At 61.4% G+C, this 57,671-nt stretch carries 54 protein-coding genes (1 of these 54 running past the window's edge); 19 read left to right on the top strand and 35 right to left on the bottom strand.

Going from position 1 to position 57,671, the window contains the following annotated elements; all coding sequences use genetic code 11:
- The 3 genes from P0D96_RS03625 to P0D96_RS03615 all read left to right on the top strand — a co-directional run.
- Positions 1–819: the 3' portion of a D-amino acid dehydrogenase gene (locus P0D96_RS03625; protein ID WP_408311771.1), read on the top strand. Its footprint begins 435 nt before the window's first position; only the last 819 of its 1,254 coding nucleotides appear in the window; its start codon lies off the left edge, out of view; it ends in the stop codon at positions 817–819.
- A gap of 460 nt (positions 820–1,279) precedes the next feature.
- Complete coding sequence (locus P0D96_RS03620) at positions 1,280–2,074, top strand: N-acyl amino acid synthase FeeM domain-containing protein (RefSeq protein WP_408311768.1); 795 nt, start codon at positions 1,280–1,282, stop codon at positions 2,072–2,074.
- Between the two features lie 130 nt (positions 2,075–2,204).
- Positions 2,205–5,150: a putative bifunctional diguanylate cyclase/phosphodiesterase gene (locus tag P0D96_RS03615; RefSeq protein WP_408311765.1), complete on the top strand. Its 2,946-nt coding sequence runs from the start codon at positions 2,205–2,207 to the stop codon at positions 5,148–5,150.
- An 88-nt stretch (positions 5,151–5,238) separates the two neighbouring features.
- Here the strand turns inward: P0D96_RS03615 and P0D96_RS03610 are convergent, their stop codons facing one another.
- From P0D96_RS03610 to P0D96_RS03555, 12 genes are all read right to left on the bottom strand, one after another.
- Positions 5,239–6,105: an isocitrate lyase/PEP mutase family protein gene (locus P0D96_RS03610; protein WP_408175313.1), complete on the bottom strand. Its 867-nt coding sequence runs from the start codon at positions 6,103–6,105 to the stop codon at positions 5,239–5,241.
- Between the two features lie 73 nt (positions 6,106–6,178).
- Complete coding sequence (locus tag P0D96_RS03605; RefSeq protein WP_408311763.1) at positions 6,179–6,796, bottom strand: cysteine hydrolase family protein; 618 nt, start codon at positions 6,794–6,796, stop codon at positions 6,179–6,181.
- Between the two features lie 10 nt (positions 6,797–6,806).
- Positions 6,807–8,885 (bottom strand): hydantoinase/oxoprolinase family protein, encoded by a 2,079-nt coding sequence (locus tag P0D96_RS03600; RefSeq protein WP_408311760.1) that lies wholly within the window; start codon positions 8,883–8,885, stop codon positions 6,807–6,809.
- Entirely contained in the window at positions 8,882–10,552 is a 1,671-nt protein-coding gene (locus tag P0D96_RS03595; protein ID WP_408175317.1) for a hydantoinase B/oxoprolinase family protein, read from the bottom strand. The genes P0D96_RS03600 and P0D96_RS03595 overlap by 4 nt, the downstream gene beginning before the upstream one ends.
- On the bottom strand, positions 10,546–11,097 hold the full coding sequence (locus P0D96_RS03590; protein ID WP_408311758.1) for a LeuD/DmdB family oxidoreductase small subunit: 552 nt from the start codon (positions 11,095–11,097) through the stop codon (positions 10,546–10,548). Before P0D96_RS03590 ends, P0D96_RS03595 begins: the two co-directional genes overlap by 7 nt.
- Positions 11,094–12,362 carry a 3-isopropylmalate dehydratase large subunit gene (locus tag P0D96_RS03585; protein WP_408311755.1) on the bottom strand — a complete coding sequence of 423 codons (1,269 nt, stop codon included), beginning with the start codon at positions 12,360–12,362 and terminating at the stop codon, positions 11,094–11,096. Before P0D96_RS03585 ends, P0D96_RS03590 begins: the two co-directional genes overlap by 4 nt.
- A 3-nt stretch (positions 12,363–12,365) precedes the next feature.
- Positions 12,366–13,076, bottom strand: a complete 711-nt coding sequence (locus P0D96_RS03580; RefSeq protein WP_408311753.1) for an ABC transporter ATP-binding protein — start codon at positions 13,074–13,076, stop codon at positions 12,366–12,368.
- A complete protein-coding gene (locus tag P0D96_RS03575; protein ID WP_408175322.1) occupies positions 13,073–13,828 on the bottom strand; it encodes an ABC transporter ATP-binding protein in 756 nt (251 codons plus the stop codon). The genes P0D96_RS03580 and P0D96_RS03575 overlap by 4 nt, the downstream gene beginning before the upstream one ends.
- Positions 13,821–14,819: a branched-chain amino acid ABC transporter permease gene (locus tag P0D96_RS03570; RefSeq protein WP_408290373.1), complete on the bottom strand. Its 999-nt coding sequence runs from the start codon at positions 14,817–14,819 to the stop codon at positions 13,821–13,823. The genes P0D96_RS03575 and P0D96_RS03570 overlap by 8 nt, the downstream gene beginning before the upstream one ends.
- A 3-nt stretch (positions 14,820–14,822) precedes the next feature.
- Entirely contained in the window at positions 14,823–15,695 is an 873-nt protein-coding gene (locus P0D96_RS03565) for a branched-chain amino acid ABC transporter permease (RefSeq protein WP_408290371.1), read from the bottom strand.
- A gap of 8 nt (positions 15,696–15,703) precedes the next feature.
- Positions 15,704–16,909, bottom strand: a complete 1,206-nt coding sequence (locus P0D96_RS03560; RefSeq protein WP_408311750.1) for an ABC transporter substrate-binding protein — start codon at positions 16,907–16,909, stop codon at positions 15,704–15,706.
- A gap of 20 nt (positions 16,910–16,929) precedes the next feature.
- Entirely contained in the window at positions 16,930–17,736 is an 807-nt protein-coding gene (locus tag P0D96_RS03555; protein WP_132378392.1) for a GntR family transcriptional regulator, read from the bottom strand.
- A 531-nt stretch (positions 17,737–18,267) separates the two neighbouring features.
- On the opposite strand from P0D96_RS03555, the gene P0D96_RS03550 reads away from it, so the two are divergent.
- Positions 18,268–19,458, top strand: a complete 1,191-nt coding sequence (locus P0D96_RS03550) for a porin (RefSeq protein ID WP_132378394.1) — start codon at positions 18,268–18,270, stop codon at positions 19,456–19,458.
- A gap of 135 nt (positions 19,459–19,593) precedes the next feature.
- Here the strand turns inward: P0D96_RS03550 and P0D96_RS03545 are convergent, their stop codons facing one another.
- From P0D96_RS03545 to P0D96_RS03500, 10 genes are all read right to left on the bottom strand, one after another.
- Complete coding sequence (locus P0D96_RS03545) at positions 19,594–20,613, bottom strand: alpha/beta hydrolase (protein WP_408311747.1); 1,020 nt, start codon at positions 20,611–20,613, stop codon at positions 19,594–19,596.
- A gap of 118 nt (positions 20,614–20,731) precedes the next feature.
- On the bottom strand, positions 20,732–21,502 hold the full coding sequence (locus tag P0D96_RS03540; RefSeq protein ID WP_408311744.1) for a molybdate ABC transporter substrate-binding protein: 771 nt from the start codon (positions 21,500–21,502) through the stop codon (positions 20,732–20,734).
- Between the two features lie 268 nt (positions 21,503–21,770).
- Positions 21,771–22,940, bottom strand: coding sequence for a porin (locus P0D96_RS03535; protein WP_408290363.1), 1,170 nt, complete (start codon positions 22,938–22,940; stop codon positions 21,771–21,773).
- Positions 22,941–23,142: 202 nt separating this feature from the next.
- A complete protein-coding gene (locus P0D96_RS03530; protein WP_408175332.1) occupies positions 23,143–23,838 on the bottom strand; it encodes a molybdate ABC transporter substrate-binding protein in 696 nt (231 codons plus the stop codon).
- Between the two features lie 27 nt (positions 23,839–23,865).
- On the bottom strand, positions 23,866–26,025 hold the full coding sequence (locus tag P0D96_RS03525; protein WP_408311742.1) for a xanthine dehydrogenase family protein molybdopterin-binding subunit: 2,160 nt from the start codon (positions 26,023–26,025) through the stop codon (positions 23,866–23,868).
- Positions 26,022–26,492, bottom strand: coding sequence for a (2Fe-2S)-binding protein (locus P0D96_RS03520; RefSeq protein ID WP_132378404.1), 471 nt, complete (start codon positions 26,490–26,492; stop codon positions 26,022–26,024). The genes P0D96_RS03525 and P0D96_RS03520 overlap by 4 nt, the downstream gene beginning before the upstream one ends.
- A 2-nt stretch (positions 26,493–26,494) precedes the next feature.
- Positions 26,495–27,496, bottom strand: coding sequence for a tripartite tricarboxylate transporter substrate binding protein (locus P0D96_RS03515; protein ID WP_408175336.1), 1,002 nt, complete (start codon positions 27,494–27,496; stop codon positions 26,495–26,497).
- A 116-nt stretch (positions 27,497–27,612) separates the two neighbouring features.
- Positions 27,613–28,500, bottom strand: a complete 888-nt coding sequence (locus tag P0D96_RS03510; RefSeq protein WP_408311739.1) for a fumarylacetoacetate hydrolase family protein — start codon at positions 28,498–28,500, stop codon at positions 27,613–27,615.
- A 159-nt stretch (positions 28,501–28,659) separates the two neighbouring features.
- Complete coding sequence (locus P0D96_RS03505; RefSeq protein ID WP_408311736.1) at positions 28,660–30,219, bottom strand: tripartite tricarboxylate transporter permease; 1,560 nt, start codon at positions 30,217–30,219, stop codon at positions 28,660–28,662.
- A gap of 3 nt (positions 30,220–30,222) precedes the next feature.
- Positions 30,223–30,639, bottom strand: coding sequence for a tripartite tricarboxylate transporter TctB family protein (locus P0D96_RS03500; RefSeq protein ID WP_408175384.1), 417 nt, complete (start codon positions 30,637–30,639; stop codon positions 30,223–30,225).
- Between the two features lie 683 nt (positions 30,640–31,322).
- On the opposite strand from P0D96_RS03500, the gene P0D96_RS03495 reads away from it, so the two are divergent.
- Positions 31,323–32,006, top strand: coding sequence for a FadR/GntR family transcriptional regulator (locus tag P0D96_RS03495; protein WP_132379434.1), 684 nt, complete (start codon positions 31,323–31,325; stop codon positions 32,004–32,006).
- A gap of 83 nt (positions 32,007–32,089) precedes the next feature.
- Positions 32,090–32,368 (top strand): cupin domain-containing protein, encoded by a 279-nt coding sequence (locus tag P0D96_RS03490; protein WP_408175340.1) that lies wholly within the window; start codon positions 32,090–32,092, stop codon positions 32,366–32,368.
- Between the two features lie 200 nt (positions 32,369–32,568).
- On the opposite strand, the gene P0D96_RS03485 is transcribed toward P0D96_RS03490, so the two are convergent.
- From P0D96_RS03485 to P0D96_RS03455, 7 genes are all read right to left on the bottom strand, one after another.
- The gene (locus P0D96_RS03485) at positions 32,569–33,702 is read right to left on the bottom strand and encodes a porin (RefSeq protein ID WP_408175385.1); all 1,134 of its coding nucleotides are present in this window, start codon (positions 33,700–33,702) and stop codon (positions 32,569–32,571) included.
- A gap of 392 nt (positions 33,703–34,094) precedes the next feature.
- Positions 34,095–34,598, bottom strand: coding sequence for a hypothetical protein (locus P0D96_RS03480; RefSeq protein WP_408290354.1), 504 nt, complete (start codon positions 34,596–34,598; stop codon positions 34,095–34,097).
- Between the two features lie 402 nt (positions 34,599–35,000).
- Positions 35,001–37,313, bottom strand: coding sequence for an outer membrane protein assembly factor BamA (bamA, locus tag P0D96_RS03475; protein ID WP_408311732.1), 2,313 nt, complete (start codon positions 37,311–37,313; stop codon positions 35,001–35,003).
- Between the two features lie 92 nt (positions 37,314–37,405).
- Positions 37,406–37,801 (bottom strand): hypothetical protein, encoded by a 396-nt coding sequence (locus tag P0D96_RS03470; RefSeq protein ID WP_132378416.1) that lies wholly within the window; start codon positions 37,799–37,801, stop codon positions 37,406–37,408.
- A gap of 695 nt (positions 37,802–38,496) precedes the next feature.
- Positions 38,497–40,008: an aldehyde dehydrogenase gene (locus tag P0D96_RS03465; RefSeq protein ID WP_408290349.1), complete on the bottom strand. Its 1,512-nt coding sequence runs from the start codon at positions 40,006–40,008 to the stop codon at positions 38,497–38,499.
- A gap of 17 nt (positions 40,009–40,025) precedes the next feature.
- Positions 40,026–41,426, bottom strand: coding sequence for an MFS transporter (locus tag P0D96_RS03460; RefSeq protein WP_408290347.1), 1,401 nt, complete (start codon positions 41,424–41,426; stop codon positions 40,026–40,028).
- 175 nt (positions 41,427–41,601) lie between these two features.
- On the bottom strand, positions 41,602–42,333 hold the full coding sequence (locus P0D96_RS03455) for an enoyl-CoA hydratase/isomerase family protein (protein ID WP_132378422.1): 732 nt from the start codon (positions 42,331–42,333) through the stop codon (positions 41,602–41,604).
- A 56-nt stretch (positions 42,334–42,389) separates the two neighbouring features.
- Here P0D96_RS03455 and P0D96_RS03450 point away from each other — a divergent pair, with 56 nt between their 5' ends.
- Positions 42,390–43,178: a GntR family transcriptional regulator gene (locus P0D96_RS03450; RefSeq protein ID WP_408311729.1), complete on the top strand. Its 789-nt coding sequence runs from the start codon at positions 42,390–42,392 to the stop codon at positions 43,176–43,178.
- A gap of 115 nt (positions 43,179–43,293) precedes the next feature.
- On the opposite strand, the gene P0D96_RS03445 is transcribed toward P0D96_RS03450, so the two are convergent.
- Positions 43,294–43,731, bottom strand: coding sequence for an SRPBCC family protein (locus P0D96_RS03445; protein ID WP_408175349.1), 438 nt, complete (start codon positions 43,729–43,731; stop codon positions 43,294–43,296).
- 1 nt (position 43,732) lies between these two features.
- Complete coding sequence (locus P0D96_RS03440) at positions 43,733–44,755, bottom strand: aldo/keto reductase (RefSeq protein ID WP_408175350.1); 1,023 nt, start codon at positions 44,753–44,755, stop codon at positions 43,733–43,735.
- Between the two features lie 98 nt (positions 44,756–44,853).
- Between P0D96_RS03440 and P0D96_RS03435 the strand changes: the two genes are divergently transcribed.
- The 3 genes from P0D96_RS03435 to P0D96_RS03425 all read left to right on the top strand — a co-directional run bounded on the left by P0D96_RS03435 (position 44,854) and on the right by P0D96_RS03425 (position 47,307).
- Entirely contained in the window at positions 44,854–45,774 is a 921-nt protein-coding gene (locus tag P0D96_RS03435; RefSeq protein WP_132378430.1) for a LysR family transcriptional regulator, read from the top strand.
- A 361-nt stretch (positions 45,775–46,135) separates the two neighbouring features.
- Positions 46,136–46,630 carry a phasin family protein gene (locus P0D96_RS03430; RefSeq protein ID WP_132379438.1) on the top strand — a complete coding sequence of 165 codons (495 nt, stop codon included), beginning with the start codon at positions 46,136–46,138 and terminating at the stop codon, positions 46,628–46,630.
- A 155-nt stretch (positions 46,631–46,785) separates the two neighbouring features.
- On the top strand, positions 46,786–47,307 hold the full coding sequence (locus P0D96_RS03425) for a hypothetical protein (protein ID WP_408175353.1): 522 nt from the start codon (positions 46,786–46,788) through the stop codon (positions 47,305–47,307).
- Between the two features lie 248 nt (positions 47,308–47,555).
- On the opposite strand, the gene P0D96_RS03420 is transcribed toward P0D96_RS03425, so the two are convergent.
- Positions 47,556–47,807 carry a hypothetical protein gene (locus tag P0D96_RS03420; RefSeq protein WP_132378434.1) on the bottom strand — a complete coding sequence of 84 codons (252 nt, stop codon included), beginning with the start codon at positions 47,805–47,807 and terminating at the stop codon, positions 47,556–47,558.
- A gap of 664 nt (positions 47,808–48,471) precedes the next feature.
- Between P0D96_RS03420 and P0D96_RS03415 the strand changes: the two genes are divergently transcribed.
- Positions 48,472–48,798 carry an H-NS family nucleoid-associated regulatory protein gene (locus P0D96_RS03415; protein WP_132378436.1) on the top strand — a complete coding sequence of 109 codons (327 nt, stop codon included), beginning with the start codon at positions 48,472–48,474 and terminating at the stop codon, positions 48,796–48,798.
- 246 nt (positions 48,799–49,044) lie between these two features.
- On the opposite strand, the gene P0D96_RS03410 is transcribed toward P0D96_RS03415, so the two are convergent.
- Positions 49,045–49,581: a hypothetical protein gene (locus tag P0D96_RS03410; protein WP_408175354.1), complete on the bottom strand. Its 537-nt coding sequence runs from the start codon at positions 49,579–49,581 to the stop codon at positions 49,045–49,047.
- Positions 49,582–49,853: 272 nt separating this feature from the next.
- On the opposite strand from P0D96_RS03410, the gene P0D96_RS03405 reads away from it, so the two are divergent.
- A complete protein-coding gene (locus P0D96_RS03405; protein WP_408290413.1) occupies positions 49,854–50,582 on the top strand; it encodes a haloacid dehalogenase type II in 729 nt (242 codons plus the stop codon).
- 201 nt (positions 50,583–50,783) lie between these two features.
- Positions 50,784–51,257 (top strand): PRC-barrel domain-containing protein, encoded by a 474-nt coding sequence (locus tag P0D96_RS03400; protein WP_132378442.1) that lies wholly within the window; start codon positions 50,784–50,786, stop codon positions 51,255–51,257.
- A 114-nt stretch (positions 51,258–51,371) separates the two neighbouring features.
- Here P0D96_RS03400 and P0D96_RS03395 read toward each other — a convergent pair whose 3' ends face one another.
- Entirely contained in the window at positions 51,372–52,334 is a 963-nt protein-coding gene (locus P0D96_RS03395; RefSeq protein WP_408175356.1) for a 2-hydroxyacid dehydrogenase, read from the bottom strand.
- A gap of 325 nt (positions 52,335–52,659) precedes the next feature.
- On the opposite strand from P0D96_RS03395, the gene P0D96_RS03390 reads away from it, so the two are divergent.
- From P0D96_RS03390 to P0D96_RS03370, 5 genes are all read left to right on the top strand, one after another.
- Complete coding sequence (locus P0D96_RS03390; RefSeq protein WP_408311721.1) at positions 52,660–53,418, top strand: SDR family oxidoreductase; 759 nt, start codon at positions 52,660–52,662, stop codon at positions 53,416–53,418.
- Between the two features lie 55 nt (positions 53,419–53,473).
- Positions 53,474–54,790 (top strand): MFS transporter, encoded by a 1,317-nt coding sequence (locus tag P0D96_RS03385; protein ID WP_408311718.1) that lies wholly within the window; start codon positions 53,474–53,476, stop codon positions 54,788–54,790.
- 26 nt (positions 54,791–54,816) lie between these two features.
- On the top strand, positions 54,817–55,206 hold the full coding sequence (locus P0D96_RS03380; RefSeq protein ID WP_408175359.1) for a VOC family protein: 390 nt from the start codon (positions 54,817–54,819) through the stop codon (positions 55,204–55,206).
- Positions 55,207–55,313: 107 nt separating this feature from the next.
- Positions 55,314–56,558 (top strand): citrate/2-methylcitrate synthase, encoded by a 1,245-nt coding sequence (locus tag P0D96_RS03375; RefSeq protein ID WP_408290326.1) that lies wholly within the window; start codon positions 55,314–55,316, stop codon positions 56,556–56,558.
- Positions 56,559–56,703: 145 nt separating this feature from the next.
- Complete coding sequence (locus tag P0D96_RS03370; RefSeq protein ID WP_132378444.1) at positions 56,704–57,138, top strand: YciI family protein; 435 nt, start codon at positions 56,704–56,706, stop codon at positions 57,136–57,138.
- Positions 57,139–57,175: 37 nt separating this feature from the next.
- Here P0D96_RS03370 and P0D96_RS03365 read toward each other — a convergent pair whose 3' ends face one another.
- Positions 57,176–57,463: a DUF1330 domain-containing protein gene (locus tag P0D96_RS03365; RefSeq protein WP_132378446.1), complete on the bottom strand. Its 288-nt coding sequence runs from the start codon at positions 57,461–57,463 to the stop codon at positions 57,176–57,178.
- Between the two features lie 27 nt (positions 57,464–57,490).
- Between P0D96_RS03365 and P0D96_RS03360 the strand changes: the two genes are divergently transcribed.
- The coding region (locus P0D96_RS03360) for a hypothetical protein (RefSeq protein WP_408311715.1) at positions 57,491–57,671 on the top strand (181 nt) is incomplete at its 3' end.

Genomic DNA, 57,671 nt, shown 5'->3' with positions numbered 1-57,671 from the left:
CAAATGGACGGTACCGCCAAGGACATCGACGTTCTGAAGGAAATGGGGGTGTCTTATGAGTTGCTGTCACGCGACGAACTGGCTCGCGCCGAACCGGCGCTAGAGGGCTCAAAGAATAGACTGGTCGGAGGCCTGCGTTTGCCAGGCGATGAAACCGGCGACTGTCATGTGTTCACCACCAAACTGGCCGAGATGGCGCAAGCGCGCAACGTGCAGTTCCTGTTCCAGCGCGACATCGATGGCCTGGTCGTCGAGGGCGGCACGCTAAAGGGCGTACATTCCAACGGCGAAACATTGACTGCGGACGCTTGTGTCGTGGCACTCGGCAGCTATTCCACCGCACTGCTGCGCGACCTGGTTAGCATTCCGGTCTATCCCGTCAAGGGGTATTCAATCACTGTGCCAATTACCAACGCTGCCCAGGCACCGGTCTCGACCATTCTCGACGAAACCTACAAAGTCGCGATCACCCGCTTCGAGGATCGAATTCGCGTGGGGGGCATGGCTAATCTGGTGGGCTTCGATAAGGAACTGCACGGCACCCGGCGCGAGACGCTGGAATATGTTGTCACCGACCTGTTCCCGCATGCAGGCGACGTGACGCAAGCCAGCTTCTGGACTGGCCTGCGGCCAATGACCCCCGACGGCACGCCGATTATCGGCCCGACCGCGATCAAGGGCTTATGGCTCAATACCGGCCACGGCACGCTGGGCTGGACCATGTCCTGCGGTTCGGGACAACTGCTGGCGGATTTGATGTCGGGCACAACGCCGGCCATCAAATCCGACGATTTTGCGGTCAGTCGCTACAGCAGCTAACCGGACGCTCGCACTAAAACCACGGGCCGGAGTCGCCCCACTTCTGCGGTTCGGCCCGGATTCACCCCAAGGGCCGCTTCCAAAGCTCAACGTCATTCCTGTGCCCGTCTCAGTTGACGGGTGATTCGGTCGAACCCAGAAGCTCGGCACCAGCCGCAGTTATCGGCGCGCGGAGAGCCACAACTCTCGCATTTCCGCCGGGTGTCCGCGGAATAACGATCCAAAACCTCCCTCAAACGCAGATTTACACTCGCCGCCAGAATCGGAAAGTCGATTCCGGATTTCTGGCACGAAATTTTTTCGGATTCCCAAACCTCTCTTTTCAAACCCCGCTCTCCGGATTTTCCCGGCTATGCATATCACCGCGTTTGCGTTCATGAGAATCTAGTTTGTCGCTCAGGGGCGACTCTGCCGCTTCAACAGCGACAGACTTTTTTCTCATTTAACTACGGGGTTTGAAATGGACCGCATCGATTCAGTCGTTTTGTCGCAAAATACGGGTTATACGTCGCTCGGAGAACGCTTTAATCAGAGCGCCGTAAAGAAAACGGAAAGGTTGCCGTTTACGATAAAGGTGGTAAGTAACCTGGCGGATCTCGACAAGGCCGTCGAGATGCGCCGGACCGCCTATCGGCGCCATTTGCCGGAATTCGCCGAGACCATGGGCGTCGAGGCGTTGGATGGAGCGCCCGGCACGGTCGTGCTGCTCGCGCAGTCGCGGCTGGATGGCGGCCCGCTCGGCACCATGCGGGTCCAGACGAACGCATTCGGTCCGCTCGCCGTCGAACAATCGGTCCGCCTGCCGGATTGGTTGGGCGAGGCGCGCCTCGCCGAGGCGACCCGGCTCGGCGTCGCGCGCGGTGCGATCGGTCGGATGGTGAAGGTGGCGCTGTGCAAGGCATATTTCATGTATTGCGCGCAAAACGGGGTCGACTGGATGTTAATTACGGCACGTTCACCGCTCGATCGGGAATACGAAGCGATGCTGTTCGGCGATGTATACGGCCAGAACGAATTCCTGCCGATGGCGCACGTTGGCGGGTTGCCGCATCGGGTGATGGCGAAACCGGTTGCATTGGTCCGTCAGCGCTGGGCGAAGGTCAACCATCCGTTCTTCGGATTCTTTTTTGAAACGGATCACTTCGATATCGACGTCAGCGTCGCATCAAAGCAGGGGGAAGACGGCCAAGGGACTGAGTGCGGCGGCCCGCCGAGCGAAGGCTCAGACCGTCTGCGGTCGCTGAGCGAAGCGTAAAGCAAGGTGTCCGCCTGGCGAAATCCGGGCGGACGAGAGATCGGCGGCGCTAGCACAGTCGTGCTTTCGCCGCTGACCATCGCAGCATCGCAATGAAATCGAGAATGAAGTCATTGGGAAAGGGCAGCAAATGACAAGCGTTAAGTGGACGTTTCGGGACCGACTGACCGGCTGGGCTTTCCAGCGGTTCTCCGTATACGTCGCGCCATTTGTGATCGTGCTGGGCAGCGTCGCAGTCATGCTCTGGGCGCCGCGCCAATTCGATACGACAGGAACGGTCACGCTCAGCTTTCCCGTGGTTGCGGATCCGTCGGCGTCACTGTCACCCGCCAATGCCATCGCCCGCCTGCGCGATACCGCGCCCACCGCACGTTTCAGCACTCATCTCGCGGAAACGCCATTCTGGTTCATGCTCACGGCACCTGAGCTCGCCAGTGGCGCCACCACGTCCATCGACCTGCCGTCGCGGCACGCGCAGACGCTATCCTGCTGGCGCACGGCCCCCGTCCTGACGCTGCTCGGCGCGGGCGACCGCCACGGCACGAGCGGCGAGATGAACTTCAATAAAGCCGGCTTCGCGCTCGGGCTCGGCGAGCACGCCGCCAATGCGCAAATCCTGTGCCGAGGCACCTTCTCCGGACCCGCCTATATCACCGCTTCCGCATCGAGCCCGGAGAAGCTCGAGATATCGACCCTCGACTTCCAACAGGCCGCATCGCTCATCACCGGCGGCCTGGTGACGCTCGCGATCTTCGTGTTTGTTACGGCAATCATCAATCGCGAATGGACTTACGTGATCTTTGCCGCCTGGCTCGTCGGCAACCTCCGGCTGAGCGCCAACGCAATGGGCTTCGATACCGAATGGATGGGCCGGCTCATCCCGCCCGACCATATCGCGCTCTTGCGGCAATTCACGTTCGCGGCCTACTACGTGCTGACCACGACACTCTTCGTGGAACTGTTTCGCCGCGAGCTGAAAGCCATCGGCCTGCGCTGGAGCCTGCACGCCGTGCGATATGGTGGCTGCCTGCTGATGATCGCTGCCTTCACGCTGAATTACGCGCACTTCATTCCGGTGCTGTGGGCATGCGCCAGCTTCTGCATACTGGTGCTGACCTACTTCCTCGTACAGTTGGTCATCAAGGCACGTTCGCGCACGGTGCTCTGGTATGTCGCGTCAATGGCGATCGTGCTGTTCGCGACGCTGTCGCAAGTGCTCGCCGCCGCGCTCGGTGTGAAAGCGCTGGCGGGCGCGCTTAGCCCCGTGGTGACGGCGTTGTCGTCGAGCATGCTGTGTGCGTTCGCGATTGCGGAACGTATGCGCGAAGAGCGCGAGCGCCGCCGGCAAATGCAGGTCGAGCTGCGCAACACCTATGACGTCACGCCGATCGGCCTCTTCACGCTGAATGGGGAAAGCGCCTTCGTGCGCGCCAATCCTGCGCTGCACTCGATGCTGGGCCTACCTCAACAGCACGACGGCACGCATCGCTGGGCCGACTATTTCGCCCCGGGCGCCGAGCGCGTTCTTGCTGAGCTTCTCGCGCGCGACGACTCCGCGTCGATCGAAATCGAAGGCGCAGCCGGCACGAAGACAGACGCGCGGCGTTACTCGCTGCGGGCGATTCGCGCGAAAGGCTTCATCGAAGGCTCGCTCGAGGACGTGACGGACCGCTCGAAAGCCGTGGAGCGGCTGCACTTTCTAGCCGAGCACGACCCCCTCACCGGTCTCCTGAACCGTCGCGGCATCGAGCATGCAATCGGCCGGCAACGCGGCGAAACCGGTCCGTGGGCACTCGCGTATCTCGATCTCGACCGCTTCAAGCTGTTCAACGACCTGTTCGGCCACGGAACCGGCGACGAAATATTACGGCACGTCGCCGCGCGCCTCGTCGAGCGTCTCGGCTCCCACGTGCCGATCGGGCGCATCGGTGGCGACGAATTCGTGTGCGTGCTCGCGAACACGGCTATCGACGATGCAATCGCGCGCTGCCGCGAACTCGTTCTGGCGTTGAACTCCGCACCATTTCACGTCGACACGCGAGCGTTCCAGGTCAGGGGATCGATCGGCGTAGTCGAGTGCTCGCAAGGTGAACGGGTGCTGGACGCCCTCGCCTATGCCGACCGCGCGTGTCGCGCGGCGAAACGCGGCGGCACTGCGCGGCTCGTCGCACTACGCAAGGGCGCGCCGGCGTTCGAGGAGCGCGCCGCCGAAATCAGCCTGATCGAGGCACTGGGACAGAGCCGGCTGCCCGAAGGGTTGTTCCTCGTGATGCAACCGATCATGTCGATGCGCGCGCCCACAGAAGCACTCGACTTCGAAGTGCTGCTGCGTCTGCGCATGCCGGACGGCTCGGTGGCGACCGCCGCGAAGCTGATCGCCGCCGCCGAGGACTCCGGCACCATCATCGCGATCGACCGCTGGGTGCTCTCGACGACGCTCGCATGGCTCAGAGAGAACCGCGCGTCGCTCCCCAACACTTGCTTCGTGTGCGTGAACCTGAGTGGCGGCTCGCTCAACGACGAACACTTCCTCGACGAACTGTTCACGCTGTTCTCGCGTCACGAGGACGTCGTTCATTACCTGTGCATTGAAATCACCGAAAGCGTCGCGCTGCACGATCTCGAACATACGGATCGCTTTATCGCGCGCGTGCACGACATGGGCGCAAAGATCGCGATCGACGATTTCGGCGCGGGTCAGACGTCGTTGCGTTACCTGAAGAAGCTGTCGGCCGATGCACTGAAGATCGACGGCGAGTTTGTGCGCACGATGTGCAACCATCCGGCCGACATCGCGATCGTCGAGGCGATCATTACCCTCGCACGCAATCTCGGCATGCGCAGCATCGCCGAATGGGTCGAAGACCTCGAGACCTTGCGCGCGCTGAAGGAATTGGGCGTCGACTATGTGCAGGGCTTCGCGATCGCGAAGCCGCAAGAGGCCAGGGAGATTCTCGCGGCCTCCTCCGCCGCGAGCTTCGTGACCAACCCCGAGGTCGCACGCTACCTGAAAGCACAACAGACGCTGCACCGCGGCGCTGACGACCAGCGCATGGAGCGTGAAAGCGCGGTCTGACGCGGCTCGCCGCGCCCCGGCCGCCGACGCCAAACTAGCCGGGCTCGTTAAAACACTCGCAATGGTTTTCCGCGTTGCGCAAAAACGGTTACTTGTACAACTCCGACTCCGCCATCAGGGCCGGCGTACCAATAACCTCATTGATGCCATCGAAATCGAGCATCCGGTCTCGCCACGGCGCGGTCGTCCCGTGGGCATGCAGGCAGCCATAATAGCCCTGTAACGTATGCGTCACCGCGCGCGCCGTGCCGCCAGGAAAGATCACGATACGAAAGCCCAGTTGCGTGAGCGTCTGTGCATTCTGTATCGGTGTCTTGCCGCCCTCGACCATATTCGCAAGCAGCGGCACGCGGCCAGCGAAGCGCTCGCACACGGTTTCCATCTGCTCGAGTGAGCGCAACGCCTCAATGAACAACGCGTCCGCGCCCGCTTCCAGATAACGCTCGGCACGCTCGAGCGCAGCGTCCAGCCCTTCGACAGCCGCCGCGTCGGTGCGCGCGAGAATCAGCGTATTGGCGCTCACTCTTGCATCCACGGCCGCCCGCAGTTTGCCGCACATTTCGCCTGCGGGAATCACCGATTTGCCATCGAGATGCCCGCAGCGCTTCGGGAATGTCTGATCTTCGAGCTGGATCATCGCAGCGCCGGCGCGCTCGAAGCCGCGCACCGTACGCTTGACGTTCAGCGCATTGCCGAAGCCAGTATCGGCATCGACGATCACCGGCAACGCGACACGCTCGGTGATGCGCGCGAGCGTATCTTCGACTTCGGGAAACGTCGTCAAGCCGACATCGGAACGCCCTAACCGCGTGTACGCAATCGACGCCCCAGACAGATACAACCCTTCGAAACCAGCCTGTTGCGCGACCAGCGCGCTCAACGCGTCGAAGACGCCAGGCGCGAGCAAAGCGCCTTGGGCGAGAAGTGTCTTCAGTGGTTTGATTTCGGTCGCCATGATTTTTATTCCTGCAGTTCAAAAAGGCAAAAAGGCCGATTGCGCGCGACCACGCACGCGCAACGTGGCGCGCTTACGTTGCGAGGCGATCCGCGAAGGCCTCGCAGGTCGTCAATTCGCCGATCGTGCGCAGATCGGCGAGCGCCGTGTCGTGCGCGGCCGGCGTCGATGCCGCGCAGCCATCGCCCAGCACCAGCACGCGATAGTCGCGCATGTGCGCGTCGCGCGCGGTGCTCGCCACGCCGCCATTAGTGACGATGCCGCAAATCGCCACGGTGTCGATACGCGCGCGGCGCAGCACCCAGTCGAGCTGCGTGTTGAAGAAGGCCGAATAGGCGACCTTCCAGACCGACACGTCGATGAAAGGCTCAAGTGCGGAGACCGTCGCATGACCGCGCGAACCGGCGACAAAATCCCCACGACGCAAAAATGGACGCAGTTGCTTCAGATGCGGCGAAATCATCGGCTCGCCGTCGGCATCCGGCCACAGCGTAAACTGGCTGGCCGCGATAAAACCGCCTCGCTGCTTCAACGTGCGCGCCACGGGCGCAATGCGCGGCGGTAACGCGCGCGCAGCATCCGAAGCCGCGCCGCCGCGATCGTAGGCACCGCCTTCGCTCAGAAAGTCGTTCTGCAGATCGACGATGATGAGCGCGGTATGACGCGCGTCCAGGGTCGTGTCGGTCGACATGTGCGGCTCCTTAGTCCGGCTTGCGTGTGATCAACAGATTGCCGAGCGCATCGACGCGCCCGCTGAATCCGGGTTCGAGCCAGATCGTCGTATCCCCCTGCTCGAGAATCGCGGGACCGTCGACCGTTGCATCCACCGGCAGATCGAGGCGTGCAAAGCGCGTTGCGTCCCACCATTTCCCGGCGTGGAAAACGGCTTGCGTACCAAGCGATGGCGGCATCGCCGTGGCTTTCGGCGCGAGCACCGCCAGATCGAACTTGGGCCGCACACCGATACGCGCATAACGCAGGTTCAGGATGCGCACCGCGATGCCGCCCAGCGCGCGCCCATAGGCCGCGCGATAGGCCGCTTCGAAAGCCGCGCCGATGTCGGCGCGTTCCAGCGCATCGCGCGGCACTTCCACACGCACCGTATGGCTTTGCCCGACGTAGAGCATGTCGAGTTCGATGCTTTCGCGCACCGCTTCGAACGCGACACCGGCGGAGTCGAGCCGCGCCTGGCACGCGTCGGCCATGCCGGCGACGCGCGCGCGCAAGTCTTCGACATCGAGATCGGCGAGCGCGCGATTGAGCGTCTGCACCGCGTCGTGCCGCATGTCGGCGATCACGCAGCCGATGGCCGACGTCACGCCGGGGAAGCGCGGCACGATGCCCGTCGTGGTGCCGACTTCGCGCATCATCGCGCACACATGCAACGCGCCACCGCCGCCGAACGGCATGTACGCGAACTCGCGTGGATCGTGGCCACGCTCGATCGACACCAGCCGGATCGCGCCCGCCATCTTCGCATTGGCGACCGTCAGGATCGCCTCGGCCGCCGCGTGGGCATTCAGCCCGAGCGGCGCGCCGACGTGCTCGCTGATCGCCTCGTGCGCCTTGCCGACGTCCATCTGTGCCAGCAGGCCGCCGCCCAAAGGACGATCCGCCGCGATGCGTCCGAGCAGCACGTTGGCATCGGTCACCGTTGGGCGCAGATTGCCGCGTCCGTAGCACGCCGGCCCCGGCACGCTACCCGCCGATTCGGGACCGACCTGCAGCAGGCCGCCCGCATCGACCGACGCGATCGAGCCGCCGCCCGCGCCGATCGTCTCGATCTGGATCATCGGTGCGCGCACCACCATGCCGAAGTCGATCGACGTCTGCGCGGACAACGATGCTTCGCCGTTCGCCACCAGCGACACATCGAACGACGTGCCGCCCATGTCGCCCGTCACGAGGTTCGGATAGCCCGCCGCACGCCCGATTGCGGCGCACGCGATCACACCCGCAGCCGGACCCGACAGCGCCGTGCGTACCGGCACGTCGCACGCGGTCTGGCGCGACATGATGCCGCCGTTGCTCTGCACGACCAGCAGTTCGCCGCGAAAACCATGCGCCTTCAGATCGCCTTCGAGGCGCGTCAGATAGCCGCCCACCACCGGCTGCAACGCGGCGTTCAACGTGGCTGTCGAGCATCGTTCGAATTCGCGGATTTCGGGCAGCACCTCGGTTGCCGCCGTCACGTTCGCGTTCGGCCAGATCGCGCGCACCGCCTCGACGGCTTGCGCTTCGTTGAGCGGATTCGCATAGGCATTGATGAAGAAGACGCACACCGCTTCGCAGCCGCGTTCGAGCAGATCGCGCGCCGCCGCCCGCACCTGCGCGAGATCCACCGGCGTGTGCAAGGTGCCGTCGGCCAGCACGCGTTCGTTCACTTCGAGGCGAAGATCGCGCGGCACCACAGGCTCGAAGCTGCCGCGCAAGCCCCAGGTGCGCGGTCGGTCGCGGCGGCGCATTTCGAGCACGTCGCGAAAGCCTGCCGTCGTAATGATGCCCGTGCGCGCCACCTTGCGTTCGAGCAAGGCGTTCGTGCCGACCGTGGTGCCGTGCACGATCGTCGCGATCGCGCCGGCGCCGCGCTCGCCTGCGTCGTCGCCGGGCGCACCGATGCGTTCGATGCCGTTCATGAAGCCGCGCGCTTCCTCGCCCCGCGTGGACGGCACCTTGACGACGCGCGCCGTGCCCGCTTTTTCGTCGAGCACGAACAGATCGGTAAACGTGCCCCCCACGTCGACACCGACGACGATTGAACCGTGTGCAGCCGCCTTCATACCTGTTGCTCCTTCCGAGCTTTCGTCACATAACCCATTGCCGAATCGCGCTTGCGGGCGGCATCGTCACGCCCGGACGGCGCGCCGTAACCGCCGCCGCCTGGCGTTTCGAGCCGCACCCGTTCGCCGCGCTTCAGGCGAATGCCGAGCATCTTCGACGCCATCGGCGGCGTGTGCCATGCACCGTCCTGCTGATAGCGGAACACGTTGGGCACGGACGCCTCGCCGCCCGCGATACCTTGCGGAGCCGAGCGTCCGCGTTCGCCGAAAATGAATGCTTCGGCCTCATGTTCGAGCAGTTCGATTTCATAGATCGCGCCGAGACCGCCGCGATAGGTGCCGTCGCCGCCCGAGTCAGGACGCAACGCCCACTGCGTGAAACGCACCGGATACGCGGCTTCGAGAATCTCGAGCGGCGGAATGGTCGCCGTCGAGATCGGCGCATTGCCGTGACTCAGACCGTCACCTTGCGAATGGCCGCCATGCCCGCCGCCGAAGAAACTGAACATCACCCACCGCTGGCCCTTGCGCGCGCCCTCGCTGCGATGCCCGGCGATCGACAGCGCGTTGATGGTGCCGTACGCCTGGGCCATCGCCAGTTCCGGCGCGGCCTGCGCCATCGCGCAGAAGATCACGTCGATCATGCGCAGGATCGTTTCGGTGTAGCCGCCGACGGGGCGCGGCCGATCCGCCGAGATCAGCAGTCCGTCCGGCAGCACGAACGACACGGCGTCCAGTACGCCGGCATTGGCGGGCACGTCGGGAAAGAGATGCTTGAGCGCGACATAGCACGCGGCAATCGCCGTGGCGCGCGAAATGTTCACCGGCCCGGCGCAGGCAGGCGACGTGCCGGTGAAGTCGAGCGTCAACGTGTCGCCCGCCACGCGCATGCGCAACGCGATCTTCAGCGGCTCGTCGCGTACGCCGTCGTTGTCGAGCATGTCGTCGAACGCGTAGTCGCCGTCCGGCAGCGCCGCCACGTGCGAGCGCATCAGCTTGACGGCACGCTCGCGCAGCAGTGCGAGCGCTTCGAGCACGGTAGCGTCGCTGTAGTCGTCGAGCAAGCTGCCCAGGCGACGCGCGCCCAGTTCGAGCGCCGCGAGCTGGCCGTTGAGGTCGCCCCACAGACTATCGGGCAGGCGCGTGTTGGCCTGCAGGATGGCGAGCACGTCGGCATCGAGTTCGCCGCGCCGCACGATACGCACGGGCGGAATCTGCACGGCTTCCTGCCAGCATTCGGTGGCGGCGGGATTGTAATTGCCGGGCACCGCGCCGCCGACATCGTGCCAGTGCGCGGCCGACGCCAGGAAGCAAAACAGCTTGCCGTCGCGAAACACGGGCCGCACGAGCTTGAAGTCGTTGGCGTGCGTGCCGCCTTCATACGGGTCGTTGAACAGCCAGACGTCGCCATCGACCATGCCGCCGCGCTCGCCCGCGACGCGGATCGCCGCCCGCACCGCGAACGCCATCGCGCCGACGAACACGGGCAGGCCGGACTTGCCCTGCACCAGCGTCGCGCCCGACAGCGCGTCGTAGATGCCGTGACAGGCGTCGTGCGCTTCCGCGATGATCGGATTGAACGCGCTGCGGTAGAGCGTCGCGTCCATTTCGTCGGCGATCTGTTCCAGCCGCCCTTTGAGGACCGCCAGCGTGACGGGATCTAGCATGAGGTGACTCCGTTGGATGTGGGGTAACGCTGCTTGAGCAGGTTGAGCAGACCGCCCGCCTCCACCATGTCGAGCAGAAACGCGGGCACCGGCTCGCACGTCAGTTCGACGCCATCGGCGCGGCGGATGCGGCCCGCGCGCGGGTCGATCGCGATGTGCTCGCCTTCGTCGATGGATCCGGCGTCAGCACATGTGAGCAGCAACAGGCCGACGTTGAACGCGTTGCGGAAATAGAGGCCGTTGAATGCCGGCGCGATCACGGCCCGCACGCCGAGGCGCACCAGCGCGGCCGCCGCCTGTTCCCGCGACGAGCCGATGCCGAAGTTCGGCCCGGCCACGAGCACGTCGCCCGGCTGCACGCCCGCCGCGAAGTCGGGGCGCGCAATCTCCAGACAGTGTCGCGCGATTTCGTCAATGCCGAATTTCATGTACGCGCCGGGCGCGAGCGCATCGGTATCGATATCCGCGCCGACGCGCCAGACGCGATGCGCAGCGGACGTCCCTCCATGCACGGCTTGCGGCGGGTTGGTCGGACGTTCGCTCATGCCAGCACCTCGCGCGGATCGGTAATGCGCCCGCGCAACGCAGACGCCGCGACGGTATAAGGCGAGCCCAGATAAACCCGTGCCGACGCCGCGCCCATGCGTCCCTTGAAGTTGCGCGCGGTACTCGAAATCACCGTGCTGTTTTCGGGGATCGAGCCGCCGTAACCGGCGCACGCGCCGCACGTGGTCGCCAGCAGTTGGGCGCCCGCCTGTTCCAGCACGGCCACCACGCCTTCGCGCGCGGCCTGCTCCCGATCGCGCACGCTTGCGGGAGCGACGACGAGTTGCACGCCGCTCGCGATGCGATGACCGCGCAGCACGCTCGCCGCCGCCCGCAAGTCCTCCAGCTTCGCGCCCGTGCAAGCGCCGATATAGGCGACGTCGACGGCCACATCGCCGTATGCGCCAACGTCACGCGTATTCGCCGGGCTGTGCGGTGCGGCCACCTGAGGCGCGAGCCGTGCGGCGTCGAAATCGTGCGTCTCGGCCTCCGCTTGCGGATCGCCTTGCCAGCGGCAGAGCTCGATGTCGTCCTGCACGCCGGCAGCGCGCAAATAGTCGGCCGTCACCGAATCCGGCGCGATCAAGCCGACTTGCGCACCGAGTTCCGCGCTCATGTTCGACAATGTCATGCGCTCCTGCATCGACAGCGCCGTCACGGCCTCGCCGCAAAATTCGACGGCCTGGTAGCGGCCGCCATTCATGCCGAAGCGGCCGATCATATGCAGCATCATGTCTTTCGCCGTGACGCCCTGCGCGAGGCGCTGCCGCCAGTTCATCCGCAACGTGCGCGGCACCTTGACCCAGATTTGCCCCGACACCGCGACGCCGAGCATCTCGGTGCTGCCGATGCCGAACATGTACGCGCCGAATGCGCCGCCCGTCGGCGAATGCGAGTCGCCGCCGACGCAGAACATGCCCGGCCGCAGATGGCCGCGTTCCGGCAAGACGACGTGGCAGATGCCGACACCGTCGTAGACGTTCGGCAACTGCTGCGCCACCGCCCAGTCGCGCGCAATGTGCACGATGCGGCGCGATTCGTCGTCGGTCTCGGGTACATAGTGGTCGATCACGAGCACGACCTTCGACTTGTCCCACAACGACGCGCCGAGTTGTTCGAGCATAGGCTTCAGGCGCCGCGGACCGCTCGAATCATGAAACATGGCGAGATCCACGTTGCAGGTGACGATTTCCCCGACTTCCACTTCCGGCCGCCCGCAGGCCGCCGCAATCAGTTTTTGTGCAAGCGTTTGTGCTACTGGCATTGACTACATCCCCAGATACGCGCGACGCAACTCGTCGCTGGCCATCAATTCCGCACACGTGCCCGAGTAACGGACGAGCCCGTTCTCCAGCACATACCCGCGCTGCCCGGTTTCGAGCGACTGCACGACGTTCTGCTCGACCAGCAGGATCGCGAGCCCTTCGCCCTGCAAGCGCGCGATCAGCGCAAACATCTCTTCGACCATCAACGGCGACAGACCGAGCGACGGTTCGTCCAGAATCAGCAGGCGCGGCTCGGCCATCAGGCCGCGCCCGATCGCCAGCATCTGCTGCTCGCCGCCCGACATCGTGCCCGCCGGCTGATCGATGCGTTCGCCGAGACGCGGAAAGGTCTCCAGCATGCGCGCGAGGTTGCGGGCGCGATTCAGCTTGCCGCGTAAAAACGCGCCAAGCTCCAGGTTTTCGCGCACGCTCAGATTCGGGAAAATCCGCCGGCCTTCGGGCACCTGAATCAGGCCGGCTTTCACGACGGCGCGATAGTGCCGTCCCGTCAGCTCGTGCCCGTCGAAGCGCACGGCGCCTTGCCAGACGGCATTGATTCCGCACACCGTATTGTTCAGCGTCGTCTTGCCGACGCCATTGCTGCCGAGCAGCACGACGATCTCGCCTTCGCCGACACGAAGATCGATGCCGCGCAACACTTCGGTTCGGCCGTATCCAGTATGAAGCCCATCCACTTCGAGCAATGCGCTCATGAATGCCCTCCTTCGCGCGCCAGCCGTTCGGCTGTGCCGTGACCGAGATACGCCTCGATCACGGCGCTATCGGATGTCACCTCGCGCGGCGTGCCTCCAGCGATCAGGCGGCCTTGCGCGAGCACCCACACATGTTCGGCAAGGCTCATGACGGCGCGCATGACGTGTTCGATCATCAGCACCGTCACGCCGCTATCGACGAGACCGCGAATCACCGGAATCATTTCGTCGATTTCGCTTGGATTCAGGCCCGCGAGCACTTCGTCCAGCAACAGCAAACGCGGTTTGGTGGCGAGCGCACGCGCCAGTTCGAGGCGCTTGCGGCCACCGACGGTCAGGTCCGCCGCGGGCTGGTCGAGCCGGTCGTGCAGGTTCACGCGCGCGGCGACTTCCTCTGCCGCCGCCAGGGCCTCGCGCCGCCCAGGCAGATGCAGATGCGCGCCGACCGCGATATTCTCGCGGACCGTCTGCGCGCCGAACGGCTGCACGATCTGGAACGTGCGCGTCAAACCGAGCCGCGCGGACTCGTGCGGTGCCATGCCGGTAATGTCGCGGCCCAGGTACTGCACGCGGCCCGCGCCGGGTCGCAGAAAGCCCGACAGCAACGCGAACAGCGTGGTCTTGCCCGCGCCGTTCGGTCCGACGAGCGCCGTGAGCGTATTCGGCAGGACATCGAGGCTGACGTCCTGCACGGCCTTCAGACCGCCAAACGTGATCGACAGACCACGGGCTTGTAACAGCGCTTCAGACATGGGCTTCCTCCTTGCGCTTGCCGCTGCGCTTCGACGTCGCGGGCAGGCCGGTCATGCGCCGCACCGACGCGCCCGCGCCCGTGATTCCGCGCGGGAGGAACATCACGATCACGACCAGCACCACGCCATAGATCACCATGCTGATGCCGGGCAACTCGCCGAACAGGTTGCGGGTCAACTCGCCCAACACATAGAGCAGCGCCGCGCCGAGCACCGGTCCCCACAATGTGCCCACGCCGCCGACGATCACGCCGACCAGCGCTTCGATCGATCTCGCCGGGCCGAACGCGATATCGGCGTCGATATACTGGAACATCTGCACGTAGCACACGCCCGCTGCGCTCATGAATGCCGCGGACAGCGCAATGGCGCCCAGCTTCACGCGCACGGGATTGACCCCGATTGCCCGCGCGGCGCTCTCGTTGTCGCGCACCGCCTGCAGATAGGCGCCGAAGCGCGAATGCCGCAACCATGCGGTGACGGCCAGCGCCATCATGACGAATGCCAGCAGCAGGAACACATAGCCGCGCCGCGTGCCGAACTGCAGGTTCGCGGCGCTCGCATGCAGCGGCACCATCAGTCCGACGCCGCCGCCCGTGAACGGCACCGACACCGCGACAATGCGCGCGACCTCGGCGAAGGCCAGCGTCACGAGCGCGAAGTACGAACCCTTGAGGCCGCCGCGAAACGCGAGCGCGCCGACCACCAGCCCGGCGATCACGCCGAAGGCGATGGCGAGCGGCAACGCGAGCCACGGATTCCAGCCCCAACTCAATTGCGCGATCGCCTGCGTGTATGCGCCGACGCCGAAGAACAACGCATGTCCGAATGACAATTGACCGCCGTAGCCGCCGAGGATGTTCCATGATTGCGCCAGCAACACGGCGTACAGCGACATCATCAGGAAGGTGAGCCACACGCCCGACTGCAGCAAGCTCGCAAGCCCGGCCACCAGGACACCGAAAACAAGGATCGAACGAACGTCGCGCATCACTTAGGTCCTCACTCCGAACAGCCCTTGCGGACGCATCAGCAGCACGACAATGAAAATCGCGAAGATGCCCATCTGACCCAGCGAATCACCGAACCACAGGCCGCCAAGCGACTCGACCACGCCGATGAGCAGACCGCCGATCAATGCGCCCGCGAAGCTGCCCATCCCGCCCAGCACGACGATCGTGAACGCGACCAGCACGAAGCCGCCGCCGACCTGCGGATTGACGTAATAGCTTGGCAACAGAAAACAGGCCGCCGCGCCGACACATGCCATGCCGATACCGAACGACAGCGCATAAACCTTGTCGACGTCGATACCCATCAGCTTCGCACCATGCTTCTCGCGCGACACGGCGCGAATCGCGCGGCCCAGATCGGTCATGCGGATCACGAGAAAGAGCGCGGCCGCCACCACCAGCGCGCCGAAAAAACCGATGACCTTTGGCAACGCGATCATTGCGGGACCGATAGCGACCGTTGCGAGCGTATAGGACGTCTCGATGTTGCGCGTATCGGAGTGGAACCACACGAGCGCCAGATTCTCCAACACGATCGACAGACCGAGCGTGACCAGCAGAATGTTTTCGTCCTTGCCGTGACTCGCGCGATTGATCACGCAGCGCTGCAGTGCGTAGCCGAACGCGAACATGCCGAGTGTCACCACCGGCAGCGCCAGATACGGATCGATGCCGAGCCGTTCCTTCAGCAGATAGACCGCATACAGCGCGACCATCAACGCCGCGCCGTGCGCGAAGTTGATGATGTGCAGCACGCCGTAAATCAGTGTGAGACCGAGCGCGATGAGCGCATAGACCGCACCCGTTGTCAGTCCGTTAAGCAGTGCGGAGAAGAGAATCACCGGATCGAACATGCGCTGCCTCAGCTCTTGAGCGGAAACTGCGGCGCCACTTCGCGATAGGCCGGCGGCAGCACGACCTTGATATCGTTGCCGACTACCTGAGTGAGAAGCGGTTGCGCGCCGGTGTTCTGACCGTTGACGAAATGCGTCGGACCATACGGCATCATGTGATCCTTGAAAGCGCTCGAGGCAAGCGCCGCATTGACGGCGGCGCGGTCGGCGGATTTCGCGCGCTCCAGTGCGTCGGCGAGCAGCATCGTCGCGGTGTAGGTCATGAACACTTCATATGAGAAGTACGCGCCCTTCGCTTCGACCCGTTTGCGCAACGGCGCAACACGCGCATCCTTCGGATTGAACCAGTGATTGCAATCGATGATGCCGTCCGCGATATCCGGAAACTCCTTCAGAAACTTATAGCTCGATGCGGCCCCGCCCAACACCGAATAGATCGCTTTGGGGCGCACGTTCTGCTGTTTCATCGCGCGCAGCAACAGCGCGTATTCGTTGTAATAGTTGGCGGGAATCACGATGTCCGGATTGACCGCGCGCATGCGTAGCACGATGTTGTTGAAGTCGCGCGTCGGATTCGGATGCTTGATGACTTCCTTGATTTCGAAACCGTACTTGGGCAACTCGCTGCTGAGCAGCGCAGCCGTGCCGGCGCCGAACAGCGATTCTTCGTGCACGATCATCACCGTTCTGGCCGGTTTGCCCGCGTCGGTATTCAACGTATTGAGGTTGTCGACCGCGCGCTGGCTGCACATCCGATAGCCGGGGCCGAAGCGAAACGTATTCGTGAGTCCGCGCTCGACGATCTGATCGGCGACGCCGACATCGACCACATGCGGCAAGCCGTACTTCGCGGCCGTCTGGGTCGTGGTGAGACAGATCGCCGATGCATAGGCGCCGACGATCGCCGTCACGCCCGCCTCGTTCATTCTCTCGACCTCGGCGGCGCCCGCCTCGGGCCGCGATTGCGCGTCGCCCAGCACCGCCTCGATGAGCGCGCCGCCTTGCGACTTGATGCCGCCGGCGTTGTTGATGTCCTCGATGGCCAGCAAAGCGCCCAGCCGGCATTGCTGCCCCGAATAGGCCAACGCTCCGGTGACGGGATGCAGCACGCCGATCTTGATGCTCTTCGCGCTCGCGGCACGAGCGACCCAAGGTGCTGCAACCAGTGCCGCGGCGGCGGTGGACCGACGCAGGAAAGTGCGACGCGAACTCATGCGATCTCCGTAGGATTGCGTTAGTTGAAGGTAGCGGACAGTTCCTCGCTGACCCAGACCTTGGCGTCGATATCGCCAATCCGAGAGAGCTGCAACTGATACTGATAGCGATCGGGCCGGTACAGACCCTGGAGCAATTGCACCGGCCGTTCGTCGGTGTCGCGCACGAGACGCGTCACGGCGAGCAACGCCGAGCCGACCGCGACGTCGAGATGGCGCGCAACCACGGCGTCGGCGAGGCGCGCCGAAATGGTTTGCGTCGCGCCGCCGAGCTGCACGCCCGCTTCCTCCAGCAGCATCAGCAAGGGCTTGCGCTTGAGGTCGCGGCGGTTGATTTCGGCGACAGCTTTGGGCACGTGTGTCGTGATGAACGACACCGGTCCCGCCGACGTGCTGCGAACCCGGATACTCTTGTAGACGGCATCGCCGACAGACAGATGCAGCGCCTCCGCGATGGCGTCCGAAGCGAGCACTTCCGTGCTGTCTATCACTTCGACCGTGGTGCGCAACCCCATATTCACGATGTTCTCGAGCAGGCCGGTGAGGTGCGCTTTCTCGCGCGAAACCGGTGCGGCTTTCGCATTGCCCTGCTTTTTCCCCGTATCGATACGCTGCGGCCACGTCCCCACGCCCGGCCGGCGCGTGACCAGCCCGTCCGCCACCAGCATCTCCATTGCCTTGCGAATCGTAATGCGCGCGACCGCGAACTGTTCAGCGAGCAGATGTTCGCCGGGCACGCCTTCTTCGTCGAAGCGTCCTTCCTGGAGTTGCTCGCGCAACACCAAGTAGATCTGGTGATATTTCGGCAGGGGTAAGGTGGTTTCCATGAGGCTCACTCTAGAAGTGTCGTAATGTCGGGTCAATAGAACAAATTGGAAAATAAAGATTGTTCTACCTCGTAAACACCGACGGAAGCAACTGGCTTGCAGTAAGGAACGTGCAAGCTCGATGATCCGCTCCCTCCATCAGAGCGGACAGTTTGCTGGACGAGACTGGATGAACGATAGAACAAGTTGTGCGGTGGCTTGTTCCATGGGGAAAACACTCAACTGACGAACTTCGCAGAAGCTTCAACGCTTTACGCGCCAATAGGACATTTCCCGCGTCAAATGTTCCATTGACAAGACAAAATAGGCTGCTTAATTTTCGTCGCAACCGGAAATCGATCTGGACGCGAAGGCGCTATCGAAGGCCGGTGTAAAGAGAGCGAAGCGGATTCATGTCGCTATGCGCTCGATTTCGTTTCTTTAGGATGCCTGCTTTGTAGCATGCCTCGCGGCCGGCAAATCATGACCGTGAAATCCACCCCTGGTTTCGCACCGAGGGACTCGACGTCAACGATACAGTCTGGAAACAGGATGAAAAAGTCACTTTGCATTGCGGGAGTAATTGGTGCGCTTGGAACGCACGCGGCTATCGCACAGGCGCAGAGCAGCGTTACGCTTTACGGGATCGTCGACGAAGGGCTGACCTTCAATAACAACTCACACGGCGCGCGCCAGTACAGCATGGTGAGCGGCGAGATTCAGGCGAGCCGCTGGGGATTGCGCGGTAGCGAAGATCTGGGCGGCGGCATGAAAGCGGTTTTCCTGCTTGAAGGCGGCATGGATCTGAGCAGCGGCAAACTCGGCCAGGGCGGGCTTGAATTCGGCCGTCAGTTATACGTCGGACTGGCCACGCGTTATGGGACGGTGACGCTCGGGCGTCAATACGATTCCGTGGTGGACTACGTTGGCCTGTTCGAAGTGGGCGATCAATGGGGCGGCTTTTACACCGCGCACCCAGGCGACCTGGATAACATCAACAACTCGAACCGGGTCAACAACGCGATCAAATATACGAGCAACAACTACGGCGGCTTCACGTTCGGCGGCGTCTACAGTCCTGGCGGCGTAGCGGGTAATTTCAGTCAGAATCAGATCTGGTCGCTCGGCGGCTCTTATTACAACGGGCCGCTCGGGCTTGGCGTCGGTTATCTGAACATCCGCAATCCGAACACCTCGTTCTACGGCACCAGCGTGCTCGCGAACACGACCGGCTCGGCGCCGCTCGCGACGTTGAACAACATTGCATCGCCCGTGTTCTCCGGCTTTGCCGATGCGCGCACGCAGGAAGTCTATGCGGCGGGCGGTGCGTACACGTTTGGCGCGGCCACGTTCGGCGGCACCTATTCGAATACGCGTTTCGACAATCTCGATGGCGGCGGCTCGGGACCGAATCCATTCGGCAATCGCGGCACGGCGATCTTCAACAACGTCGAAGCGAACTTCAAATATCAGATCACGCCTGCATTCCTCGTGGGTGCCGCCTACGATTACACGAAGGGCAGCTCGGTAAACGGCCGGGATGGCGCGACCTATCATCAGGCCCAACTCGGCGCTGACTATTTCCTTTCGAGGCGCACGGATGTCTATTTCGTCGGAATCTACCAAAAGGCTTCCGGTACGGACTCGACGGGAAGTGCGGCGGTTGCAGCGATCAACGGCGTGACGCCATCGAGCGACAATCATCAGGTCGTGCTTCGTGTGGGCATGCGGCACAAGTTCTGACGGGCAGCCACCGCCCGCGACGACAGTCGGCGCACACGAGAACGTGGCCCGACTGATCTGCGTACCGCACACGAAGTGGTGCGGCATCCAGATCGTCGAGCGGTCCTCCCCAACTTTTGCACGCTCTCGTTTACGTCAGGCTGAACGCTGCGGAGGCATCGTGTAGAAGGCATGCATCGCATGCCAGATACGATGCCGATTGATGCCCAGCACCGCGATGTGAGCCACTCCCTTGATCTCGCAGAACTGCTTGTCCTTGTTCGGCAACTGCGAAAAGAATTCGAGCAGTTCCGCATCGGTCGCATTGCCGTCGTGCTCGGCTCTCGTCATGCAGACGGGACACTGCAGCCGTTTCGGATCGACCATCGGCATATGAATCGCCATATCGATGTAGGTGCCGTTCGGTGTCCGGTTGGTGAGCTTGAGTTCATAGTCGCCCAATGCCTTCGGTACTTTGGGATCGACCGTCGACGGGTCGTCGCGGGCGAAGATGGCATCGAAGCTCGCTTGCGAGGTTGGACGGGAATTGCTGGCCTCGAGTGCCGCGATGTTCGCGCGCCGCCTCATGATTTCCGGCGCGCCCTCGCCCGTATAGGTGATTGCATCCAGGACCATGCGCTCCACGCGGTCCGGCTCTTCCATCGCAAAGACGCCCAGCCGGAGGGCGCCGGACGACTGGCCATAGAACATGAATGTCTTTTGGCCAGTCACCTTTTCGATCACCGGCATCGCCGCTTTCAGGTCCTCGACACCGGAGCGGACATCGGAGTTCGAATCCGTCTGCGACGAGCGGCCGTAGTTTTCATGGTCCATGGTCCAGACGTCGAAGCCGTAGCGAGCAAACTCGTCCATGAACGAGTAGTTCTCCGTGCCCGGCACTTGCAGATCGAAGCCCCCGCGGCCCGAAAACGACGACCCGTGCACGAGGAATAACACAGGCTTCGGGCCGGAACTTGCGTTGCGGTCGTCCGCGAGTCGCTTGCGATACAGATACAGTTTCACCGCACCTTTCTGCGCCCAGTGATCTTCGGCAATGATCCGCGGCGCCACCGCGTTAGCAGAGAGCGGCACTGCCGTGGCCATCAATGTTAGCGCCGCGCCTTGCAGCAAACGGCGTCGCTGGACCCTCTGCTGCGTGTCTTTCGTGTTGCTCATTGTTTTTTCCCGATTATGAGAATTGAGACGTTACTAGTCCTTGTGCTCGTACCGTCGAGCCTGGGCAACACTCCCGTTTGTCTCGACTCCTTGGGCGTGTGCCGTGGTAAGGAATGAGTCAATTAGTAGGTGAGACGAGGTCGAATCCGTTCGCCTTCAAAGACGTTTGCACTGCCGGTCCGGTGAGATAGGAAAGCAGCTTTTGCGCTGCATCCGGATGCTCGCTCTTTGTACCTATGCCCGCTGCGTAGGTCGTCACGAGTTGCAAATCTTCCGGGATCGGCCCGACGAGGGTGACTCCATGCACGGGCTTGATTTCGCTGGTCTGGCCCAATCCGAGGGACACCTCGCCTCGTGCCATCGCTTCCATCGCGGTTTGCCCTTCCGGATAATATTTGACCTTGGGAGCCACTGTGCCGCCAATCCCGAGGCGGTCAATCAACCGGGCCAGATAGATGCCCGAGGTAGCGCCGGTGGCGGGGTCGGCCATGCCGATCGAAGGGGCATCGAGCAAGGCCCTCGTGAACGCCGGGTCGTCGTTGATCGCGGGCAACGCGGCACCGGCTTTGACCGCGACTCCGAGCCGCACGCGCGCGACATCGACCTGCGAACCCTTCCTGACAAGATCTTGCTCGGTCAGTTTGGCGAGAGGCTCGGGTGGGACGATGACGAGGTCGAACGCCTGCCCCGATATTGCCCGGTCACGCACCTGTCCCGCGGTGCCGTAGATGAGGCGCACGCGATCGCCTGTTGCAGCCAGATAGTTTTCGGGCAGGTTCTCCAGTGCGCCTTTCATCGCAGCCGCGGAGAAAATCACCAGATCCGCCGCGTGAGCGGACTGCATCGTGACCAACACAATCGCAAGCAGAAGTCCTGCTTTCGTCTTCATAAGAAAGTGCTCCGGTGAGCATCGCTGAGTACGGCATTGTCAGGTTGTCGAACGGCATACGCTCGAACGCACACAGTGTATCGGGATAACTAATTTTATGCGGCGAGTCGCCCCGGCATCGGAGAGCCCGATTCTGCTGTGCGTCCGTGTGGCAACGACACTCATGACAATGACCGCCACAATCGCGGCGGCCATGCGCCTTTGACGCACACCCTGCGATGCCCCACGGGTGTCGCTGCCGAGGCTTGCGCGCCGCCACGCTACGACGTCAGAACCTGTGGCGCATCCCGACCCGGGCGACGAGCTGATGGTTGTTCGACGAATCGCCGAGGGAGCCGATGTCCGCCACCGCCGCCGTGCCCGTCGAACTCGTGCCGCTTGCCGTCTGGAACGTGCCTTCCATGTAGACGTCCGTGCGCTTAGACAGCAGGTAGTCCAGCAACAGCGAGAACTGATTGTACTTCTGGTCGCCAATGTCTCCGCGCACTGCATTGCCCTTCGTGTAGTTGTACTCACCCGCCAGAAGCAGCGCCGGCGTGAACCGATAGGACGCGTTCAATTCGAAGTCGTTGAAGGTCGCCGTCGCGCCGCCGAACGCACCGATATTCTGGTATTTCGTGTTCGAATACACCGCGCCGATCAGCGCCGGTCCGATTTGATAGCTGCCGGCCGCGGCGATGATCTGCAACGAATTCGCGGGTCTCGCCCCGAGATAGCCGGAATTCAACGAGTTGAAAGTCGTCGCGTTCACGTTGCCGTTCAAAATGGCGCCCGCTGCGGACGGGTTCTTGAAGTACTCGTACGCCACGCCTAAGCCCATGCCTCCGTGGTTATAGTTCGCACCCAATGTATAGCCGCTCGACTGCGATATTTCACCGGCGATGCCGCCCAACGAGACCGTGCCGCCGAACTGCAAGCCGCGGAAGTTCGGGCTCGCGTATTTGATCGTGTTGTTCGCGCGGGAGGAGTGATTGACGTTGTCGATGTCGCCCGGATGTTCGGTGCTCGACCCGCCATACGAGAGCGCGAAGCCATAGCTGCCGATGTAATCGTTGACGCTGTCGTACTGCCGGCCCAACGTGACCGTGCCGTAGCTCGCGCTGGAAATGCCCACAAACGCCTGGCGGCCGAAAGCCGTGTTGCCCTGGCCAAACGCGCCGTTGCTGACGTTGATACCGGATTCCAGCGTGAAGATCGCCTTCAGCCCGCCGCCCAGATCCTCGGAACCTTTCAAACCCCACCGGCTGCCTTGCAGACCCGAGTTGGAATCTAACTGAAACTGACGGCCGCCGACATTCTTTCCGTTGACTACGTTCTTGGCGTTGGTGTTGATCATCAAGCCTTCATCAAGAAGCCCGTACAGCGTGACACTGCTCTGCGCGTTCGCGTGCGTCGCACAAACAGCCAGTATCGGCAATGCTAGTAGTGATTTTTTCACTATCACCTCCATTCTCTTTGGTATGTGGTTGTCAATTTATTTACTGCATATGCACTACTAATTAATATGTTGAATTACATATAGTTCTTTTCTGAATTTTTCCTCGGTATCGACTGCCGCTTGAATCAATCTCAGTCGAAGCGGCACGCCATGGTGAGCGGCACGTCGTTACCGGGTGCCTGGAACGCTCATGCGCAGCAAACTAAACATTGAATCCGCTAGATGCGCGCAGCGTCCGGGTCTTGCTGCCGGTGAGGAACTGGACGAAGGCGCGTGCCAATTCCGGGTTCGCGGCCTTGCTGCTGACGGCTGCCGAATAGACCGTCGACAGTTCGAATTCCTTGGGCAACAGCCCGACCAGCGAAACGCCCTGGGTATACATGATCTCGGTCACCTGCGTACAGCCGATCAGTCCTGGTTCGCCGCTTTGCGCAAGGTTCGCCATGGCCACCGCGCCGCTCGGAAAAGACCGGAAGAACGGCTCGACATTCTCGTAAATACCCATCTTCCGCAACACAGTAACGAAATGAATGCCGGCGGTGGCACGTAGCGGGTCGGGAAAGTAGACCCCTTTCGAGCATTTCAAACTGGCGCTCAATTGCTCACCGTCGGCGATGGCCGGAAGCGGTTCGCCGGTGCGCACTGCAATGCCGGTTTCGACTCGTCCTAACTCGGCGCGCGAAGCGGATTCCACGCGTCCCGTCTGGTCCAGGTCCGCGATCATTTTCCCGGTCAGGATGATGACGTCGCAAGGCTCGTCGGCGTCCAGTTTTTCCCGGATCGCGTGGACCGCGCCGAAGGTGCCGTTGAGACTGGCACCCGTGCTCGAGCGGAATTCTTCCGCCAGGGCCTGGACAATACCTTTGGCCGCGCCGGCGCTCAAAATTTTCAATTCCATGGTGATAGTGACTCCCGTCTGATTGGATTACTGGTCGAATGCCGCGATGATTCGCTCGGCGCTCAAAGGCAGGCTGGTTACTCTTACGCCAAGGGCATCGCGTACCGCATTACCGATGGCCGCCGCGGTCGGACCCAACGATGCCTCGCCCGCCCCACAAGCAGGTGCGTTCGACGGCACGATATCGACCTCGACAGCGGGCACTTCCGTGAACCGCAAGATCGGATAGGTTTCCCAACTATCGCTGGTGACGCGTTGCCGGTCGAATCGCACTTCTTCTTTCAAGGTCCAGCTCACAGCCTGTAGTGCACCGCCCTCGATCTGGTTGGCGACGCCGTCGGGGTTGATGACGGTGCCCACGTCCACGGCGATGTTCAGTCTGGTGACCACGATCTGCGCGCCTGCCTCGATGCGTGCCACCACCGCGCAGTACGCACCGGAATTTTTGTACCGTGCCACGGCAATGCCATAGCCGATGCCTTCCTGCTTATCCCGTTCGTGCCAGCCGGCTCGCAGCGCCGCGCGCTGCAGCACGGCCCGGGCGCGGGGGTCGGACAAATGCCGCAGGCGCCATTCGAGCGGTTCGCTGGCGGTGGCTTCGGCCAGGTCGTCGACAAACGACTCAAGCGCGAACACGTTGGCAAATGCCCCTAACGAACGCAACGACGAGGTTCGCAGCGGCATGCTCAGCACCCGGTGATTCACGATGTTCCACGCGGGAAAGTCGTAGAGCTGCACCGCATTACGCTCGGCACCCCCACCCGCGTGCAGCGGGGGATTGACTGCCGCGGGCGCTTCGAACGGCGTCTCGAGATGCCAGGCGCCCAGCAGCGCGGGGGTGTTGCCGCGACCCGGCCGCGTGCCATGGCCGTTGCTCCAGACGCTATGACGCCAACCGACCACGCGGTCGCTCGCATCGAGATCAGCTTCGAGTTCGATCACCATGGCCGGGCCGTACGGCGCCCATGCCAGCTCGTCGGCCCTGCTCCACTGGACTCGGACAGGCTGGCCGCGTGCGGCGCGCGCCAGCCACGCGGCATCGTATGCGACGTCGTCGGCCGCGTTGTGCCCATAACAGCCGGCGCCTTCCGCGTGCTGCACCACCACGGCCGATACCGCCATGCCGAAGCTCAACGCCAGGTCGGCGCGCAGATTGAAGATGCCCTGACTATGACTCCACACTTCCAGGCGTTCGCCGTCGAATCGAGCCAATGCGCACGAGGGGCCGATCGAAGCATGCGCCAGGAACGGCTTTTCGCAGCTCATCTTCAAAGTGCGTGCCACATCGGCGGCGGCACTTTGGCGGTCGGCCACTACAGTGGTTTCCACTGGTTGCTGCTTCAACCAGGCGCTCAGCTTCTGTTGTTCCGGAAGGGGCTCGCTACGCTGCCAGCGGGCGTGCCGGCGCAGCTTGTCAATGGCTTCGACAGCGGCGCGCTGCGATGTGGCCAGCACGCCCACCAGCGAGCCGTCGCGTATCACTTGCACCACGCCGGACACCGCGCGTGCTGCGCCATCGTCGAGCGAGAGCAGGGTCGTCGCGCGCGAGCCCGGACGCAGCATGCGTCCATGCAGCATGCCCAGCAGTTCGATATCCTGGATGAAGCGCGGAACCGCCAGGAATTTATCCGCGAGATCGTCGCGCGGCACCGTCGCGCCCACGATGGTATAGGCGGCGGCCGCTTTCACGGCAATCGTGCAATCGATATCAACGTCGAATTGAACCTCGCCGGCGATGGCCCAATAACTCGCGAGACCGCCGTGAGGCGCCTTGATTTCACCGCGCTTCACCGCTAATTGATGCACCAGGTCCGTCGACACTTGCAGCACGCGCGCAGCACGTTCGAGCAGCACGGCGCGCGCGTGCGCGCAGGCGTGTCGCAACGCGGTGCCGGAGTGTTGTATCGAAAGACTCCCGGAGGTGACAGCCTCGTCAGGGCTCGCCGCTGTGTTGGCCGGGCGCATGCGAATCTGGTCGATGCCGACGTCCAGTTCTTCGGCAACGATCTGCGCGAGCGCCGTGACGATACCCTGGCCGATCTCGACCTTGCCTGATAGCACTTCGACGTATCCTTCACTGGAGAATCGCAGCCACGCGCCAAGGCAAGGATTGGCGCGCAGACTCTGCGGCCGCTCGCTGACCGGTACGCCTGTCGCTTCGGTGGACACGACGGTGAGAGGGTTCACGATGACGACGCGGCACGCAGCACTGCGCGCACGATGCGATTGTGGCTGCCGCACCGGCACAGATTGCGGTCAAGTGCCTCTCGAATCTGGGCATCGGTCGGGTGCGGACAGCGTTCGAGCAGGGCCGCCGCTGCGATCAGCATGCCCGAGCTGCAGTAGCCGCATTGCCCGGCTTGCTCGGCGATGAACGCCCGCTGCAAGCGATGCGGTGCCGCCCGGCTGCCCAAACCTTCGACCGTGGTCACCTGCTTGCCCGCCAGCGCCCACAGCGGCGTGTCGCATGACGCCACAGCAAAACCGTCGACTAGGACAAGACACGCGCCACACTGGTTTTCCCCGCAGCCGAAACGCGTGCCTTTGAGCTTCAGCTCATCGCGAAGCACATCGAGCAGGCGTGTGTCGCCGTCCAGCTCGAACCCGTGCCCGGTCCCATTGACCGTAATCGGAATGCGCGTAGTCGTGGCCATGTTCACTGGTCGACCTTCGCACCCGAAACCTTGACTACCTGCGCCCATTTTTTTATGTCGTCATTCATGAACTGCGTGAACTGGGCCGGATTCATCGACATCGTGTCGGCGCCCTGTTTCTGCCACGACGCCTTGATCTGCGGAGTGGCGACGATCCGGGTCAGCGTGGCGTTGAGCTTGTCGACCACTGCGGGCGGCGTGCCTTTGGGCGCCATCAGGCCGAGCCAGATCACGGCGTTGTACTTCGGCACCCCGGATTGATCGACGGTTGGCAGATTGGGCAGCAGGTCCGAACGCACCGTGCCGGTGGTGGCCAGCGCCTTGGCCTTGCCGCTGCTGATAAAGCCCGCCATGGTGGTGGTGGCATCGAACATCATGTCGACCTGGCCGCCGATTACGTCGGTACGCGCATTCGAGCTGCCCTTATAGGGCACATGCAGGATCGAGACGCCGGCCATTTGTTTGAACAGCTCGCCGGCCATGTGATAAGGCGTGCCGTAACCAGACGAGGCATATGACAGTTTGCCTGGTTCGCTCCTCGCCAGCTTGATCAGGTCGGCGACGTTATTGACCCCCAACCCCGGCCGTGTCACCAGCACCAGGTCGGAAGAATTGATCGGCGCCACCGGCACGAAATCGCTCATCAGCTTGAACGGCTTCCTCGTGTAGAGCGTTTCGTTGACGGTGTGCGTGTTGGAGATCAACAGCAGCGTATAACCATCGGGCTTGGACTGCGCCACATACTCGGTGCCGATGATGGCTCCCGCGCCGGGCCGGTCGTCGACGATGAACGACTGCTTCAATTGAGCGCTGAGTTGTTGCGCGACGATGCGTGCGTATACGTCGGCGGAACCGCCCGCCGCGAATGGCACGATGATGGTGACCGGCCGGCTCGGATAGTCGTCGGCGGCAAAGCTCGCGATCGATGTCGACGCCAGTACGCCAAGCGTCAGGGCATGGCCCATACGCCGGCGAAAGGAGCGAGTGCTCCAACGATTGTTCATTACGTGCCTCCTGGTATTTATAGTCCGCATCCGCACTGCATGCCGCAGTACAGGGGCGCTCGCCCCACGTGGTCCACGCGAGCGCCTTGGTCATTGAAAAAGATGCCGGGTGCTATTTATCCAATGGTATTGACGAGGGAGCCGAGGTGATCGATCTCGAGCTTCATGACATCGCCCTTCTTGAGGAACCTGGGGGGCTTGAACCCGATGCCGACGCCGGCGGGGGTGCCGGTGGCGATGACGTCGCCGGGCAGCAAAGTCATGCCGGCCGAAAGGGTTTCGATGATAGTTGGGATATCGAAGATGAGGTCTTTGGTGTTGGCGTTCTGGCGCAGTTCGTCGTTGATCCAGCAACGCACGTTCAGGTTGGCGCTATCGATACCGTGGGCGGAAACCAGGTACGGGCCCATCGGACAGAACGTGTCCAATGACTTGCCGATGAACCACTGACGATGCTTTTGCTGGAGGTCGCGCGCTGTGAAGTCGTTGACGATGGTGTAGCCCCACACGTGCTGAAGGGCATCGGCCTTGGAAATGCCTCTGCCGGGCTTGCCGATGACGACGGCGAGTTCGACCTCGTAGTCGAGTTGGGACGTGAGGTGCTCGAAGGCTTTGACGGTGGCGCGATGCGCGACCACGGTAGAAGCGGGCTTGGTGAACACGACGGGCGCGGGCGGACCGAGCTCGCCTTGCTGGGCGGATGTGTCAAACCCGGATTGGCTGAACTCCCTTGCATGTTCGTGATAGTTCTTGCCGACGCAGAAGATGTTACGGCGCACCTCGAGCGGGGCGAGCAGTTCGTGGGTACCGACGGCTTGCCAGCGATCAGTGCGTTGCACGGCGGCGGCGAACTGCTGGTCCGGCAGCGGAACCTGGGCAATGAGATCGATCATGTCGCCGTCAAAGCCGGGCAGAAGGTGACGAACCTCGACGAAGCGTTGCAGGTCGTCGGCGATGACGACCGGGGCGGGACGCCGGTCGATAACCAGGGAAGCAAAGCGCATCAAATCTCCTATTGGTTACATTTGGTTTTAATATATCCCAAAAGAAACCACGTTACAAGCGCTACCGGCCTCGTTTAGCTGACTCACTCTGCATTTTTAGGGAAAAAAACGGCATAAATCAATAATTCTATGAACCAATTGCAACCAATATATCGAGCCTCACACCAGATTGCTGTCGGTGACGGTGGCTGGTTTCGTCGCGTGCAATGAGCGGCGTTGGGCCGCGCGTTTTTTCATGCCGCGCACCCAAAAATACAGTTGCACCAGTATGAGCAGAGCACTGCACGCGATAAAAAAAGCGCTGATCGGGCGGTCGATGAAGACAGCCAAGTCTCCGCGCGACAACAGCATCGCGCGCCGGAAATACTCTTCGACCATAGGTCCGAGCACATAACCGAGCAGGATCGGCGCGACCTGAAAATCAAGCGCGGCGAAGATGGCGCCGACTACTCCGAACACCAGTACTTCGCCAACCTCGAACAGACTGTTGTTGGTGCTGTACACGCCCACCGCAATGAAAAACAGTGCCGACGGATACAGATAGCGATAAGGCACCCGCAGCAGCTTCACCCAGACGCCGATCAGCGGTACGTTCAGAATCACCAGCAGGACATTGCCGATCCAGAAGCTGGCGATGAGCCCCCAGAACAGGTCGGCGTGCTCGGTGATCAGTTGCGGACCTGGCTGGATACCCTGGATCAACAGCGCGCCGAGGATCAGCGCCATCACGGCGTCGCCCGGAATGCCCAGACTCATGGTTGGAATGAAGTCCACCTGGGTCTTGGAATGCGATGCGGCCTCCGGCGCAGCGACGCCCTCGAGAGCGCCGCGGCCGAACCGTTCAGGTGACCTGGAGAGCTTTTTCTCGGCCGCGTAAGCGAGGAACGTGGTGATGGTAGGGCCGGTGCCCGGCATCGCGCCGAACAACGTACCGATGAACGTGCCGCGCACCATCGGCAAGAACGCTTGCCTGAGTTCGGCCATGCTGGGTCGCATGTCGCGCAAACGTACCTTCGTGCCGCTACCCACCGACTCCATGCGATTGACGTTGCGCAAGAATTCCGCCACCCCGAACAGGCCGAGCGCCAGCGCCACCAGCTCGACCTTGTCGGAAAGCTGTGGCAGACCGAAGGTCAGGCGCATCACGCCGCTGTTCACGTCGGTACCGGCAATGCCGATCAACAGTCCCACCGCCGTCATCGCCACTCCCTTGAGCGCCGAGCCCCGGGACATGGTGCCGCCGGCCAGCAAGCCCAGCAGCATGATCGAAAACAGTTCGGCCGGCCCGAACTTGAAAGCCACGCTGACCAGTAGCGGCGAGGCGAAAACCATCACAACGATGCCGAACGACGCCGCCAAAAACGAAGCCAGCATGGCGATGCCCAGTGCCGTGCCGCCTTTGTTCTGTCTGGTCATGGGATAACCGTCCAGGCAGGTCACGGCGTGCGGCGGATGACATGGCAGATTGAGCAGGATTGCACCGATCGCGCCGCCGTATTGAGAACCGTAGAAGATGCCCGCCAGCATCAGGATTGCGGGGATCGGATGCATCGTATAGGTCAGCGGCAGCAACATGGAAATGGCCGACAACGCGCCCATGCCCGGCAGCACACCGATCAGGTTGCCGATCAACACGCCGACGAACGACCACATCAGATTGTGGGGCTGAAGCGCCACGCCGAAACCCTGCATCAAGTCCAACAGAGATTGCCCCATCATGATTCAACCCCAGGACAGCAATGGAAACTGCAGTTTCAAAGCCCACCAGAACACGACGGTGCAGATCGCACACATCGCGGCGGCGAGAATTAGCGCGCTCACCCAGGTGTTGTCCCGGTCGCCGAGTGCCGAGATGAACACGATCGCGAAGGTGGCGGGTAACAGGCCGCCGTATCGGCCCAGCACGACGAAGGCGGCGATGCCCATCACGATGCAGCACCAGGCGCGCCATTCGGGCCGAAGCGCTGGTTGCGCAGTGGCATGGGGGTCCGGGGCTTTGGCAGAAAATGCGATCGCGAGGCCGCACAAGACGAGAACGGTCCCCACTGCTACAGGGAAGAATCCCGAGCCCATGTGACTCAGGCTGCCCACGTTATAGCCAAGTCCGGCATAGATCGAGCCGAGACCGAGAACGAGCATCAGGGCGCCCGCATAGAGATCTTTGTTATAGCGATGCAGAAAGCCGAATGCATGCGCCGTCTTGGTACTCACGTGACTTGTCTCCTGTAATTTGCCCTCGCGCCGGTTCTTGCCGAAGTGTGGGTACTGATAAAACGCTGTCTTTTTCGGCGTAGCGATTCACCCTCATTTTTTTAGGGTTGCCGCGAGGTGGTTTGTCCGCTTGCCCATGTAACGGGTTAAAGCGAGGGTATTGACGGGGGACTCAGGCATCCGGTGTCGGGCATGACATCGGATACATCGAGGGATGACGGGACCTGAGGTGAGGCAGCAGGCGGCGAAACTCGACGACGCTGGGGGCGGCGACAAAAACAAAGACGTGACGGTGGTCGATGAGCAGGGAAGCAACGCGCACGAGATTTCCTATTGGTTCAATTTGGTTTACAATCAACCCAAGTGGAGCCATGCTAGCAATCGATTGTTTTCTCGTCAATCCAGGCAATGCCCATGACCTGCTGCCATGATCACACTGGCGCTGTTTGCTGACACGTCTCCGTCTATCTGGGTTGCATTCCATTGGGAACGGCGCTGCTGAGGCGGAGAACACCGGACTACGTGACGGCGCGCGCGAGTGAAACCAATTTGTACCAACCTCGCGGCCATTGCCTTATGATTCGTGGAACCCGTCACAGCTTTTTTACCCAATGCCCGACCATCCCGTTTCAGACCCGGTTTACACACTCAAGGAAGCCCTGCTGTCCAACCTCCGCGATGGCCGTTGGCATCCGGGCGAACGCTTGCCCACCGAGCGGCAGATGAGCGAGACCTACGCGGTCGGCCGCTCGACGGTGCGACGCGCACTGGCGCAGATGAAAGAAATGGGCCTCATCACCCAGACCGTGGGCAGCGGCACTTACGTGGCCCAGGATGTTGAGCAAAAAATACCCAAGGCAGCGGAACCCCAAGCTGTAGTGAGTCCCGCCGAGCTGATGGACGCGCGGCTGATTTTCGAGCCGGGCCTGATCGACCTGGTGGTGCGCAATGGCACGCCGGCCGATTTTGCAGCGATGGAAGCATGTTGCGTAAGCGCGGAGCAGTCGAAGACGCTCGAGGAATTTGAACGTTGGGACGCCGAGTTTCATCACAAGATCGCGGAAGCCGCACACAACAATTTCATGGTCAGCGTGTTCAATCTGATTCTCAAAGTCCGCGAACATGGCGAATGGGGCTTGTTGAAAAAGCGCAGCCTTACGCCTGAGCGACGACTCGCTTATCAGCGCGAGCACCGGCAATTGCTGGCAGCGCTCAAAGAACGCGATGCGGCTAGTGCACGCGATTTCATGGTCACGCACCTGGTGAACGTGCGGCGCAATCTTTTCGACTTTTGACACGTGCTGAACAGCCTCGATCCGGCGAGCTTCTAGCCACCGGCGAGCTCAAGTTCCGCGCGACTTTAAAAGGAAGTGAGAGCATGGATATCGAAAGTTTCAAGGCTGACTTGACCAATACCGGCTACCAGGAAGTGCTGGAAAAAACCTACGCACCGAACCAGTTCATTGAAACGCACAAGCATCCGTTCAGGGCGCGCGCGGTGATCACCGCCGGAGAAATGACCATTTCGTGGGGTGGCACGGTTTCGCGCGAATACCGCGTCGGCGATATCTTCGAAATCGAAGCCGGCGATGAGCATTCGGAGCAATACGGTCCCACCGGCGCAACCTACCTGGTGGGCCGCAAGTTCCCCGCCTGATTTCGGAACCGGATTGCCCGTGGTCAAAGCAATGGCTGAGATGCGGTGGTCACCCGACGCTGTTGAGAAAGGGCAACGCGCATTTCTTCGCGCTGCAGAAGCTGGCTGACGCTGAATCAACACGTCGGCACATCGATCCCGGCCTAGGGCGATGTGCCGACGTTCCAGCGCGTGTCCAAGCTGAACAGACGTTGCGTCCGTTAGAAGCGCGTACGCAAGCCTACCGTCGCCGCCACCTGATTGCCTGTTGACGCCTGCGCGAGGCCATTGATAAACGCACCCTCGAACGCAGAGCCAGCAGCACCGTATGCGTGTTGGTAGACACCCTCGACATAAACGTCAGTGCGTTTGCTGAACGAGTAGTCTGCCATCAGCGTGACTTGATGCCACTTCGGGTCCGCCGAACCGGTGGTTCCGGCAAAGGCGCCTTGAGTAAACGTGTAGGCACCTGCGAACGAAATCGAAGGTGTCAGCGTATAGTGCACGTTGGCTTCGTAGTTGTCGAAATGCAGCGTGTCGAACGACTGCCCGATCACGGAGTTCGCACCCGGCTGAGTATTGTCGAGCAGGGTATGTGTCCACAGTAAGCCGATAGTCGCCGGACCGATCGTGTAGTTGCCGCCAACCCCCATCACTCGCTGGCGCGCGGCGGGGAAATTGACGAAGTCGTTGTTCGACACTGCCCCGGTACCCGAAAGCGAACCGTTATTCAGCTGAAGGTAAGCCGCCGCAAGATTAATCGGGCCATTGTTGTACGTCACACCGAAGCTATAGGCGCGATTGTCCGAAAAGCCGCCGGCCGCATTACTGAAGCCGTACAGCGCCTCTGCCTGCAGCCCCCGATACGTCGGGCTCGCATACTTGACCGAGTTGTTAATGTAGAACGAGTCGTCTACGTTGTCGTTGTCGAACGGATGTGCGGCCAGGTTGTTTCCGTCGCCGTTGTTCGCCAATGCGATGGGGCCCAGATCATCGACTACGGAATCGTACTGCCGGCCGAATGTCAGCGTTCCATATTGGTCGCTTTGCAGACCGACGAAAGCCTGACGGCCGAACATCGTACCCGAGTACGTGGTCTTGCCGTTTTGTATATTAAAGCCGTTCTCGAGACGGAAGATCGCGTGCAGACCGCCACCGAGATCTTCACTTCCCCGCAGACCCCATACTTCGTTCGACAGCATGCTGCTTTGTTCCTGCCAAGCGCTGCCGCCACCCTGGTTATTCGTATAGACGATACCCGTGTCGATCAATCCATAAAGGGTGACGCTGCTTTGCGCATGAGCCGCCGCCGCAAAGACGGACAATGCTGCTGCGCCGATAATCTTCTTCTTCACTTGTCTTACACTCCAGGCAATGCCCAAGAAGGAATCATGATGTGTGCATGATCCCGGCTCAATAAAAAAACGGATAACGCGCCGTTCACGCAACAGGGGTTTAACGAAAGCCCCCGGCACCATTAGGTAGGCTGTCCGGTGAATGTGATCCACTTTCCAACCGCGCACCCGCAGCTTGACGATTCTATGGGGATTGCCATTGCGATTCACCGAAAGAGTTCGCTCCTTCTTGCAAAGATTCTATAAACGAGGATCGAATGGAATCGATACACGAGTCGCTCGGCCGCTCAATCTCGTGTGTCAGCGACGATCGCGTGTTGCAACATGCGTACGATCGTCGACTAGTGCGGCTGCGCGTGATTCGACTCCATCCTTATCGATCAGGCCATACGTTAACGGCGTCCCCCGCCACCTCCGTGAAAACCGCCGCCTCCATGGAAGTCGCCCCCTCCATGAAAGCCACCGTGAAAGCCGCCGTGGAAGCCACCGTGGAAGCCGCCATGCGGTCCGAAGTGGCCATGATGGAAGTGATGAAAACGATTAATGAAGAGGAACGACGCGCCGAAGCCGAACGCCACCGGCGGCCCATAAAACCACGGATCGTAATAGGGATAGTATGCATACAGGGGCGGCGGATAAACGTCGCCCATCTCAGCGTCCGTGCCCTGCTGCTGGATCTGCCAGGTGCCGTCGGGCTGCTTGCATGCAAGGCCTGATATGTTCTGCGTGGCGCCATCGATATCCGCTGTGCCGTTGACCATGCGGCACGTGGGCGACACGGACGATGTAGTCGTCGTCTCGTCCAGCGGAGCAGCCGGGGCAAGTTGCGACGCCACCGGCGTCGTACACGCGACACAGCTGCAAAGCACCATTCCGACTCCAATGAATTTGCGCATAAATCCGTCCTGCTCGACGGTCCGGCGCCACGACGCGGACCGCCGCGTCGACACCGTGAAGACCCCATCGGTTCGCCTCGCAGAGCGCATTGCCGGAGCATGTGGATTCGCATGTGAAGATGTACACGACGATGCGGACCTGCTGCATGTAGAACGCGTCGCCGGCTGACGCTATTCCGCTTGCTGGCCCCAGTTGCGGCATGGGTGTGTTACGTCGTGTTTCCTGCCGGATCATGCAACATCGACTCCCGTGCCGCTGCGCGAGCCTGACGCGTCAGCCGTCACGACGGAAAGACCGTCAGACAGCGTATTCATGGTGACGCGTACTGTCTGCAAAAACTCGACGGCTAGCCGGCATCAGGCACTGATCCGTTCGCGACATCGGCAAAAAAGGTGACGCTGCTAGAACGACGTCCCGATCTGGAACTGGAACTTCTGGTATTGATCGCCGGTGTGTTTGACGACTGGGAAGCCGAGGCTGAGCTTCAGCGGTCCGATCGGCGAGATCCATGCAAGGCCAACGCCGTAGCCGTAGCGCAAGCCGTTGGCGCCGATGCTGTTGCCTTCGGAACCCCATACGTTGCCGCCGTCAAGGAACGTGAACACGCGCAGCGTCCGGTCGTATCCAGTGCCCGGCAACGGGAACGTCACTTCGACGTTGCCGACGATCATCTTCGAACCGCCGATAGGGTCGCCCGTCGTCGCGTCGCGCGGACCCAATGAACTCGTTTCATAACCCCGCACCGAACCGATACCGCCCGCGTAATAGTTCTTGAAGATCGGATACGGGTTGCCGATGCCATTGCCGTAGCCACCCTGGAAGTTCAGTCCGAGGACAAAGCCGCGTGAGAACGAGTAGTAGTACTGCGCCTGCACGTCCGTCTTGTAGTACTGCGTGCCGCCGATCGGTGTGCCGTACTCGGCATTCGCCTGCGCGTAATAGCCGCGGCTCGGCACGAGCGCGCTGTCACGGGCGTCTCGCGACCAGCCGATCGTGACGGGCACGTTGTTCGACACACGGCCGAAGTCTTTCACGTAGTCGATATAGCTCTGCGGCGTGGTGGAGTCGACGTCGAGCCGGTTTTGTTCGACACCCAAACCGAAATACACCATGTCGGCTTCCGAGAATGGAACACCGAACTTCAGATCGGCACCTAGCGTGATAATCCGAAAACTCGAATCGGTCGTGCTCGAGAATGTGAGCGGCTCGCTGGTGCGGTAATAGACGTCAGTGATGCGCTTGATGCCGTCGACCGTGAAGTACGGGTCAACCTGGCTGACGGTCAGCGTACGGAACGTCGACGACGTGTTGACGTTGAGCGCAAGGCTCGTCCCTGAGCCGAACACGTTGTCCTGCGAAACACCCGCTGAAATGATCGGCCCTTCGCCCGAGCCATAACCCAGGCCCAACGTGATCGCGCCGGTCGGCTTCTCGGTCACCTTGACGTCCACGTCGACCTGGTCCGGCGTTCCCTCCACCGGCACCGTGGTTACGTCGACATCCGTGAAGTAGCCGAGACGGTTGATCCGGTCTTTCGACAAGGCGAGACGGTTCGAATCGAACCACGAGCTTTCGAGCTGCCGCATTTCGCGGCGCACTACTTCGTCACGGGTACGCGTGTTGCCGACCACGTTGATGCGACGCACGTACACACGGCGGCTCGGGTCTACTTGCAGCGTCAGGTCGACCGTATGGTGTTCCTGATCGATCTGCGGCTGCGCGTTGACGCTGGCGAATGCATAACCGTATTCGCCGAGCTTGTTGACGACCGCCTTGGTGGCGGCTTGCAGCTTTTCAGCCGAGAAGCGCTCGCCCGGTTTGATCTTGACAAGCTTGCTCAGTTCCGCCTCGCGGTCGAGCAGATTTCCCGCAAGCTTGATGCTTTTGATCGTGTACGGTTCGCCTTCGTGCAGCGTGACCGTCAGATACATGTTCTTTTTATCGGGCGTGAGCGACACCTGGGTCGACTCAATGTTGAACTCCAGATAGCCGCGATTCAGGTAATACGAGCGGACGTTTTCGAGGTCGCCGGTGAGCTTGTCTTTCGAGTACAGATCGTTCTTCGTATACCACGAGAACCAGTTCGGCGTGGACAGCTGCATTTCGTCGTGCAGCGTGCTTTCGCTGAACACCTTGTTGCCAATGAAGTTGATCTCGCGGATCTTCGCGCTCGGACCTTCTACAACCGAGAACAATAATCCCACACGGTTGCGGTCGATCGGCGTGACCGTCGTCGTGACTTCAGCCGCGTAATAGCCACGGGTCAGGTACTGGCGCTTCAGTTCCTGTTCGGATTTGTCGACGAGTGCCTTGTCGTAATAGCTACCCAATGACAGCCCGACGGAATTCAGCGCCTTGATCAGATTGTCCTTATCGAACTCGTGAATACCCGCAAAATCGATCGTGCCGATCGCGGGGCGCTCGACCAACTGCACGATCACGGCATCACCTTCGGTGGTGATCCTCACGTCGTTGAAGAAGCCCGTCGCGTACAGCGCGCGGATTGCTTCCGAAGCCTTGTCGTCGCTAAAGGTGTCGCCTTGCTCGATGGGCAGATACGAGAATACAGTACCGGGTTCGATGCGTTGCAGTCCTTCGAGCCGGATATCGCGAACCACAAACGAGTCTGCTGCGTTCGCGGATATGGCCGTCACACCCAGGCCAACGAGGGCCAATACCTTGGTACAGCGGGACAATAGAATCTTTGCATTCATACAGGACACGAGAGTAAAAAGTCGGCTCGCACCGCAACCTCCTTTTGACGAATAGATAACCCGCTATGTGCGGATGAGAGAGGACTCGTGCCTTACTGCAGCCTGAAGCCGGAGACGTCTGGCCTCGCGAACCCGGTGGCTAGCGCAAGGACTTCCGTCAAGTGCGCTGCCTGGGAGCGATGCAACTGAAAGGACAATTCCGCTCCTCCAGGCAAGCGGAACGTAAAGATCAGATAAGGTGCACCGCCCGCATCCTTGCCTAGTGCCCATGCTTCGCAAGGCATCGCGAACTTCACGTTTTTCTTCTTGTGGCGGATACGCTCCGACGAGCCGATGGCATTTGAAAGCGCCGCAAGCAGCTCGTGCATGACTGAACAGTGCAAGTCGATGCGATCAGACCCGTTACATTTCAGCGTCAGATATTGACCGTCTTCTGTCAGTTCGAAATCACGGACCGAATTGATCGCAAACGCGAGCGGTGATGACATGGAGGCACTCCTTTGAGACAGATATCGAGCGTAGTACGACTTCACTCGTATGGCGTTACATACGGATTACTAACTATTTCTTCCAGACCAGTAAACTTCGAAAGCTGTTTCCATCTGAGACCTCACTTCGCGATCAGCGCTCGAAAAGCGGGGTTTGAACCCTCTTCCCGTCACGTGATACTTATTTGCGTGGGACGTACCTGTCTGCTTATGGTCAGGTCTCGTTCAGCAAGTTGCAGGGAGAACGGAAAAGGGGCGGCTGCCGCCCTGGCACCGCTACTTCTACCGGAACTGGGAACTGCGCCGGCGCCAGCGCGCTGCGGCGCCGCCAGAGGCGCCTCGCTCGCGTGCTCGTGGACGTCCGCACCTGATGGGGATATTTGGCTTAAACGGCCAGACACTGCAACTTATTCCATCTTCTCGTGCAAGCGTCATTGCGGCGAATGCATCGAGGCAGTGGCGCGCCAGGCTATGAGGACGCTCGGCGCTACAAAAATATGGCAGTGGTTTCTGAAACGCGTGGCTGTGTTCGCGGCGCTGATTGCTCGAGAGCATCGATTTTGAAGAAATCGTCCCGTGCGGATGGACGCGCGGCACATTCGCCCCGCGTAACCCCAGCGACGATTTCCGGTAGTTGCGTCTACGTGCCCTACGTGCGGCGGAATACCGACGCTATGATCCGCAGGGACACATGCTCAGTTCAGGCGCTTCAACTCACCGTCGTCCGCATACCAGTCGACAGTCCTGCCGCTCGTATTGACCGTTACCGCGCGTGGCTCGGTGAACTGGTCGAACGATTCGATACCCGTCTCGCGCCCGACGCCGCTGTTCTTGAAACCGCCCCACGGTGAAGCCGGGTCGAGCCGGTGGTGATCGTTGACCCACACCATGCCGAATTCGAGCTTGCTCGCGACGCGGTGCGCACGCGCGACATCCTGTGTCCAAACTGATGCGGCGAGTCCGAACTGTGTGTCGTTCGCGATGCGGATCGCGTCCGCTTCGTCGTCGAACGGCATGACTACGGTCACAGGGCCGAACACTTCGTCCTGACCGATTTCCGATTTCGGATCGACGTCGTACAGTACGGTCGGCTCGATGAAGAAGCCCTCCTCCAAGCCGGCTGGCACACCACCGCCGGTCAGCACTTTGGCGCCCGCGGCCTTCGCGCGTTCGAGCATCGCGAGAATACGCTGGCGCGAGCGAGCGGAGATGACTGGACCTAGCTGCGTCTTCACATCGGCCGGATCGCCGACGCGAATCCCCGCCACCTTCGTATTGAAACGTTCGAGAAACTGCGCATAAATCGACTTCTGCACGAGAATGCGCGCGCCGCATACGCAGGTCTGCCCTGCACCGATGAACGCGGCAAATGCCGCGCCATTCACCGCGCGCTCCATGTCGAAGTCGTCGAACAGCATCACCGCGCCCTTGCCGCCGAGTTCGAGTGTCGTCAACGCGAAGTTGCGGGCAGCGGCTTCGCCGATGGAACGCCCTACATCTGTGCCGCCCGTGAACACGATCTTGCGGACCAGCGGATGTTTCGCCAACGCAGCGCCCGCCTCACGTCCTTCGCCGTTGACGACATTGATGACGCCCTTCGGCACGCCTGCTTCATTCAGCAGACGCACGAGCCGCACCGTGGTGAGCGGCGTCTGTTCCGATGCCTTGATTACGACGCTGTTGCCCGTAGCGAGCGCCGGCGCGAGACTTTTCGACAGGATCATCAACGGATGATTGAATGACGTCATCAGCGCGACGACACCGAGCGGCACACGCTGCGTGTAGCACAGGTAAGGACCTTCTACTGGAATCACATCACTGCGCCGGGTCAGCGCGAGCGCTGCGAAATAGCGGTAAAACTGTGGCAAACGTGAAATCTGTGCCCGCGTTTCCGAGATCGGTCGACCGTTGTTCAGCGTTTCGAGCTTGTAGAACTGTTCAAGGTCCGCTTCGAAAAGATCGGCGAAGCGGTTCAGCACTCGAGCGCGCTGCTGGATCGACAGGTCTCGCCATGCCCCGCCTTCGAACGCGCGATGACCCGCGCGCACCGCGCGATCCACATCCTGTTCGGATGCCGCCGCCAGCGCGCCGATCACTTCGCCCGTCGCCGGGTCGACGATGTCGAGCGTGTGGCCGTGCTCGGCGTCCGTCCATTCACCGTCGATGAAAAGCTGTGCGTCCAGATATTGTGAGTTGACTGTATCCATAGAGGGATTCTCCGTGATTACTTGAGCGGCGAAGCGTGCGGGTCGGTACGCATCGCTTCGCTACCAGGGGTGTCGGTTGGTTGAAGGTCTTCGAGACGCCGGCCGGTTGGCTCGACCCCAAGCCACGCGACTACCACGATCTGGATCGCGAGCAGCCCGACCATCAGCGCCAGCACACCAACAATGCCGTGCTGCGCGAACAATGCGACGACGATAAACGGTGTAACGATCGTCGCACCGCGCCCGAGCGTGTTGCAGATACCCGACGCGCGCAGACGCACTTCCGTCGGAAAGAGCTCCGGCACATAGATGGCGAACAGCAGCGCGACCAGCACGTAGATTGGAATCGTCAGCAGGAGGCCGACGACGGGCAACAGTAGCGGATGACTGACGAACGGATAGATCACGCCGAACACGATTGCGACGAGCGACGCACCGATGATGGTCGGCTTGCGGCCCCACGCGTCCGCTGTGAGCGCACCGATGGCCGAGCCGATCGGCGCGCCAAGCGACATCACGAGCGCAAAGCTGAACGACCTCGCGATGCTGAAGCCCTGACGCACGAAGAACGTCGGCAGCCAGGTCACGAAGCCGTACAGCAGCGTGTTGACGACAACGAGCGTCACGCAGCCGACTATCATCCGTTGCAGCATGGTGCCGCTGAACAGTGAGCCGAATGAAAGCGCCACGGCCGGCGCTGCCGATGGCTTGGCGATGACGGCGGGCGGCAATGGCTCGCCTGCACGCGTCGCGACAACTTCGGCTTCGATGCGTTTCAGGATCGCGTCAGCTTCCTCATGCCGGCCAACCGAATCGAGCCAGCGCGGCGATTCCGGCAGCGACTTGCGCATGTACCACACACCCAGCGCGCCGAAGCCACCGAGCACAAACATCGCCCGCCATCCGAACGCCGGAATCAGCAGCAAGCCAATCAAGCCCGCGACAGGCAGCCCTGACACGACGAAGACGGCCATCAGCCCTTGCAGCTTGCCGCGCTTTTGCGGCGGCACGAATTCGGCCAGCGTCGAGTAGCCGACCACGTTTTCCGCGCCGAGCCCGAGACCCATCACGAAGCGGCACGCGATCAGCATGCTCATGCTCGGCGCAAGCGCCGCACCGAGCGAGGCGAGTCCGAACACCGCGAGATTGGCCTGATACGTGAAGCGGCGGCCGAAGCGGTCGCCGAGAAAACCGGTGCCGAGCGAACCCAGCATCATGCCGAGAAAGGTCATCGACACGAATAGCGCGTTCTGGCCGAGTGTCGAGAAGCCGGTCTTCAGCGTCGCGCCGAGGACGGTCGACGCGACGTAGATGTCGAAGCCATCGAAGAACATGCCGATGCCGATCAGCCACATGATGCGCCGATGGAATGCTGACATCGGCAAACGATCCAGCCTCGGCCCTGCGTTGACATTCATGTCTGCCTCCTGTCGACCCGAGTTGGCGTGTCGACCGGCGTTGCGCTTTGGCGCTTACTCCGGTTTCCATGCCTTACTCGGGTTTCATGCAAGATGCTTACTGCCGGCGAGCCCTGGATCGCGAGCCGTACCGCGATGACTTCGCGCGCGCCGACGTGTGACTACTAGGCTGCCCTCAGCGGTCCTGCATCAGACGCAGGCTGGTGACGGTCAGCATGTCGGTCGCGCCGCGGAAGTTCTGTTCGATCGGACTTTCCTCGGCTGCCTGAAAGAACATCTTGCATTGACGCGCGCCGGCGTCGTCGAGTGCAAGAATGCGTTCGGCCAACGCGTCGGCGTCGGCGCGCAATGCATCGGGTTCGCAGACACGCGTGATCAAGCCGGCCTCCAAAGCGATGGCGGGCGTCAACGGATCGCCGAACAGCACCATCGGAAACAGCGCCTTCGGCAATGCGTAGCGGCCCACATAGGCCATGATCGCGGCCGGCGGCAGCCCCTTGCGCATCTCGGGAAACGCCAGCGAAGCGCGCGACGAAACCAGCGTGAAATCGCACAGGATCGCAAGACCGAAGCCGAAGCCGAGCGCGTCGCCCTGTACCTGCGCAATCGAGATCATCGACGTGGCACGCACGAGGCGCTTCAACTCGATCAGCCGCGCGACTTCCGCGCGGATCGATACGGCGTCGCGACCTGCGCGCTCGCGCCCCGTGCAAAAGCTGTCACCATTCGCGCTTATGCGCAGCACGCGGGCGCTCGGAGCGGCGACTTCGCTGCGCAACGCGGCCGTCATCGCGTCGAACATCGGACCGGATATCTCGTTACCCGCGTCCGGACGATTCAGCGTGAAGCTCAATACGTCGCCGGCGCGCTCGATCAAAACGGGCTGCAATAGTGGACCGCGATCCATGGCATCTCCTGTTGTATAATCTGTATACAGCGTATTCACTGAATCACGAGGTGTCAATGCCTTCCAGCAAAACCGCGGTCAAGACGACCGCTGCGGCCGCCGTTTCAAAGCCTGCAAAAAGCGCGCATTCGCTCGACAAAATTGCGAGCAAGTACCACTCGCGGATGCGCACGGTCGATGCGTCGAGCGATTCGTTGAGCGAAGGCGTAGTCGTGCCGGCGTTGCGCGAGGCGATTGTCGAGGGCGTGCTGGCACCGGGCAGCCGCCTCTCCGAAGTGCAGGTCGCGAAACAGTTGAACGTTAGCCGCACGCCAATGCGTGAGGCATTCGCGCAGCTCGAACGTGAGGGATTGGTGACGGTGCTGCCGCGCGTTGGCGCGTATGTGCGCGCGGTCACGCTGCGCGATGTCGAGGAGATTTACACCGTGCGCGCAGCGCTCGAATGTCTCGCGGTGCAACTCGCGTCGGAGCGCATCACCGCGCTTGGCTCCGCGCAACTTGACGACGTGATCGAAGCGATGCGTATGAGCGTCGATGCCGACGATCCCGCCGGTTATGTCGATGCGCTAGACCGCTTTTACGCGATTGTCATGACGATCGCCGACAACCGCACCTTGCAGGAAAGCCACGCTGGACTGATTGGTCCGGTGCGCCGATTGCGGCGCATCGCCATGGCGCGCGGCGGCCGTATGCAGGCGTCTTTCAGTCAGACAGTCAGAATTCGCGACGCGATCGTGAATCAACTGCCGAACGTGCAGGACCTGATGCGCGAACAGCTTGACGGCGCTTGTCGCGCAGCCCTGGATGTGTTGAACGACGCTGGTGACTCTTCGGACAAGAATTGATCTGACCGCGCCTTTTGGCCCGTGGGGAATCTGTGTGGGCTTGCGCGCAAGCCCACACAACCATCAATGCGACTCAAACGGCGTGCGAGCAGAGGCCATCTAAAAGCTGTCGTGGTTACCGTAGGCGTTCTTTGTCGCCTGACTCAAGCGATTCCTTCAACGCCATCAACCCCTCCTCGTAGATGCCGTGAAAAAGCTGGGCGACCTCTTCATCACTGACGCCAACCGGCGAAAAACTTCCGGACCATGTCACCAGTGATGAAGCGCTACCTGCGACTTCCTGCACGCTGATAGTGGCCAGGTAGTCGCTTGCCGGAAACGGTGCTTCCACAATCGAATAGCTGTACGAGCGCGCCTTCTCGTCGAACGCTTCGAGGCGTTCAATGATCACCTGCCCGTCAGCGGTCTTCAGGTGCCGAACCCGCCCGCCTTCACTCAACTCGCTGCCAGGGACGAACGGCAGCCAGTCAGGCAGGGAGTTGAAGCCGCCAATCAGTTGCCAAACGCGGGCGGCGGTTGCCGGGACTTCGAGCGATACCGAGGTATGTGCCATGTCAGGCTCCTGTATGAGTGGATGGCAACGGAGCGTCGGCGGCGACGAGCTGCTGCTCGCGCATCTCCTGCCAGAAAGCGGCAGGGATTTTCTCCGACAAGGCGGCAAAGTCTTCGGCGATGCGCTCAGGTTTGCTGGCGCCAGGAATGACCGCCGCGACGGCAGGATTGGCCAGCGAAAACTGCAGCGCCGCAGCCTTGACGCTCACCTGATGGCGTTGCGCGAGGGTCCTGATGCGCTCGACCTTCGCGAGAATTTCCGGCGATGCCTTCTGGTATTCGAAGTGCGTGCCGCCGGCGAGCACCCCAGAGCTGTACGGGCCGCCGACGACAATATCTACATTCTTCCGGGCAGCCGCCGGCATCAGGCGCTGCAGCGCGCGTTCATGGTCAAGCAGCGTGTACCGGCCGGCGAGCAGGAAGCCGTCGGGCTGCGCTTCAGTGAGGTCGAGCGTCAGTTCACACGGCTCCACGCGGTTCACACCCAGCCCCCACGCCTTGATGACACCTTCTTCGCGAAGCCGGCTCAGCACGCGAAACGCACCCTTGCGTGCGGTTTCAAACTGCGCAAGCCATTCGTCGCCGTAAAAATCCTGGGCAATATCGTGTACCCAGACAATGTCGAGACGGTCGGTGTTCAGGCGCTTGAGGCTATCTTCTATCGAGCGGAGCGTAGCGTCCGCCGTATAGTCGTTGACGAGTTTGTTCGGGCGGCCGAACTCGAAAAGCCCTCCTTTCTCGCCGAGGTCGCGCGCAGCGGGCTCTTCGATTTCATCGAGAACAAGCCGGCCCACCTTCGTGCTCAGCACGTAATCGTCACGATTGTGCTTCTGCAGAGCTGCGCCCAGACGGATTTCGGCGAGCCCAGCGCCATAAAACGGCGCCGTGTCGAAGTAGCGCACGCCCTGTTCCCATGCCGCGTCGACGGTCGCCTGCGCTTGTGCCTCGGGGATATTGCGATACATGTTGCCTAACGGTGCTGTGCCGAAGCCCAGCACGCCTTGCAGCTTCTCTCTGATGCTCATCTCGAACCTCTTGTTCATGAAAGTGAAGCCAGTTTAGGTTGCGGCGGCCAGTCCGTCCAAGACATAATTGGACAATCTTGCGTCCCATGAGGTCTTAAGTGCTGGATATCCGTCAACTTCAATATTTCGTCGCGGTCGCCGAGGAGGAACACGTCGGCCGAGCGGCCGAGCGGCTGCATATCTCGCAGTCGCCGCTTAGCCGGCAAATCGCTCAGCTGGAGGAACGCCTTGGCCTGACGCTCTTCGAGCGTAGCCAGCAGCGCATTCGGCTCACATCCGACGGCCGCACGTTTCTTCAGGAGACACGTGCGCTGCTGACGCATGCGAACCGCCTGGAGTCGCTTGCGCGTCGATTGGGCCGCGGTGATGAGGGAGGGCTGTGCATCGGCTATCTGGAAAACGCAATGCATTCGGGTGTGTTGTCCGACGCCCTTCGCACCTTGCGAAAAGACCGGCCTGCAGTGCATATCGCGCTCTACAACCTGCCGTCGTCCGAGCAGTTGGAGGGACTGCGCCAACGCAGTCTCGATGTCGCACTGGTCTGTGAGCCGCCGCTCAAGGACGACCCGGACCTCGACTGCGCGCAACTCCTGAGCGACCCGATGCTGCTTGCGGTTCCCGATTCGCATCCGCTGGCCACAACGCCGAAGCTCACTCCTGCCGCACTTGGGAAGCTCGACTGGATTGCCGTGCTGCATAAGGAGAACGTGCTCAACCACGACACCTTTGTCGCGGCCTGCGCGCGCGCCGGATTTACGCCGGCTATCTCGATGGAGGCAACGGAGCCTTTGACGGCATTAGGGCTGGTGGCGGCCGGTCTCGGGGCCGCGATGATTCAACGGAGCCTTCGTCATCAGGCCCCCGCGGGCGTCGTGTTACGAGAAGTGCCCTGGTTCACCTATCGCACTCCGTTATGGGCGGCATGGCACAGGATAAATTTGCGCCCGCTCGTCGAGATTTTCAGAATGACTCTGGTCACGAACGTGAGAGCGCTGAGTGAACAGGATTCCGGGCGATAGCGCTTCCTGTCTCTGCAACGTTGACACGGGAGCGCCGGCCAGACAGCTACAAAGAATCGATAACCGCCTCCCGATACACGCTACGCGGTCGCGGCGAACCCCGGCAAGAGGCGCCCCGCGATTATCCGCATTCATCTGTCGAAACGTTTTCTGCCCGATAGCCGAACCGGCGTGCGGCAGAGTGGATAGGCAAAAGAGTCACGTCGCAGAATCGCGCGACGAAACTGATTGACTTCCCGGCATTCCCCCGTACAATGGGTTTTGTTGCAGCGCAGCAATTTGCTTTGACACTTTCGGCGCGCGGTTTTGTTTTCACTCAGAGCCCCTCGCACTCTTGCCGCCTTACCCTTACGGAGCAGTGATGAGCACTCTTATTCCCCAACAATTGGTTGCCGCCCAGCAGTCCAGCCTGGAAACCCTTTTTGGCCTGACGAACAAGGCATTTGAAGGCTTCGAAAAGCTGGTCGCGTTGAATTTGCAAGTTGGCAAAGCGACGCTCGCCGAAAATCAGGAAATCGTCGCCAAAGCCCTCTCGGCCGGCAACCCGGGTGCGCTGTTCGCACTGCAAGCAAGCCTCTCGCAGCCGGTGGCGGAAAAGGTAGTCGCATACGGCCGCCAGGTTCATGAAATCGTGTCCGGCGTTCAGAGCGAAATCTCCGCCGCCGCGACAGCGCATGGCCAACAGGTCCAACGAGACGCACAAGGTTTCGTCGAGAGCCTCCAGAAGAACGCGCCGGCAGGAAGCGAATCCGCCGTTGCCGCGTGGAACTCGGTTCTCTCGGCAGCGAACGCGACCTATGAATCGGCCAACAAGGCTGCAAAGCAGTTCGTGTCGACGGTGTCTGCCGTTCAGTAAGACTGCTCGTCTCTCTGAGACTTTTTGCGTCTACAAATGCGAACTTCGGTTCGCATTTCTTCTTCTGGAACCGGATGTATTGAGAAGCGTCGAACCAAGACGTCGCGGCGAGACAAAGCACTTCAAGCAAGGACGAAATGAACGGACACACTGCAATGGACGACCGATTTGATCGACGACAACTGCTGCTTCACCTGGGCGACATTCTCGCCGCTTTGAACTGTTTGTCCGGCACGAATGAACCGGACGCGTCGGTGGCGCATCTTGTGCAGAAACATGCTTCATTGCGGGACTTCGCGTTCCTTACGGCCTTGGCGCCGAAAATGACGGTGGCAGAATTCAGCACACGCGCCGCCCGCTCGTTTTTCCCGTGGCCAACGGAGTTGCTTGAGGCAGAACTCAACCGTGACGCATTGGCGTCAACCGTTCAGCAGAACCTTTTTGACGGCAACCCCGACGGCTGGAACGCGTACGTCGGCTACGTCCAGAAGAAAGTAAAGTGGTTCGGCACCGGACTTTCGAATAGTAATAAAGATGCTCTGGCTGAACCGTCGCACGATGCCGCGAATGCGGTGGGTTCGGTCGAGGCTCCGGTCATGGCCGTGCCGGCCGCGGAAGCAGAGGTGCCCAACGATAAGAGAGGTTGGCCCTGGCCCGAACCGAGATCGACGTCGTGACGCGTCCAGTTCGTGGCCAATACTTTCAGGTCAAGATTTCCGAGCACACAAACTCGGGTTGCAAAATCCATTCGGCTCGATCCTGAAGCCGGCCGACGCTTCGCCTATCTAAAGACCTCCCCTACAGGACACGCCCGGTCCTTAAAGGATGAAGGGGACCCGGCCAGCCCGACCAAGGCCGCCGGTCCCTATCTCGCCGCGAGCAAACAGTACCGTCAGTTGGTGACTCGCGCGCCGTCAGTTGGTTTTTAGCTGCCCCCGAAAAAGACGTTGCATTGCGGGTCCACCCTGCACGGCCTGGCATGTTTCGCACCGCTTTGGACTCTGGTATCAGGCGTGCCGCCATAGGCCTCCATCCCCGCACCGGGCGAAGAATCAGTCTGAGTCGCGACGTTCTGCTGTGGTGCAGGTTGTGCCGCATCGGGCGTGTTTTGCGCATGCGCAAAACCGACCATGGCAAGCAACCCGAAAGCAGAAGCAACCATCAATCGTAATTTCATGTTGGCTCCTTAATCCAGTTTAAGTTTTCCATCCATTGATTCGTTATTCGCGTGTCCCGCGGTTTAAATCCATACAGGATGTGCGGATGCGAAGCTATCTTCGAATCCGCGGGCCAATCGCCCGATGCAAAAGTTTCGGGTAATCGGGAAAAGGATACGAAGCGCAGTGCGCCGAGCGAAGGTCTGTGGGCGCAAGAAGGCGTGCGAACAGGCAACGTCAATGGATTTCATGGACCCATCGACACCTAATAGTCGCCCCTGCAAATAAGTTATAGGGCGCAGAAAGTCGAAACGAAAGCGAATGTTTAAACCGATGCCCGCGCACAACGCGGAAACGGCTTTTCGTGGCGGATTAAGAAAGGAGACCGCTTCGTTGGAGAGCGGCAAGCGCTTCAGCGGCAATCCCTGCTTGCAGTCGTTAGGATGCCAGACGCATGCGACATGTCAGCACTGTGGTTGCGCAAAATAAGACCGGTGCCTGTCATCAAGGGTCGTGAAAGTTTTGCCACTCTGCCTGCAACAGTGTTTTCAGAAATCGCACATCGACGCCACATTTCCTCGACGGGATACTTGCCACATCCGAATTGTCTGGTAGCGGGGCGCGTCGGCGAGGCAAGACGACACGAGACCGATGCGAGGCTGGAACATCGAAGGGGAAACCGACATGGATGAGCAAAAACGCCAAAGCATGATTGCATACCTGCGTCGCAAGATGACGAAGGTTGGTATCAAGGTGGGTGACCTCGCGGCGGCAATTGCCGAAGACAGGGCGCGGCAAAAGTCGGCACGATACCGTAGCGCTTTCGGCGACACCTGGGATGGCAAAGGCGAGATGCCGCAGTGGTTGAAGCAAGCCACAAGTGCTGGGCAGTCATTGGCGCACTTTGCCGTTGAAAAAACGTCGACTTCGGCTAGCCGTTTACGTCCTGCCATTGACTGGAGTCGGGACCCGTTCGCCGGCACGAGGCTGGCCACAGTTCGGCCGTCGTAAGCTGATATCTAGTTGCTGTGCCACGCGCGCTGTTCGACCACGTGACCTCGTAGTCAAAGGGCTGTCGCGGCCGAGTCAGCTTACCAAGCGTATTAACTCATGCCGCTTCGACAAAGCAGACGATCGTTCAGTTGGGCAGTTCTCCCTTTAGTCGGCTGCCGTCGGGCGCCGGCGACGTGCGTCCAGTTCAGCCACCGGTTCAAGCTGTCGCAGACGTGTCGAACACGGATGCGTCGCTCCTGGCGTTCAATGCGAATGTCCGTGGCCTCCGCCACCGCCCCAGTAGCGGCCGCCGCCCATACCTTGCCCGTGGTATCCGTGGCCACCCCAGCTGCCATGACCGCCCCAACCGCCTCGATATCCGTGCCCCCAGTAGCCGTGGTGGCCCCAGTAGCCATATCGGCCGCCTCCATAACAGCAACCGCCCCAATAGCCGAAGCTCAGTGACACCGATGGTCCCCACCACGCGGGCGAGCCGTAGTACGGATACGGATACGGATACGGGTACGGGTACGCGACCGGGTAATACGCAGGCGCGACGAAGACGGGCACGGCTGGTGCGGCATAGGTATTCGTCGATGCAATCGCATCCGACGTAACCGCGCCAGTTGCCGCTGCGTCGGCCACCGAGAACGGATATTGCTGCTGGTCGGCCGGCGCCGGCACAGTGCCGTACGGAACGTAGCCATAGGGCACGTAATAGTAGCAACCGGACAAGGCTGCGGACAGGACCGCCAACGCAACGGCGCCGCCCGCGCGCGACGTTGCATCCAGCGTTTTCATGACGTGCTCCAAGGTCTGACGCGACGCAGCACGCTGCGTCACGCCTTTAATACAGTCAGCTTACTCCAGAATACGGGATGCCTCTGCGCCTCAGGGTTCAAGGAGACCACGCATCGGATCCGGGGCGGTGGGCCCCGTCGCGAAGGGTCGGCGATTCACCAGTAGTCGCGGCGGACGGGACCCACGCTGGGCGAACGATGTTCGCTCCTCGATTCATGAGCGCGTCTATCCGGTTAGACTTGTTTCACCTCAACGCTCGAAAGGTCCACGACATGCCGAATAGCTCGGAAATCAAGGCTCTTCTGTTCGACGTCTTCGGGACGGTTGTCGATTGGAGAAGTGGTGTCGCTCGCGATGCCGGTCAGTTTCTCAGCCGCCATGCCGTGCCGATTGACGCATTTGAGTTTGCGGACGCGTGGCGACGCCAATACGCGCCCGCAATGGAGGAGATACGGAGCGGGCGGCGTCAGTTCGTCCGGCTTGACGTATTGCACAGGGAAAACCTGGTCAAAGTCATGACCGACTATGGCGTCGACGTCCGTTCAATTTCCACCGAAGAACTCGATGAACTGAATCACGCCTGGCATCGCCTCGACCCGTGGCCTGATTCCGTCGAAGGGTTGCTGAGACTCAAGCGCCGCTTCATGATCGCCCCGCTCTCGAACGGAAACATCAGGCTGATGATGGATATGGCGAAACGGGCCGCGCTTCCGTGGGACGCCATTCTCGGAGCTGAAGTCGTTCGGGCGTACAAGCCGTCGCCACAGGTCTACGTCGACACCGTCGAAATCCTTGGTTTGAAGCCTGCGGAAGTTTGCATGGTTGCAGCTCATAACGGCGACCTGGCGGCGGCACGTCAGTGTGGCTTGAAGACGGCCTTCGTCGTGCGGCCAGTCGAACACGGTCCCGGCCAACGGAGCGACCTGCATGCCGAACAGACCTGGGACTTCGTAGCAGCGGATATGAACGACCTGGCTACGAAGCTCGGCTGCCCCACGTAGCACTTCGGATGCCCGCGATGGCATCGTCCTTCTCTTCGCATCCAAAGCTCCGGTCCCAAAGCTCGTCGCCGATATTGGTAACCGAGCCGCCCGACCATTGCGCTCGCGCCTTGAGGGACAGGTTGGGGTCATCCTGCGGCCGACGGCTCGGGAACACCGCTTGCGCGCATCTGGAGTACCTTTTTTTGAAGGAGGTGAATCATGGGCTCAATCAACCCGCAAGGTGACACCCGGCGCGGAGCCGACATCGTCGGCAGTGGTATGGGCGAGGGTCCGGGGCCGGACATCATGGCCGCAGCGACGCTCGACGGGAACAAGGTCATGTCCTCTGATGGCGAACACGTTGGAAAAATTTCAGACATCATGCTCGACGTCAGGAACGGACGCATTGCCTACGCAGTACTTTCCGAGGGCGGCTTCCTCGGAATGGGCTCTAACCTACATGCCATCCCGTGGAGTGCATTGACTCTCGATACGGACGAGAAGTGCTTCGTCGTCGACATCTCCGCACAGCGCCTGAAGGACGAGCCGGGTTTCGACAAGGACCACTGGCCGTCGATGGCAGACGCGAAGTGGGGAGAGTCGACGTACAGCTACTACAATCGCCAGCCGTACTGGGCCGCGACCCATGAAGTGGTGGAAAACGATCCTGCCATCAGACCGAGCGAGCACTGAACAACACCAACGGGTAAGCCGTGCCAGGCAGACGGCTAATCTGTCGCTCTAGCTGGCGCTTACGCCACCGCGTCTCACTGCGGTGCGCGTAAGCGCATCGAATAAGCATCGACGTCAGACCGGATTCAACGCAGGCCGCTCATCCAGCACAGCGGCGACATTGTCGAGTGCCGTGAAACCCATCTGGTCACGGGTCTCGATCGTGGCGCTGGCCATATGGGGCGTCAGGAACACGTTGTCGAGTCCCGCGAACCGCCTGTCGATATTGGGCTCGTTCCGGTACACGTCCAACCCTGCACCGAACAGATGCCCCGAAGTCAGCGCTTCGTAGAGCGCGTCTTCGTCCACCAGTCCGCCACGGGCCGCGTTGACAAAAACCGCGCCGGTGGGCAGAAGCCCAAACTCTTTTTTCGTCATCAACGGGACGCCGCCACCCGGCACGTGCAGCGTCAGCACCTGGCAGTGCGGCAACATTTCCTCGAGGCTGGTGTAAAACGTCGCGCCGTTTTCCAGCGACGCAGCCGCACGGTTGATGTCCGTATAGATCACGCGCATGCCGAAACCCTGCGCACGCTTCGCGACCGCGCGTCCGATACGCCCGAAGCCGACGATGCCGAGCGTCTTGCCATTCACACGCGCACCCAGCATCTCGGTCATCCCGAATGATTTGCCCCATCCGTTGCGCATGATTCGTTCGTATTCCGACGCGCGGCGGCAGGCCGCCAGCACGAGCAGCATGGAAAAATCGGCCGTGCATTCGGTCAACGCGTCGGGTGCGTTCGTGACGATGATGCCCCTCTCGCGCGCGGCAGCCACGTCCATGTGATCGAAGCCCGCGCTGGCGTTCGCAATGATCTTGACTGTCGAAGGCAGCGCGGCAATGTGCTCGGCTTGCAAACCGGACTTCTTTCCGATCAGCACAGCCGGCGTTTCGTGTTTCTTGCAAAAGTCGACAACAGACCACGCGTCCATATCGGAATCGGTCACGAAGGCATGGAATTCGGCCTCCGCACGATTCGCCACGGCTGTGGGAACCTTTCGCGCAATCAACAGCCTGGTGCGGTTATTTTCCGGCATGGTTTTTCCTTGGGGTAGACAGACGTCGAGAGACTACGAAACCGCGGACCGGACCGTCAATGTTGATTGGATGAATCAACTCATCGGAAAACTCTTCGGAAACGATTGCCCCCTTTATTCGTCCCGGCGCATTTCGCGCGTTGCGATTCGCTTCTTCCATGCCTGTTCCCTCGCGCTACCGGCAACGCGCGCATCAGGAAAACCCTGGTGCGCGCCCCATCGGCAAGGCGCCCAGATGTTGATTCAGTGAATCAAGATTGCTCGACGCATGACGCGAATGCAAATCTCCTTCCCGTGTTCAACTGAACTGTCGAGAGGAAGTGAAATGCCTGCATCGAAGAAATTTGCCGCCGTGACCGGCGCCGGCTCCGGCATCGGCCGCGCCGCCGCCGTGGCGCTTGCCAACGCGGGATTCGCCGTCGCGTTGATCGGACGCAGAGCCGAGCCGCTGCTGGAAACGAAGGAGACAATCGGCATTGCCGGCGGAGAAGCGCAGGTATTCCAAGCCGACGTTGCCGACGCAGCATCGGTCGAGCAGGCGTTTTCGCACCTTGCCGAGGCATTCGGCCGGCTCGACGTGCTCTTCAACAACGCAGGCCGCAACGCGGGTGCCGTCCCGTTGGAAGACTACGAGACCGATTTCTGGAACGATGTCGTGGCCACCAATCTGACCGGCGTCTTTCTGTGCGCTCGTGCCGCTTATCGCTTGATGAAAGCGCAGTCTCCTCAAGGCGGACGAATCATCAACAACGGATCGATCTCCGCTCACTCGCCGAGGCCGAATACCATCGCCTATACGGCAACAAAACATGCCGTGACCGGCATCACCAAATCGATCGCGCTGGACGGACGTGCATTCAACATCGCCTGCGGCCAGATCGATATTGGCAACGCAGCCACACCGCTCACGGAACGCATGAACCGCGGCGTACTGCAAGCGGACGGACGCATGACGCCCGAAGCGAGAATGGATGTGACGCACGTCGCGAATGCGGTCGTGCATATGGCCAGTCTTCCGCTCGAAGCCAATGTTCTCAACATGACCATCATGGCGACCGCCATGCCGTTCGTCGGCCGCGGATAGATCGGCCTTACGCCAAACATAAAAAGAACAACCGGCCAATGCTAGGGAGACACCGATGAAAGTCGTAGAGGAACAAACATTGCCGGCGCGAAATGCGGCTTATGCGGATACCGCCAAACGCTCCAGGGTCCGGTACGTCGTGCTCTCGATGTTGCTCGTGGCGACCATCCTCAATTACGTGGACCGGTCGGCCCTGGGCATCGTTGCACCGGGCCTCTCGAAGGGCCTGGCGCTCAACAAGATGCAGATGGGAGAGCTGTTTGCGGCATTCGGCCTGGCCTATTCCATTGCGCTCGTGCCCGGCGGCGTGCTGACCGACATTCTCGGCTCGCGCGTTGCCTATGCCCTGTCTCTCGTCGGCTGGTCATTCGCCACGCTGACGCAAGGCCTCGCGACCGGCTATCACATGCTGCTCGGATCGCGGCTCGCAATCGGCGCGCTGGAGGCGCCGGCTTTCCCTTCGAACGCGCGCGCCGTGACGTTGTGGTTTCCCGCCGGGGAGCGTGGCTTCGCAACCAGCGTCTATGTCATGGGGCAATACATTGGGACGCCCTTGTTTACCGGCTTGTTGCTGTGGATCTCCGCCGCGTACGGCTGGCGTACGGTCTTTTACGTCACGGGCGGCTTCGGCATTCTGTTCAGTCTTCTCTGGTACCGGGTTTATCGCGACCCGCTTCAACACTCGCGCGTGAATGCGGCCGAACTGAAATACATCAATGAAGGCGCCACGGCGGCGCGCAAGCCCCGCGAGAAGTTCGATTGGCGCATGGCGCTCAAACTGCTCAGCTATCGGCAAGTTCTCGCCATTTGCCTCGGGAAGTTCTGCAATAACACCCTGCTGGTCTTCTTCACCACGTGGTTCATGACCTATCTGATCGAAGCGCGTCACATGTCGATGATCAAGGTCGGGATCTTCCAGGCGCTTCCTTTTATCGGCGCGACGCTCGGCATTCTCGTGGCCGGCTTCCTCTCGGACTTCTTCATCCGGCGTGGGGTGTCGCTGTCCACTGCGCGCAAGGCGCCGCTCATCATCGGCACCTTGTTGGGCGCGTCGATTGTGTTCGTCAATTTCGTCGAGTCGAACGAATTGGTGATCGCCATCCTGACTATCGCGTTCTTCGCGCAGGGCGTGGGCTCGATGTCGTGGGCCGCCGTTTCCGAAATCGCGCCTCGCCAGTACGTGGGACTGACCAGCAGCATCACCAGCCTGGCGGCCAACATCGCGGCCGTCACCACTCCGCTCATGATCGGCTACATCACCCAGCACACCGGTCACTTCTACTGGGCCCTCAACCTGATGGGCGCGATATGCCTGCTCGGCACGCTCTCCTACTCCGTGTTGCTGGGGAAGCTTTCCCGCATCGAACTGTGACGCTTTTGACTATCCGGTGAAATCGTATGATTGAATTCAAGTGGGATCATCTGCAACTGTGCTCGGCCGACGCCGAAGCCACCGCCGCGTGGTTTGCGCGCTGCCTGAACGCTGAAATCGTGCGCCGCCCGGGGCGAGTGGATTTGCGCATCGGCAGCATCAACCTCTTCATCACATCACTGGCTAGCGCCCAGATCGCTCGCCCTCACAGCGAGCGGAAACAGGGCATCGATCATTTCGGCGTGATCGTGGACGATCTCGATGCCGCGTTCGAGCATCTGTTGCGCTGCGACGCGGAAATCGTCGAGCCGATCAAGCAGGTCCGCCCCGGCGTCAGAGCCTGCTTCGTGCGATCGCCGGGAGACATTCTCGTCGAGATCCTGGAGCGACGCCCCGCCGAGATGACTTTTACCTGAAAAAACGTCAATATTGACGCTCGACCGGTTGCGCTCGCCTGCACGGCGCGATCCGCATCGCAAGGGCTCTGCTGCCCGTTCCACCGCCTCACCTTGCCTGCCATCCCATGCGAAACTGGATCACTCTGACTGAAGCGGCTCGACAACTCGGAGTGCAAGCGCAGACTATCTATGCGTACGTCAGTCGAGGCAACATCGCGGTCATGCCGGACCCGCATGACCCGCGCAAGAGCCTCTATCGTGCGGAAGACGTGGCCGGCCTGTGCCGCAAAAAACAGGTTGGACGCAAACGCGAGGCGCTCGCCGCCGGGACCATATTCGGCGCCGAGCCTTGCATTTACAGCGGCATCACCACCTTCTCAAAAGGTCGAGCGTATTACCGGGGGCGGGATAGCATCCGGCTTTCGGACACGGCGACGCTCGAAGACGTGGCGGCCATTCTCTGGAATGCGCGCGCGCCCGTCTCCTTCGAAACCGGCGGCCTGCCGCTGCAGGGCGGCGAGCGCGGCCGGCAATGCGCGTTCACTTCGCTGGCGGCGCTCGCGGCCTGCGGGCACTCGACCCTCGGACGCACCGACAGCGCATTGCATGTCGAGGCCGGCCGGCTCGTGGCGCTCATCGCGCAAGCGTTCGGTGCGCGCTGTGATGCGAATGCACCAACGACGCATGAACGGCTCGCCCTCGGTTGGGGCCAGGACCGCGACGGCGCCGAACTCATCCGCCGCGCCATGGTCCTAGTGGCCGACCACGAGACGACGAGTTCGGCGTTTGCCGCCAGAATTACCGCCTCCACCGGCGCATCCCTGCCGGGATGCCTGCTCACGGGGCTCGCGACTCTCTCCGGTCCGCTGCATGGCGATGCGTCAGGACGCGTGAGGGCCGTGTTCGACGACGTCGGAAGACTCGGTGCGGAGCACGTCGTCGTCCATCATTTGCAGTCGGCCACTCCCATTCCGGGGTTCGGGCATCATCTCTATCCGGACGGTGATGCGCGGGCCGCCGCGTTGCTCGAGGTGTTGAATCCGCCGCAAGAACTCACGTCGTTCATCAACAAGGTGGTCGAGCTGACCGGCCTCAAGCCGAATATCGACATTGCGCTGGCCGCCTTGGCGGCGCAGCTGAAATTGCCACGCGATGCGTCGTTCGCGCTGTTCGCAACGGCCCGAAGCGTGGGTTTGCTCGCGCATTGCATCGAGCAGCTCCGGGTGGGCAAAGTCATACGGCCACGCGGCCGCTATACCGGGCGCGCACTGGAAGACGCCAGCCCCGCTCTGCCCGCGGAAGGCGGCGAGAAGACGCTCGATCCAGCCACGCTCGACAAGAATCGGGTGTTCAAGGTGGTTGAGCGCTGAGGAGTCATACAGCCCGATCTCCGCTGAAACGGAAAACTTTCGACGCCATCTGTCGATTTTGCGCGCACTCGTTCGTCGTAGTGTTGAAGGCGCCGAATGCCTTCCGACATAAACCGGGACTCATCGTTTGGACAGGAGAAACGAAATGCGCGTAATGGTCATGGTCAAAGCGACCGCCGAATCCGAAGCAGGTCAAATGCCCAGCACGGAACTCATCGCGGCGATGGGCCGATATAACGAAGAACTGGTCAAGGCCGGGATCATGCTCGGCGGCGACGGACTCAAACCGAGTTCGAAGGGCGTGCGCGTGAGATTTTCCGGCAAGGACCGGACCGTCGTCGACGGCCCGTTTGCCGAAACCAAGGAGCTGATCGCGGGCTACTGGATCTGGCAGGTGCAATCAATGGACGAAGCGATCGAATGGGTACGCCGCTGCCCGAACCCGATGCCAAGCGAGTCGGAAATCGAAATTCGCCCGTTCTTCGAGGCCGCGGACTTTGGCGAGGCGTTCACGCCCGAGCTTCAGGAAAACGAAGAGCGCCTGCGCCAGCAAATTGAATCCAATCAAGGCAAAAAATAAGGAAACACTCCGCGCGCCCGATCGTTGCCGCCTTCCGTCACACGCCTTCGACGAGGACGGCGCGGTAACGCGCGCCCTTGAACCGGTGCTGCACGACCTCCTGATAGGCCGGGCTGTCGTACCACGCACGCGCGGCCGCCGTCGACGGAAATTCGGCGATTACGACGCCCTCTGGCGCGTCGCCCTCAAGAACCTGCTGAGGTCCGTATGCGGCGAGAAGCTTGACGGGATGACCCTTGAAGGTCTCGCCCACCTTGCTTTGATAAATGTCGAGCTCACTCTGATCCTGCGTGCTTTCTTTTGTGAAGACGATGTAAGTCGCCATAAGGTACGCTCCTGAGGTGATGTGAAGATGCGCACGATGATCCTTGCGAGCGTATTGGACCTCGATACGCAGCGTCGGCGCATAGTCGAACTTGCATCCTCCATTCTAACGCCGCGATCGCTATCCCACTGTCGTAGCATGAATCGCCTTGACGACCTCATCGGTGAAGCGGGTGTCACCCACTTCGATGTCTGCGGACAATCGCGCT

Source organism: Paraburkholderia sp. RL17-347-BIC-D (assembly GCF_046027915.1).
Lineage (GTDB): Bacteria > Pseudomonadota > Gammaproteobacteria > Burkholderiales > Burkholderiaceae > Paraburkholderia.
The sequence above is the reverse complement of the archived record's forward strand: the minus strand, read 5'-3'. Positions and strand labels throughout refer to the sequence as shown.

Bases quoted from the DNA above. Each gene is read 5' to 3' on its own strand.
- P0D96_RS03385 (WP_408311718.1), top strand. From the start codon at position 53,474: ATGAAAGTCGTAGAGGAACAAACATTGCCGGCGCGAAATGCGGCTTAT.
- P0D96_RS03455 (WP_132378422.1), bottom strand. From the start codon at position 42,333: ATGGATCGCGGTCCACTATTGCAGCCCGTTTTGATCGAGCGCGCCGGC.
- P0D96_RS03365 (WP_132378446.1), bottom strand. From the start codon at position 57,463: ATGGCGACTTACATCGTCTTCACAAAAGAAAGCACGCAGGATCAGAGT.
- P0D96_RS03515 (WP_408175336.1), bottom strand. From the start codon at position 27,496: ATGAACAATCGTTGGAGCACTCGCTCCTTTCGCCGGCGTATGGGCCAT.
- P0D96_RS03500 (WP_408175384.1), bottom strand. From the start codon at position 30,639: ATGCTCGTTCTCGGTCTCGGCTCGATCTATGCCGGACTTGGCTATAAC.
- P0D96_RS03560 (WP_408311750.1), bottom strand. From the start codon at position 16,909: ATGAGTTCGCGTCGCACTTTCCTGCGTCGGTCCACCGCCGCCGCGGCA.
- P0D96_RS03380 (WP_408175359.1), top strand. From the start codon at position 54,817: ATGATTGAATTCAAGTGGGATCATCTGCAACTGTGCTCGGCCGACGCC.
- P0D96_RS03555 (WP_132378392.1), bottom strand. From the start codon at position 17,736: ATGGAAACCACCTTACCCCTGCCGAAATATCACCAGATCTACTTGGTG.
- P0D96_RS03585 (WP_408311755.1), bottom strand. From the start codon at position 12,362: ATGCCAGTAGCACAAACGCTTGCACAAAAACTGATTGCGGCGGCCTGC.
- P0D96_RS03545 (WP_408311747.1), bottom strand. From the start codon at position 20,613: ATGAGCAACACGAAAGACACGCAGCAGAGGGTCCAGCGACGCCGTTTG.
- P0D96_RS03610 (WP_408175313.1), bottom strand. From the start codon at position 6,105: ATGGCGACCGAAATCAAACCACTGAAGACACTTCTCGCCCAAGGCGCT.
- P0D96_RS03395 (WP_408175356.1), bottom strand. From the start codon at position 52,334: ATGCCGGAAAATAACCGCACCAGGCTGTTGATTGCGCGAAAGGTTCCC.
- P0D96_RS03480 (WP_408290354.1), bottom strand. From the start codon at position 34,598: ATGCGCAAATTCATTGGAGTCGGAATGGTGCTTTGCAGCTGTGTCGCG.
- P0D96_RS03440 (WP_408175350.1), bottom strand. From the start codon at position 44,755: ATGAGCATCAGAGAGAAGCTGCAAGGCGTGCTGGGCTTCGGCACAGCA.
- P0D96_RS03450 (WP_408311729.1), top strand. From the start codon at position 42,390: ATGCCTTCCAGCAAAACCGCGGTCAAGACGACCGCTGCGGCCGCCGTT.
- P0D96_RS03390 (WP_408311721.1), top strand. From the start codon at position 52,660: ATGCCTGCATCGAAGAAATTTGCCGCCGTGACCGGCGCCGGCTCCGGC.
- P0D96_RS03605 (WP_408311763.1), bottom strand. From the start codon at position 6,796: ATGTCGACCGACACGACCCTGGACGCGCGTCATACCGCGCTCATCATC.
- P0D96_RS03580 (WP_408311753.1), bottom strand. From the start codon at position 13,076: ATGAGCGCATTGCTCGAAGTGGATGGGCTTCATACTGGATACGGCCGA.
- P0D96_RS03615 (WP_408311765.1), top strand. From the start codon at position 2,205: ATGACAAGCGTTAAGTGGACGTTTCGGGACCGACTGACCGGCTGGGCT.
- P0D96_RS03430 (WP_132379438.1), top strand. From the start codon at position 46,136: ATGAGCACTCTTATTCCCCAACAATTGGTTGCCGCCCAGCAGTCCAGC.
- P0D96_RS03565 (WP_408290371.1), bottom strand. From the start codon at position 15,695: ATGTTCGATCCGGTGATTCTCTTCTCCGCACTGCTTAACGGACTGACA.
- P0D96_RS03575 (WP_408175322.1), bottom strand. From the start codon at position 13,828: ATGTCTGAAGCGCTGTTACAAGCCCGTGGTCTGTCGATCACGTTTGGC.
- P0D96_RS03375 (WP_408290326.1), top strand. From the start codon at position 55,314: ATGCGAAACTGGATCACTCTGACTGAAGCGGCTCGACAACTCGGAGTG.
- P0D96_RS03550 (WP_132378394.1), top strand. From the start codon at position 18,268: ATGAAAAAGTCACTTTGCATTGCGGGAGTAATTGGTGCGCTTGGAACG.
- P0D96_RS03410 (WP_408175354.1), bottom strand. From the start codon at position 49,581: ATGAAAACGCTGGATGCAACGTCGCGCGCGGGCGGCGCCGTTGCGTTG.
- P0D96_RS03470 (WP_132378416.1), bottom strand. From the start codon at position 37,801: ATGTCATCACCGCTCGCGTTTGCGATCAATTCGGTCCGTGATTTCGAA.
- P0D96_RS03520 (WP_132378404.1), bottom strand. From the start codon at position 26,492: ATGGCCACGACTACGCGCATTCCGATTACGGTCAATGGGACCGGGCAC.
- P0D96_RS03405 (WP_408290413.1), top strand. From the start codon at position 49,854: ATGCCGAATAGCTCGGAAATCAAGGCTCTTCTGTTCGACGTCTTCGGG.
- P0D96_RS03595 (WP_408175317.1), bottom strand. From the start codon at position 10,552: ATGCTAGATCCCGTCACGCTGGCGGTCCTCAAAGGGCGGCTGGAACAG.
- P0D96_RS03465 (WP_408290349.1), bottom strand. From the start codon at position 40,008: ATGGATACAGTCAACTCACAATATCTGGACGCACAGCTTTTCATCGAC.
- P0D96_RS03490 (WP_408175340.1), top strand. From the start codon at position 32,090: ATGGATATCGAAAGTTTCAAGGCTGACTTGACCAATACCGGCTACCAG.
- P0D96_RS03505 (WP_408311736.1), bottom strand. From the start codon at position 30,219: ATGATGGGGCAATCTCTGTTGGACTTGATGCAGGGTTTCGGCGTGGCG.
- P0D96_RS03445 (WP_408175349.1), bottom strand. From the start codon at position 43,731: ATGGCACATACCTCGGTATCGCTCGAAGTCCCGGCAACCGCCGCCCGC.
- bamA (WP_408311732.1), bottom strand. From the start codon at position 37,313: ATGAATGCAAAGATTCTATTGTCCCGCTGTACCAAGGTATTGGCCCTC.
- P0D96_RS03425 (WP_408175353.1), top strand. From the start codon at position 46,786: ATGGACGACCGATTTGATCGACGACAACTGCTGCTTCACCTGGGCGAC.
- P0D96_RS03530 (WP_408175332.1), bottom strand. From the start codon at position 23,838: ATGGAATTGAAAATTTTGAGCGCCGGCGCGGCCAAAGGTATTGTCCAG.
- P0D96_RS03620 (WP_408311768.1), top strand. From the start codon at position 1,280: ATGGACCGCATCGATTCAGTCGTTTTGTCGCAAAATACGGGTTATACG.
- P0D96_RS03570 (WP_408290373.1), bottom strand. From the start codon at position 14,819: ATGCGCGACGTTCGTTCGATCCTTGTTTTCGGTGTCCTGGTGGCCGGG.
- P0D96_RS03415 (WP_132378436.1), top strand. From the start codon at position 48,472: ATGGATGAGCAAAAACGCCAAAGCATGATTGCATACCTGCGTCGCAAG.
- P0D96_RS03590 (WP_408311758.1), bottom strand. From the start codon at position 11,097: ATGAGCGAACGTCCGACCAACCCGCCGCAAGCCGTGCATGGAGGGACG.
- P0D96_RS03540 (WP_408311744.1), bottom strand. From the start codon at position 21,502: ATGAAGACGAAAGCAGGACTTCTGCTTGCGATTGTGTTGGTCACGATG.
- P0D96_RS03370 (WP_132378444.1), top strand. From the start codon at position 56,704: ATGCGCGTAATGGTCATGGTCAAAGCGACCGCCGAATCCGAAGCAGGT.
- P0D96_RS03460 (WP_408290347.1), bottom strand. From the start codon at position 41,426: ATGAATGTCAACGCAGGGCCGAGGCTGGATCGTTTGCCGATGTCAGCA.
- P0D96_RS03600 (WP_408311760.1), bottom strand. From the start codon at position 8,885: ATGAAGGCGGCTGCACACGGTTCAATCGTCGTCGGTGTCGACGTGGGG.
- P0D96_RS03420 (WP_132378434.1), bottom strand. From the start codon at position 47,807: ATGAAATTACGATTGATGGTTGCTTCTGCTTTCGGGTTGCTTGCCATG.
- P0D96_RS03510 (WP_408311739.1), bottom strand. From the start codon at position 28,500: ATGCGCTTTGCTTCCCTGGTTATCGACCGGCGTCCCGCCCCGGTCGTC.
- P0D96_RS03495 (WP_132379434.1), top strand. From the start codon at position 31,323: ATGCCCGACCATCCCGTTTCAGACCCGGTTTACACACTCAAGGAAGCC.
- P0D96_RS03400 (WP_132378442.1), top strand. From the start codon at position 50,784: ATGGGCTCAATCAACCCGCAAGGTGACACCCGGCGCGGAGCCGACATC.